Origin of the sequence: Vibrio cidicii, assembly GCF_009665415.1 — a bacterium.
Classification (GTDB): domain Bacteria; phylum Pseudomonadota; class Gammaproteobacteria; order Enterobacterales; family Vibrionaceae; genus Vibrio; species Vibrio cidicii.
Window position 1 is genome coordinate 979,446 of sequence record NZ_CP035922.1, and the last position, 57,671, is coordinate 1,037,116.

Annotated in this window: 47 protein-coding genes (1 of these 47 only partly in view); 24 read left to right on the plus strand and 23 right to left on the minus strand. The window is 49.2% G+C overall.

Going from position 1 to position 57,671, the window contains the following annotated elements; translation table 11 throughout:
* The 5 genes from EWA64_RS19905 to EWA64_RS19925 form a co-directional block, all read left to right on the plus strand.
* On the plus strand, positions 1-295 hold the 3' portion of the coding sequence (locus tag EWA64_RS19905) for a LysR family transcriptional regulator (protein WP_061894498.1). The gene continues 581 nt to the left of window position 1, outside the view; 295 of the gene's 876 nt are visible here — the last part of the coding sequence; its start codon lies beyond the left edge, outside the window; its stop codon occupies positions 293-295.
* A 282-nt stretch (positions 296-577) separates the two neighbouring features.
* Positions 578-1,963, plus strand: coding sequence for a TldD/PmbA family protein (locus tag EWA64_RS19910; RefSeq protein ID WP_061894497.1), 1,386 nt, complete (start codon positions 578-580; stop codon positions 1,961-1,963).
* Positions 1,963-3,306: a TldD/PmbA family protein gene (locus EWA64_RS19915; protein ID WP_061894496.1), complete on the plus strand. Its 1,344-nt coding sequence runs from the start codon at positions 1,963-1,965 to the stop codon at positions 3,304-3,306. The genes EWA64_RS19910 and EWA64_RS19915 overlap by 1 nt, the downstream gene beginning before the upstream one ends.
* Positions 3,307-3,562: 256 nt before the next feature.
* The gene (locus EWA64_RS19920; protein ID WP_061894495.1) at positions 3,563-5,773 is read left to right on the plus strand and encodes an EAL domain-containing protein; all 2,211 of its coding nucleotides are present in this window, start codon (positions 3,563-3,565) and stop codon (positions 5,771-5,773) included.
* Between the two features lie 275 nt (positions 5,774-6,048).
* Positions 6,049-7,302 (plus strand): aromatic amino acid transport family protein, encoded by a 1,254-nt coding sequence (locus tag EWA64_RS19925; protein WP_061894494.1) that lies wholly within the window; start codon positions 6,049-6,051, stop codon positions 7,300-7,302.
* Positions 7,303-7,789: 487 nt separating this feature from the next.
* Here EWA64_RS19925 and EWA64_RS19930 read toward each other — a convergent pair whose 3' ends face one another.
* Positions 7,790-8,134: a HopJ type III effector protein gene (locus EWA64_RS19930; protein WP_061894493.1), complete on the minus strand. Its 345-nt coding sequence runs from the start codon at positions 8,132-8,134 to the stop codon at positions 7,790-7,792.
* A 109-nt stretch (positions 8,135-8,243) separates the two neighbouring features.
* Here EWA64_RS19930 and EWA64_RS19935 point away from each other — a divergent pair, with 109 nt between their 5' ends.
* Positions 8,244-10,013, plus strand: a complete 1,770-nt coding sequence (locus EWA64_RS19935) for a choice-of-anchor I family protein (RefSeq protein ID WP_061894492.1) — start codon at positions 8,244-8,246, stop codon at positions 10,011-10,013.
* 204 nt (positions 10,014-10,217) lie between these two features.
* On the opposite strand, the gene EWA64_RS19940 is transcribed toward EWA64_RS19935, so the two are convergent.
* A complete protein-coding gene (locus tag EWA64_RS19940) occupies positions 10,218-10,550 on the minus strand; it encodes a 4a-hydroxytetrahydrobiopterin dehydratase (RefSeq protein ID WP_045572102.1) in 333 nt (110 codons plus the stop codon).
* Positions 10,543-11,334 (minus strand): phenylalanine 4-monooxygenase, encoded by a 792-nt coding sequence (gene phhA / locus EWA64_RS19945; RefSeq protein ID WP_061894491.1) that lies wholly within the window; start codon positions 11,332-11,334, stop codon positions 10,543-10,545. Before phhA ends, EWA64_RS19940 begins: the two co-directional genes overlap by 8 nt.
* A 227-nt stretch (positions 11,335-11,561) precedes the next feature.
* Here phhA and EWA64_RS19950 point away from each other — a divergent pair, with 227 nt between their 5' ends.
* Positions 11,562-13,541, plus strand: coding sequence for an acetoacetate--CoA ligase (locus EWA64_RS19950; RefSeq protein WP_061894490.1), 1,980 nt, complete (start codon positions 11,562-11,564; stop codon positions 13,539-13,541).
* An 80-nt stretch (positions 13,542-13,621) separates the two neighbouring features.
* Here the strand turns inward: EWA64_RS19950 and EWA64_RS19955 are convergent, their stop codons facing one another.
* Entirely contained in the window at positions 13,622-14,230 is a 609-nt protein-coding gene (locus EWA64_RS19955) for a class I SAM-dependent DNA methyltransferase (RefSeq protein WP_061894489.1), read from the minus strand.
* A 154-nt stretch (positions 14,231-14,384) separates the two neighbouring features.
* Here EWA64_RS19955 and EWA64_RS19960 point away from each other — a divergent pair, with 154 nt between their 5' ends.
* Positions 14,385-15,263 carry a LysR family transcriptional regulator gene (locus tag EWA64_RS19960; protein WP_061894488.1) on the plus strand — a complete coding sequence of 293 codons (879 nt, stop codon included), beginning with the start codon at positions 14,385-14,387 and terminating at the stop codon, positions 15,261-15,263.
* 185 nt (positions 15,264-15,448) lie between these two features.
* Positions 15,449-16,342: a cation diffusion facilitator family transporter gene (locus EWA64_RS19965; RefSeq protein ID WP_061894487.1), complete on the plus strand. Its 894-nt coding sequence runs from the start codon at positions 15,449-15,451 to the stop codon at positions 16,340-16,342.
* A gap of 28 nt (positions 16,343-16,370) precedes the next feature.
* Here the strand turns inward: EWA64_RS19965 and yddG are convergent, their stop codons facing one another.
* A complete protein-coding gene (yddG, locus tag EWA64_RS19970; RefSeq protein ID WP_061894486.1) occupies positions 16,371-17,258 on the minus strand; it encodes an aromatic amino acid DMT transporter YddG in 888 nt (295 codons plus the stop codon).
* Positions 17,259-17,394: 136 nt separating this feature from the next.
* Here yddG and EWA64_RS19975 point away from each other — a divergent pair, with 136 nt between their 5' ends.
* The 4 genes from EWA64_RS19975 to EWA64_RS19990 all read left to right on the plus strand — a co-directional run bounded on the left by EWA64_RS19975 (position 17,395) and on the right by EWA64_RS19990 (position 21,051).
* Positions 17,395-17,544, plus strand: coding sequence for a hypothetical protein (locus EWA64_RS19975; protein ID WP_170320331.1), 150 nt, complete (start codon positions 17,395-17,397; stop codon positions 17,542-17,544).
* A gap of 86 nt (positions 17,545-17,630) precedes the next feature.
* Positions 17,631-18,281, plus strand: a complete 651-nt coding sequence (gene elbB / locus EWA64_RS19980) for an isoprenoid biosynthesis glyoxalase ElbB (protein ID WP_061894485.1) — start codon at positions 17,631-17,633, stop codon at positions 18,279-18,281.
* A gap of 323 nt (positions 18,282-18,604) precedes the next feature.
* Complete coding sequence (gene yiaY / locus EWA64_RS19985; protein ID WP_061894484.1) at positions 18,605-19,753, plus strand: L-threonine dehydrogenase; 1,149 nt, start codon at positions 18,605-18,607, stop codon at positions 19,751-19,753.
* 209 nt (positions 19,754-19,962) lie between these two features.
* Entirely contained in the window at positions 19,963-21,051 is a 1,089-nt protein-coding gene (locus EWA64_RS19990) for a PQQ-dependent sugar dehydrogenase (RefSeq protein WP_061894483.1), read from the plus strand.
* On the opposite strand, the gene EWA64_RS19995 is transcribed toward EWA64_RS19990, so the two are convergent.
* Positions 21,048-22,040, minus strand: coding sequence for a S66 family peptidase (locus tag EWA64_RS19995; protein ID WP_061894482.1), 993 nt, complete (start codon positions 22,038-22,040; stop codon positions 21,048-21,050). The genes EWA64_RS19990 and EWA64_RS19995 overlap by 4 nt on opposite strands.
* 12 nt (positions 22,041-22,052) lie before the next feature.
* Positions 22,053-23,123 (minus strand): threonine aldolase family protein, encoded by a 1,071-nt coding sequence (locus EWA64_RS20000; protein ID WP_061894481.1) that lies wholly within the window; start codon positions 23,121-23,123, stop codon positions 22,053-22,055.
* Positions 23,124-23,228: 105 nt separating this feature from the next.
* Between EWA64_RS20000 and EWA64_RS20005 the strand changes: the two genes are divergently transcribed.
* The gene (locus EWA64_RS20005; RefSeq protein WP_061894480.1) at positions 23,229-23,852 is read left to right on the plus strand and encodes an HAD family hydrolase; all 624 of its coding nucleotides are present in this window, start codon (positions 23,229-23,231) and stop codon (positions 23,850-23,852) included.
* Here EWA64_RS20005 and glpC read toward each other — a convergent pair.
* From glpC to EWA64_RS20030, 5 genes are all read right to left on the minus strand, one after another.
* Positions 23,849-25,072: an anaerobic glycerol-3-phosphate dehydrogenase subunit GlpC gene (gene glpC / locus EWA64_RS20010; RefSeq protein WP_061894479.1), complete on the minus strand. Its 1,224-nt coding sequence runs from the start codon at positions 25,070-25,072 to the stop codon at positions 23,849-23,851. The genes EWA64_RS20005 and glpC overlap by 4 nt on opposite strands.
* Entirely contained in the window at positions 25,069-26,382 is a 1,314-nt protein-coding gene (glpB, locus tag EWA64_RS20015; protein WP_061894478.1) for a glycerol-3-phosphate dehydrogenase subunit GlpB, read from the minus strand. The genes glpC and glpB overlap by 4 nt, the downstream gene beginning before the upstream one ends.
* Positions 26,376-28,043, minus strand: a complete 1,668-nt coding sequence (gene glpA, locus EWA64_RS20020; protein WP_061894477.1) for an anaerobic glycerol-3-phosphate dehydrogenase subunit A — start codon at positions 28,041-28,043, stop codon at positions 26,376-26,378. The genes glpB and glpA overlap by 7 nt, the downstream gene beginning before the upstream one ends.
* Before the next feature lie 167 nt (positions 28,044-28,210).
* Positions 28,211-29,110, minus strand: a complete 900-nt coding sequence (locus EWA64_RS20025) for a sterol desaturase family protein (RefSeq protein ID WP_082796657.1) — start codon at positions 29,108-29,110, stop codon at positions 28,211-28,213.
* A 24-nt stretch (positions 29,111-29,134) separates the two neighbouring features.
* Positions 29,135-30,148, minus strand: coding sequence for a DUF2804 domain-containing protein (locus EWA64_RS20030; protein ID WP_061894476.1), 1,014 nt, complete (start codon positions 30,146-30,148; stop codon positions 29,135-29,137).
* Positions 30,149-30,317: 169 nt separating this feature from the next.
* On the opposite strand from EWA64_RS20030, the gene EWA64_RS20035 reads away from it, so the two are divergent.
* Positions 30,318-31,349 carry an AraC family transcriptional regulator gene (locus tag EWA64_RS20035; RefSeq protein ID WP_061894475.1) on the plus strand — a complete coding sequence of 344 codons (1,032 nt, stop codon included), beginning with the start codon at positions 30,318-30,320 and terminating at the stop codon, positions 31,347-31,349.
* Between the two features lie 281 nt (positions 31,350-31,630).
* A complete protein-coding gene (locus EWA64_RS20040; RefSeq protein WP_244881461.1) occupies positions 31,631-33,142 on the plus strand; it encodes an EAL domain-containing protein in 1,512 nt (503 codons plus the stop codon).
* 72 nt (positions 33,143-33,214) lie between these two features.
* On the opposite strand, the gene ppsR is transcribed toward EWA64_RS20040, so the two are convergent.
* Positions 33,215-34,048 carry a posphoenolpyruvate synthetase regulatory kinase/phosphorylase PpsR gene (ppsR, locus tag EWA64_RS20045; protein WP_061894474.1) on the minus strand — a complete coding sequence of 278 codons (834 nt, stop codon included), beginning with the start codon at positions 34,046-34,048 and terminating at the stop codon, positions 33,215-33,217.
* A 155-nt stretch (positions 34,049-34,203) separates the two neighbouring features.
* On the opposite strand from ppsR, the gene ppsA reads away from it, so the two are divergent.
* The 3 genes from ppsA (at position 34,204) to EWA64_RS20060 (ending at position 37,859) form a co-directional block, all read left to right on the plus strand.
* On the plus strand, positions 34,204-36,591 hold the full coding sequence (ppsA, locus tag EWA64_RS20050) for a phosphoenolpyruvate synthase (RefSeq protein ID WP_061894473.1): 2,388 nt from the start codon (positions 34,204-34,206) through the stop codon (positions 36,589-36,591).
* Between the two features lie 10 nt (positions 36,592-36,601).
* Positions 36,602-36,736, plus strand: a complete 135-nt coding sequence (locus EWA64_RS20055) for a hypothetical protein (RefSeq protein WP_369435839.1) — start codon at positions 36,602-36,604, stop codon at positions 36,734-36,736.
* A 127-nt stretch (positions 36,737-36,863) separates the two neighbouring features.
* Complete coding sequence (locus EWA64_RS20060) at positions 36,864-37,859, plus strand: cytochrome-c peroxidase (RefSeq protein ID WP_244881460.1); 996 nt, start codon at positions 36,864-36,866, stop codon at positions 37,857-37,859.
* A 258-nt stretch (positions 37,860-38,117) separates the two neighbouring features.
* On the opposite strand, the gene choV is transcribed toward EWA64_RS20060, so the two are convergent.
* The 6 genes from choV to betI form a co-directional block, all read right to left on the minus strand.
* Complete coding sequence (gene choV, locus EWA64_RS20065; protein WP_061894472.1) at positions 38,118-39,296, minus strand: choline ABC transporter ATP-binding protein; 1,179 nt, start codon at positions 39,294-39,296, stop codon at positions 38,118-38,120.
* Positions 39,297-39,298: 2 nt separating this feature from the next.
* Positions 39,299-40,141 (minus strand): choline ABC transporter permease subunit, encoded by an 843-nt coding sequence (gene choW, locus EWA64_RS20070; protein ID WP_039435335.1) that lies wholly within the window; start codon positions 40,139-40,141, stop codon positions 39,299-39,301.
* Positions 40,142-40,185: 44 nt separating this feature from the next.
* Positions 40,186-41,124, minus strand: a complete 939-nt coding sequence (locus EWA64_RS20075) for a choline ABC transporter substrate-binding protein (protein WP_061894471.1) — start codon at positions 41,122-41,124, stop codon at positions 40,186-40,188.
* A 70-nt stretch (positions 41,125-41,194) separates the two neighbouring features.
* On the minus strand, positions 41,195-42,895 hold the full coding sequence (gene betA, locus EWA64_RS20080; protein ID WP_061894470.1) for a choline dehydrogenase: 1,701 nt from the start codon (positions 42,893-42,895) through the stop codon (positions 41,195-41,197).
* Positions 42,896-42,917: 22 nt separating this feature from the next.
* Positions 42,918-44,378, minus strand: a complete 1,461-nt coding sequence (betB, locus tag EWA64_RS20085) for a betaine-aldehyde dehydrogenase (protein WP_061894669.1) — start codon at positions 44,376-44,378, stop codon at positions 42,918-42,920.
* Between the two features lie 20 nt (positions 44,379-44,398).
* The gene (gene betI / locus EWA64_RS20090; RefSeq protein WP_039427828.1) at positions 44,399-44,995 is read right to left on the minus strand and encodes a transcriptional regulator BetI; all 597 of its coding nucleotides are present in this window, start codon (positions 44,993-44,995) and stop codon (positions 44,399-44,401) included.
* Positions 44,996-45,371: 376 nt separating this feature from the next.
* Here betI and proV point away from each other — a divergent pair, with 376 nt between their 5' ends.
* The 3 genes from proV to proX are packed head-to-tail and all read left to right on the plus strand — an operon-like array spanning position 45,372 to position 48,653.
* Positions 45,372-46,559 (plus strand): glycine betaine/L-proline ABC transporter ATP-binding protein ProV, encoded by a 1,188-nt coding sequence (proV, locus tag EWA64_RS20095; protein WP_061894469.1) that lies wholly within the window; start codon positions 45,372-45,374, stop codon positions 46,557-46,559.
* 5 nt (positions 46,560-46,564) lie between these two features.
* Positions 46,565-47,644 carry a glycine betaine/L-proline ABC transporter permease ProW gene (gene proW / locus EWA64_RS20100; protein WP_061894468.1) on the plus strand — a complete coding sequence of 360 codons (1,080 nt, stop codon included), beginning with the start codon at positions 46,565-46,567 and terminating at the stop codon, positions 47,642-47,644.
* Position 47,645: 1 nt separating this feature from the next.
* The gene (gene proX / locus EWA64_RS20105) at positions 47,646-48,653 is read left to right on the plus strand and encodes a glycine betaine/L-proline ABC transporter substrate-binding protein ProX (protein WP_061894467.1); all 1,008 of its coding nucleotides are present in this window, start codon (positions 47,646-47,648) and stop codon (positions 48,651-48,653) included.
* A gap of 68 nt (positions 48,654-48,721) precedes the next feature.
* On the opposite strand, the gene EWA64_RS20110 is transcribed toward proX, so the two are convergent.
* Positions 48,722-49,420 carry a hypothetical protein gene (locus EWA64_RS20110; RefSeq protein ID WP_061894466.1) on the minus strand — a complete coding sequence of 233 codons (699 nt, stop codon included), beginning with the start codon at positions 49,418-49,420 and terminating at the stop codon, positions 48,722-48,724.
* 248 nt (positions 49,421-49,668) lie between these two features.
* Positions 49,669-50,859 carry a benzoate/H(+) symporter BenE family transporter gene (locus tag EWA64_RS20115; RefSeq protein ID WP_061894465.1) on the minus strand — a complete coding sequence of 397 codons (1,191 nt, stop codon included), beginning with the start codon at positions 50,857-50,859 and terminating at the stop codon, positions 49,669-49,671.
* An 89-nt stretch (positions 50,860-50,948) separates the two neighbouring features.
* On the opposite strand from EWA64_RS20115, the gene EWA64_RS20120 reads away from it, so the two are divergent.
* Together EWA64_RS20120 and EWA64_RS20125 are read left to right on the plus strand one after the other, a co-directional pair.
* Positions 50,949-51,515: a helix-turn-helix domain-containing protein gene (locus tag EWA64_RS20120; RefSeq protein ID WP_061894464.1), complete on the plus strand. Its 567-nt coding sequence runs from the start codon at positions 50,949-50,951 to the stop codon at positions 51,513-51,515.
* Positions 51,516-51,871: 356 nt separating this feature from the next.
* The gene (locus EWA64_RS20125) at positions 51,872-53,629 is read left to right on the plus strand and encodes a KAP family P-loop NTPase fold protein (RefSeq protein ID WP_061894463.1); all 1,758 of its coding nucleotides are present in this window, start codon (positions 51,872-51,874) and stop codon (positions 53,627-53,629) included.
* A 407-nt stretch (positions 53,630-54,036) separates the two neighbouring features.
* Here the strand turns inward: EWA64_RS20125 and EWA64_RS20130 are convergent, their stop codons facing one another.
* On the minus strand, positions 54,037-55,230 hold the full coding sequence (locus EWA64_RS20130) for an acetate/propionate family kinase (RefSeq protein WP_061894462.1): 1,194 nt from the start codon (positions 55,228-55,230) through the stop codon (positions 54,037-54,039).
* Positions 55,231-55,607: 377 nt separating this feature from the next.
* A complete protein-coding gene (locus tag EWA64_RS20135; protein WP_061894461.1) occupies positions 55,608-57,512 on the minus strand; it encodes a DEAD/DEAH box helicase in 1,905 nt (634 codons plus the stop codon).
* Positions 57,513-57,671: the final 159 nt, after the last annotated feature.

Consider the following 57,671-nt stretch of genomic DNA (forward strand, 5'->3'; position numbering starts at 1 on the left):
GATCTTGCCCGGCCCAGAGAGCGAGATCCGCACTCAATTTGATCTCTATTGCGAACAACACGCACTCACTGTCAGCCCTTATGCCGAGGTTGATGACATGGCCATGCTGCGACTTCTGGCGCGGGACTCAGGAGCCGTCGCCGTGATCCCGGAAGTCGTAGTCCAAGATGAAATTCAAGCAGGTCTTTTGAAAAACTACGCAACGTTAGAAACCGTCACGGAAAGCTTTTACGCGATTACCGCGAAAAGGCATGTTGAACTCCCCATCTTAAAAACACTTTTTAACCTTTTATGACGAGCGGTGGCTTTTTTGAGCACATCACTCTGTCCCAAGCAGCAAGGAATTTTAGGTTACTTACCAATCTTACCCTAAGGCTAGGTTTATTAGCTTTCACTAAAAACCGATGATATCCCTTACTTTTCGCTGCAATACCGCGTAAGATCACTCATTTTCAAGCACTACTCCTCCAGCTTTAGAACAAAAAATCTTTAATAAAATGTTAACATAACGCCTAACTTCAAACGGGCTTGCACGCTGTTTTTGAAGAAGCCTAGGACAATTTCTCAAGGAGATTTCATGCTTAACGCTGTCACCGCCAAAGCGGTCATTGATCATGCTCTATTTCTTGGAGCCGACTTCGCTGAGCTGTTTGTAGAACATCATCAAACCAGTTCTGTTTCCCTAACATCCAAAGAAGTAGACAAAATCAACTCAGGTATCGATTTTGGTATCGGGATCCGCCTATTCTTTGGCCACAAAGTGCTTTACGGCTACACCAATAGCACAGATGAAACAGAGCTAAAACGCGTGACCAGCTTGCTCGCAGCCAAAGATAAACGTGAGCAAATCGCCCACGCTGGTACACTGAACCTCACTCGCTATCCCACGCAGCACGGCTGCATTCTGCCGCTCAAGCGCGATCCGCACTTAGAGTCCAAAATCGCCTTTTTGCATCAAGTGGACCTCGCTGCGCGTGCCCAGAGCGAAAAAATCGTTCAATTTATCGGTAGCGTATTGCAACGAGAACAGCAGGTTGAAATCTTCAACTCTGAAGGGCTGCACATTGCCGACACTCGCCACTATATTCGCGTTGCAGGTAATGCGGTTGCTCAAGATGGCAGTGAGCAAAGTACAGGGATGGACGGCCCCGGTGCGCTGGCAGGCTGGGAATACAGTCAGCAGTTGGACGCCAAAGCGCTCGGTTGCGACATCGCCGCCCAAGCGCTGGTGAAACTCAACGCCGATGCCTGCCCTTCCGGTGAGATGCCTGTGGTCATTGGCAACGGTTTTGGTGGCGTTATTTTCCACGAAGCGTGTGGTCACTTGCTTGAGACCACTTCCGTGGCAAAAAAAGCCTCGGTATTTCACGACAAAATGGGCGAGATGATCGCGCATCCGGTGGTGAACGCGGTGGACGATGGCACCATGACAAACGAATGGGGCTCTATTCACATCGACGACGAGGGTATGGAAACACAGCGTACTCAATTGATCAAAGATGGCAAACTGACCAGTTTTATGGTCGATAAGATGGGCGGAATGAAAACGGGTTACGCGCGCACCGGTTCAGGACGTCGACAAAATTACAAGTTCGCACCAACCTCTCGCATGCGAAATACCTTCATTGAAGCAGGTAACAGCTCGCTCGAGGAGATGATTTCCAGCATCGAAAAAGGCATCTACGCAAAAAAAATGGGCGGCGGCTCCGTTCAGCCTGGCACGGGCGAATTTAACTTTGCCGTTCGTGAAGCCTACCTGATTGAAAACGGCAAGATCACTAAGCCACTGAAAACCGCAACGCTGATCAGCACCGGGCCAAAAGTGCTGAAAGAGATCAGTATGGTTGGCAAAGATATGGCGCTGGCACCGGGGATGTGCGGCTCTGTCAGCGGCTCTGTGCCAACGACCGTGGGGCAACCGTCATTAAAAGTAGACAATATTCTGGTTGGAGGGGGCAACTAATGGACCAAAAACAACACCTGCTCACGGCAATTGATCATCTGCTCACTCAAGCCAAAGCAAAGGGTGCGCAAGCCGACATTGTGGCGCAAACCAGTGATAACTTCTCACTCAAAGCCAGCAAAGGCCAATTGGATGAGTACAAAGTCAGCACTTCTCAAGTGATTGGTGTTCGCGTTGTGAAAGACGATCGCGTCGCCACCAGCTACTCTGAATCGCTGGCAACAGAGAGCTTAGATCTCATGCTTAACAACGCGTTAGAAAGCGCTAAGTACGCGAAAGTTGACCCTAAGCAAAAGATCACTGTCATCGATAGCCAACTGACTGCCGACTACCCAGAACTCAATCAAGCTTGTGATGCCACTGTCGATGACAAAATTGCCCTAAGTCTGAGATTGGAACAAGGCGTGGTGAGCCGCCCGCATGCCAGCAGCTCACCCTATAACGGCTACAGTGATGTAACCAGCCAATTATTGATTGCCAATACTCAAAGCAGTTTATGTCAGCAAACGGAACGTTACCATTCCGCTTACGCCTATACCCTGTTTGAAAAAGACGGCAAACAGTCGATGGCTGGCGCTATGAGCTTAGGCCGACGTTACATCGATCTCGATCCTGAGTATTGCATTGATGCAGGCTATGAGCAGGCGCGTGATCTGCTCGATGGTGCGCCGGTTAAAACGGGCAACTACTCCGTACTGTTCACCATTGACACCTTAAGTGAGCTGTTTGGTGCCTTTTCTGCCTGTTTCTCAGCCTCCAGTGCCATGAAAGGCTTCAACCCACTGCGCGATAAAATCGGCGCGGCCATTGCCAGCCCTCTGCTAACGGTTTCCAGCCAAGCTTACGTTGAAGGGGGTTTTCGTATCCACCGTTTTGATAGCGAAGGCACGGCGGCGCAAGATCTGGTCATTGTTGGCGCAGGCGAGCTTCATTCTTTGCTGCACAATAGCTACACCGCCGCCTACTTTGGCGTCGCCAATACAGGCCATGCCTCTCGTGGACCAAAAGAGAGCTTAGAAGTTTCGGCTCATCACACGGTGATTGGCTCGGGTAACAGCAGCTTTGCAGAAGTGACTGCGGGCGAATACTTAGAACTGGTCGACTTACAAGGCGCGCATTCTGGCGCAGATTTTATCAGTGGCGACTTTTCCTTTGGCGCGAGCGGGTTTCTGTGTCGCGATGGCAAACGAGTCCAACCAGTACGCGGCATTACTGTGGCGGGGAACTTCTATCAAATGCTGAAAGAGATCGAGGCTGTTGGTTCCTTGGTCGAAGCCAACGATTCGTACAGCTTCTACTCGCCGAAGATTCGCTTTGCTCGTTTGAGCATTGGCGGGAAATAAAATCACTGCTTGGAGGGCGAATGCCCTCCTTTTTCCCGTCACACACCACTCTTCCTTGTGCGCCTAGCCAAACCAACTCTTTTCTTTGACAACTTTCGTGACTGTGTTGTTGAAATCATCAACATTGCTTTGGTCATTTTCGCAACTTTTTGTACAATGCGCCGCAAACAGTGTGCCATTCGCCACTAAAATAAAACGAGTTATAAGCTAGGTTCGGCGGCATTACCCACCGCTGCGCACACTTTCAGGAACTTACATGTTGTCGTCACTGAGATCGTTTTTCGCCAAGGATATTACGCAAAACCGTCGTTTTCTGCTTTGCCAAATCTTGGTGTTTGTTGCTATTCAGTGCAGTTTCTTTTTATCCAATTTTTATGTGGTGCAAGCTGATCGGGTCCATGTGCTCTCCTTCACCGCCGCCTTCATCATGGCGATTTTCCTCAAATATTCATGGCGCGTGATTCCCGGCGTGGTCTGTGGATTGCTGTTTTACTACAGCTATTTTTCCCATCGAGCATTAGTGATTACCCTGCTTTTCTCAACTGCTTTGCCTGCAATCCCGCTGCTATTTTCCACCATTTATCAGCGAATTATCCAAAGTTTTGATGCACATAACTTTCCGTTAAGACTGGTCTATTACATTCTTGTGTTGGGGCTCGCTTACCCCATCGCCAATAGTCTGCTTTTGATCAGCATCAGTGACTATTTTGGTGCGGTAGCGCAGTTTGATATTCAGTTTCTATTTTATTCCGTGCTCAGCGGCGCATTGACACAGTTGGTATTAACGCCCTTGTTTACGCTGGTGATCCATTATCTCGCCGAGGGAAGTAAGGCGCCTTATATCCAACTCGACAAAGCGATGCATGAAGACAGCCTCACCAGCTATCACTACCGTTTGTGGTTTACCATCTGCGTTTTGGTCTGTGTCTTCACCCTGTTTGGTGAAAGCTCGCTCTATCGCGACACCATGTCGCTGCTGTTGATCTGTCTGGTGGGCGTCGGCATTGGCAAGTATGGCCTTGTTCGGCCCGTGCTGTTTGCCACTTTTGTCCTGCTACTGACGATCGAAGACGGCGTGAGCCGCCTCAATCAAGGCATCCTCTCTGAGCGCCACTTCTACGGTATTTTGCTGGTTTTGTTTGTCATGACTGCCTTGATGTTTATGCTTGGTGCGCACTCGATCAAAAACTACCTCACCACCCGCGAAGCGATCGTACGCGAGCGGATAGACCCTTATACCGGGCTATTTAATCTCGCGCAGATGCGTGAAGATATCGAACAAAGTGGTCACGTGGTGCTCATTTTCATCAATCTGACCCCGACCGTTTCCAAGCTGAGCAGTTTGGGGCATCGAGGCCGCGCGCAACTGATCAAACAACTGAGCCACTACCTCAACGAGAAAACGCAGTACATTAAACGCTGCTACCTACCACCTTTTTCTGAAGGCTTGGTTTGCTACGTGCCACGTCTACCGTATCTCAATTCCGAGCTAAAGAGCCTGATCCGTCTGCTTGATCAGTTCCATTTTTACTTTCAAGATACCTCGATTAGCCTCGTCAAACGGACAATTCACTGTACTGACCTAAAGTACGATCAAGATCTGGAAAGCTTGGTCTCATCACTGTGTGAACAGTACAGTGATGCGCAAACGGACATCAAATGGCTTAACCAGCACACCACACCATATTCCGAATTAGAAAAGCTCAACTTCATTCAAAACTGCTTTAAAAACAATCAGTTTGAACTTTATTGCCAACCCTATCGCAACCTACATGGACGCTTAAAAGAAGAGTACTTCGAGGTACTGCTGCGGCTTAAAGTCGACGGTCAGACGATGATGTCACCAGCGGAGTTTTTCCCGCTCATCAACGAATTTGGTTTGGAAGTGGAACTCGACAAGTGGGTTGTCAGCCACACTTTTATCAGCCTCAGTCGATTTGTCGATAACTGGCAGAGTATCGGCCGCTGCTCAATTAATCTCACCGCCAAAGCGCTCAGTGATGATAGCCTAGTCAAAGAGGTCGTTTCCTTAGCTCAGCAATACGGTGTGCCGCTGGACAAAATCTGCTTTGAGATCACCGAATCGGATGCATTACGCGATGAGGCACAAGCGATTCTTGCCATTGAACAGTTGCGTAAAATCGGTTGCACTATTGCACTGGATGACTTTGGCACCGGTTACGCCAGCTTTGATTATTTACGCCGTTTGCCTTTGGACATCATCAAAATTGACGGTTCGTTTGTCCAAGAAATTACCCACAGTGATAGGGACAAAACCATCGTCCAAGCGATCAGTCAGGTCGCCAAAACCATGAACTTGACCACGGTCGCTGAGTTTGTCGAATCTGAGCAACACGCCGACATTTTGTGTGGTTTAGGTATCGACTACGCACAAGGTTTTGGCATCGCTAAACCGCTGCCACTGATGAGCCATTTAAAACGTTGTCAAAAAAGCAGAGCCATCTGAAGCACCCCATCCCCCCTACAGACCGCCCAAATGTGTTGGCTTTTTCGCCACTTTGAATACAACACCAACATCCAAAAAATAACAAATATTTGCAATATTAAACTGGATATTGACATACATTCAGTTCTTATCTCTATTTTGCCGAAAAAATAGCAAGCAGATAATTTACATAATCTGCCGATCTGCAGCAGATATCGCTAGCTTGTCCATGTGATATATCAAACTAAAATGTATAACATTCGCGAAATTATTATTTTCACAAAGGCAGTATTAAAGTGAAAGAATCTCGAGAAACGTTAAATTTTAGTGATCAGGCACAAACTGGCACTTGGTCCAAACACGATACCCATTGGGTACTGAGCCTCTTCGGCACCGCAGTAGGAGCGGGCATTTTGTTTCTGCCAATCAACTTAGGCATTGGTGGTTTCTGGCCTCTGATGCTGATGGCACTGGTCGCATTTCCCATGACCTTTCTTGGCCACCGGGGATTAGCACGCTTTGTCCTTTCTTCTCAACAGTGCAACGCGGACTTCACCGACGTGGTGGAAGAACACTTTGGCAGCCAAGCCGGCCGTTTGATTTCACTGCTCTACTTTTTGTCTATTTTCCCTATTCTGCTCATCTATGGCGTTGGCATTACCAACACGGTCGATAGTTTTATGGTCAACCAAGCGGGCATGGCTTCATTGCCACGCGTGCTACTCTCCGGCGTATTGGTCGCGAGCTTAATCGCCATCATGCTCGGCGGAGAAAAGCTGATGCTCAAAGCCTTTGCGGTAATGGTTTATCCTCTGGCCGCCATCCTGGCATTTTTGTCTTTCTATTTGATCCCAGATTGGCAGTTGCCATCATTGACGATACCGAGCAGCGTTGATTTCATGCAAACGGTATGGCTTGCCGTGCCCGTTGTGGTGTTCTCTTTTAGCCACGCTGCGGCGATTTCCAGCTTTGCTAATGTACAGCGTCGCCATTACGCAGAGCACGCTGAGAAAAAATCGGAACAGATCCTAAAGCGCACCAGCGTGATGCTGATTGCTTTTGTACTGCTGTTTGTCTTCTCTTGTGTGCTGGCACTTTCTCCAGAACAGCTCGCCGAAGCGAAAGCGCAAAATGTCTCGGTACTTTCTTACCTAGCCAACGCCACCAACAACCCATTTATCGCTACGTTTGGCCCTCTAGTTGCCTTCATCGCCATTACGTCCTCGTTTTTAGGGCATTTCTTGGGCGCACGGGAGAGTCTCAATGGTCTTATCACCAAACATGCGCGCATCAGCAACAACAACGCTGACAAGATCACCATTGCGCTGCTATTTGTTTCCATTTGGATTGCGGCAGTCATCAATCCAAGCATCCTTGGCATGATGGAAACACTATCAGGGCCAGTGATCGCCATGATCCTCTTTATCATGCCTGTGTATGCGATTTACAAAATCGGCGCCCTGCGCCAATACCGCCATAAACTCAGTACTTGGTTCACTCTGCTTAGTGGCTTGCTGGCCGTATCCGCACTTTTGTTCTCTATGGTGTAAGCAGAAACACAAAGGGCTCCACAAGGAGCCCTCAACATGCTTTAACTAAAATTGCCGACTTAAATCAGGCTCATGACGCTGACAACAATAATCAGAGACAAGAGACAAGTACGGCCGATTACGCCAAAGTGTGTAGGTTGAATCATTTCATGATGCATATCCAATCTCCTCTTTATTATTGTTTTCGACATCATGTTGACAATATGATTAATTCCTCACCAATTCTCAATCCATAACAAGATTAAATTTTTATGACAAAGAGTCATATTTGCGATGGATTTCTCATAATTTTTTATATCTAACTGATTTTTAATATAAATTAAAATCAGAATCTCTCTGCATTGAAGAGAAGAACCAGCTAACCTGGGGATCGTTTTGAGTTTTTATTCAAAACCCAAGATCAAAAAAGCCTCCCTGAGACAAAGGGGGGCTTTATTTTTACCCGAGTGTGTTAAAAAGCGGCTCGGTTAAACCCGCGATAAAAACGCTATTTTGCGCTTAATGCTTGGTTTTCAAACACCACTTCCTTCCAACCAAAACGCATAAAGTTGCGGATATTCTGATGATCGAGATTATCCGGATACTGCAGCACATCTTCACGATAGAAACGGCCAAAACAGGCTAAGGTTTGCGGCATACTGAGGCCATGTAGCTGAGCAAATGAGAAGATCTTACAAGATCCATTGTTCTGCCCTACTTGGTTCTCGCACTCACCGTTACGAAAAGCGCTGGGAGTAAAGTGGTAGTTGGCGTCGATTACCTCGATCACGTGATCAAACTCAACGCTATTCGGGGCCGATTGCAGTTTTTCGAGCAGTGCATTTAGTGTCATCTGATTTCCTTTGGTTGAAACAATAGTTTCATCTATCTCCTGTTTAACTGTCACAGAAACTAAATAGATTCTTGCGGTTAATCAAGTCATTTATCAAAAGGAGTTTTCTATGACACGTGTTTCGCCCTTGGCCGCTCTAACGGCGCTTATTCTGCTCTCTGGCTGTGCTCAACAGCAGCAAACAGCCGCTTCGAGTGAGCTGGCATCTGCTTGCCAAGTCACAACCAGCATTCCAAGTACTGAGATGTCATTGAGCGGTTTAACCTACCTCGGACGTTACATTGCACAGGCTCCTTTTGCCTCAAGCGCGGCAGAGATCGTCAGTTACGACAGTTGCACCGACAAACTGTACGTGGTCAACGCCAAAGCCGGTTTAGTCGATGTGTTGGGTCTTGATGAACATAACCAGCCTTTCTTACTTGGTCACATTGAGTTGGCCAGCGCTGGGAAATCCGCTGGTATTGAGATTGGCGCAGCCAATAGTGTTGCTACCCACAACGGGTTAGTGGCGGTCGCGGTAGAAAATGCCAACAAGCAGGCTAACGGAATTATCGCTCTGTACCGCTCGTCCGATTTGACACTCATTACCACTTATCCGGCTGGCGCGCTGCCCGATATGGTGAGCTTTTCCAAAGATGGCCGCTATATCGCCAGTGCTAACGAAGGTGAACCCAGCGGTGACTACCAAGTCGACCCAGAAGGCAGCATCACTTTAATCGACCTTGCTAACGGGCCAATGCAAGCCAAAGTGCAGCAAATTGATTTCAAAGCATTTAATGAAAAGCGGCGTGATGAGATTGAGAAAGTGCGGATCTCTGGCCGCAACGCAACCCCAGCACAAGACATCGAACCGGAATATTTAACGTTCGCCGATAACGGCAAACTGTACGTCTCCCTGCAAGAAAATAACGCTCTAGCGATCATTGATGTTGCTTCCGCGCGTATCGAGAAAATTGCCCCTTTGGGAGAGAAATCTTGGTCCAGTGCGCAGCTAGATGCGTCAAACAAAGATAAAAAGATCGGCAATTTCCGTGCATATCCTCAGTTAAGCGGCTTGTATATGCCAGACAGCATCACCAGCTATCAAGCCGAGGGCAAAACTTACATTCTTTCCGCTAACGAAGGCGATGGCCGCGAATACGGTATCGAGACAACGCAAAGCCGCTGCGATGAACTGGGTTTCTCTTGGCAAGAAGAGGACTATCGCTCCACCGATGCCTACAGCAACAAATTGGGCTTTTGTATTAGCCACATCGATGAAGTGCGTGGCAAGAAACTGAAAGTCGATGACAAACACCCGCTGGCGGCCGCACTGAAAGACAACAAACAATTGGCACGCTTAAAATTCATCAAACCCAATGCAAAAGTGGCCGCCAACGAGACACTACTCACTTATGGCGCACGCTCATTTTCCATTTGGGATGAACACGGCGAGTTAGTCTTTGACAGTGATGACCAGTTCGCTCAAATCGCCTCGATGATGGAAGGGGAAAACTTCAACAGCAGTAACGACAGCAATCTTAGTGCCGATGATCGCAGTGATGACAAAGGTATCGAGCCTGAGGCGATCGAAGTGGCTAACATCAATGGCCGTACCTACGCTTTCATCGGTTTAGAGCGCCAAGGGGGCATCATGGTTTATGATGTCAGCCAGCCACGCGATGCAATGTTTATCACTTACGTCAACCATCGCGATTACTCTCAGCCCGTGTGTAGCCAAACCAACAAAGACGGTGAATGCACCAACGACCAGTACAATCCGTTGGCAGGTGATCTCGGGCCAGAATCCATTCGTTACTTCCAACGTCAAGGGCAACATCTTTTGGCGGTTGGCAATGAAGTCAGTGGCACGACCTCTGTGTATCGCCTAGATTTTTAAACGTGGAATCGAAAACATTCTTATAGCTCTTTATAGCAAAGCTGGCTCTCACCGCGAGAGTCAGCATCTTTCAAACTCGCTATTGAACAGCGTAAGAAAAGAAGGCTCGACAGAACAGGCATGAGTTTTCACTCTTTCGGAGAAGGGTTGCTCTGCCAAGCCGGGCGAAGATCGATACGGCGATGTCGCCCTAAATCGTGAGAATTATTTGATGATCTGATCGCACTTCGCTGCGCAGATAAAGTCGTTTTTGTGCAGCCCTTTAATCGAATGGCTCCACCAAGTCACAGTCACTTTGCCCCACTCCAACAAAATCGATGGATGGTGGAACTCTTGTTCCGCAAGCTCTGCGATTTGATTGCTAAACTGCCAAGCCTGCATAAAGTTCTTAAACTTATACACCTTCTCAAGCTGCGCAATACCATCACGATGCAACAATTGCCAACCTTCCAACTCAGTGATCAGAGTTTGTTGTTCCATATCGCTCAAAGGCATAGCATCAATATGGCAAGCCTCGCATTTCAATTCATCAAGCATGTTCAGTTTCCTTTGGTTGAAAAAGTGGAGGGAGCAAACCCGCTTCCATGGCGAGATCCGCTTCACTCAGTAAATCGAGTCGACTTAGGTCAAAAAGACAAGAAATGTCATCCAGCACGTAGTATGCGGGCTGCATGATATCAATTCGGTAAGGAGTGCGAAGTACCGTCTGGATATCAAAAGGTCGGCGCTGCGCCCGGGTATCATCCAACGCATATAAAGTCTCGCCGGGCGATGAGAGAATGCCGCCGCCGTAAATTTTCAGCTCTCCCTGTTCTTTAACCAAGCCGAACTCAACCGTAAACCAGTACAAACGAGCCAGAAATGCACGCTGTTTGGGCGTGGCGGCAAAACCAAGTTTTCCATAAGTTTCGGTAAACTTGGCAAAGTTGGCATTCGTCAGCATGGCGCAATGACCGAAGATCTCATGAAAGAAATCGGGTTCCTGCAAGTAATCGAACTCTTCACGACGGCGCAAAAAGGTCGCTACCGGGAATTTTTTGTTGGCCAGCAAATTGAAAAAACGGTCAAAGTTTATCAAAGCAGGCACGGGCTCAACGCACCACCCTGTGGTGTCGCGCAGCACTTGGTTAATCTCTGGCAATTGCGGAACACGCTGCGAAGAAAGGTTGAGCAGACGCAATCCGTCCAGATACGGCGTGCACGCCCTGCCAGGAATCACTTCCATTTGCCGACTAAATAGATCGCGCCAGATAGCGTCTTCTTCTGTGTTCCAGTCAACATACCCTTGTTCATCAACGGCTTTCGAATGATAGGCGTCCATTACGCGTCTCCGGTTAACATTTCCTTTACATAAAGCCTATCTTCTCAACTCAACGCTTCCAATCCCCGTGAGGGTTTTGCCGTCAATTTTCCGTGTAACATTTTTTTTACATAAGCAGTTCAAGCCCTTTCAATTCAATAAGCTGGATTGAGTCTGAATGTTTGACTTTCCCCATTGTTGGGTTAAAAATTAGTCATGTTAATAAATGATTAACAATGAGAAGAACAATGACAACGTCAAGCCCAATCTGGACACCTTCTAAAGAGCGAGTGGCCAACAGCAATCTGAAGAAATTCATTGAGCACATCAATATGCAAGGCGAAGCGATCGACAGCTTTGCCGACCTCTATCAGTGGTCTATCGTCGAGAACAAAAAGTTTTGGATGGAGGTCTGGGATTATTGCGATGTGATCGGTTTTCAGGGCGATTGCATCATCGGAGAAGGGAAGCCGAAGTGGCAAGCGTATACGAGTAATCGAGACAACCTTTGGTTTCCGCAAGCGGAACTCAATTATGCGGAAAATCTCCTCTCCTCGGCCTACCAAAAACCCGCCGAACCTGCGCTTATTTTTCGTAACGAACGTGGCGAGGAAGACCGCCTCACTTGGCAAGCGCTGTGCGATCAAGTGTCGGTTATTCAGCAATGGCTTATCCGCAATGGCGTAGGACGTGGTGATGTGGTGGCTGGCTATCTGCCTTATCTGCCAGAAACCGTGGTCGCGATGCTGGCAACAACCAGCTTAGGCGCGATTTGGACATCAACTTCACCCGATTTTGGCGTAGACAGTGTTCTTGAGCGATTTGGCCAAGTTAAACCCAAAGTGCTGTTCTGCTGTGACGGTTACTCCTTTAGTGGAAAAACCTTCGATATGTCAGAAAAAAACCGCGAAATTGAAAAAAACTTAGCAGACTTGGTAAACATCTGTGAGATCGAGTATCTACAAGCACCTGATGCGGTTCACAACAGTAACTACTCCACTTGGTCGGCGATTTTAGAAAATTATGAGCCCAAAGGGATTGAGTTTGAACGCATTGGCTTTAACGATCCTTTGTTTATCCTCTACTCTTCCGGTACGACGGGCAAACCGAAATGTATTATTCATTCTGTCGGCGGCACCATTCTCAACCATCTCAAAGAGCATCAACTGCATTGTGACATTCAGCCCGACGATCGAGTGTTTTACTACACCACTTGTGGCTGGATGATGTGGAACTGGCATGTCTCTGCTCTCGCCAGTGGTGCAACCTTAGTCATTTTCGATGGTAGTCCTGTGTATCCGGCGCATTCAGTCCTGTGGGACATGGTCGATGAGCACAACGTGACGCTATTTGGCACGTCGGCTAAATACTTAGAAGCATTGCAGCAAGCCTTTTACGAGCCCGCCCTGTTCCATCAGCTCACCTCGCTAAAAACACTCTGTTCGACTGGCTCGGTACTTTATCCAGAGCAGTTCGATTTTGTCTACGGCAGCATTAAACAGGATCTGCACTTGGCATCGATTTCCGGCGGCACAGACATTTGCGGCTGCTTTGTGCTGGGTAATCCTATCTCTCCAGTCTATCGGGGCGAAGTGCAAAGCGCAGGCCTTGGCGTTGCCGTCGCCGTGTTTGACGATAAGCAAACACCACTGATTGGCGAGCGTGGCGAGTTGGTTTGCCGCAACTCTCTGCCCAACTATCCGATTGGTTTTTGGCACGATGATGGCGAGCGATATCATCACGCCTACTGGGCAAAATACCCTAATGTTTGGCACCATGGCGATGATGTGATGATGACGCAAACAGGCGGCGTGGTGTTCTATGGCCGCAGTGATACCACTCTGAATCCCGGCGGGGTACGTATCGGCACTGCCGAGATCTACCAGCAAGTCAATGCGCTGACTGGCATCGAAGACTCCATCGCGGTCGGGCGGATTCATGAGCGCAATGAAGAGATTTGGCTGTTTGTTAAAATGGCGCAGGGTTTTGAGTTTACAGAGAGTGTTGCGCAGCAAATTCGCGCAACGCTCAAGTCACACTGTTCGCCACGTCATGTACCGAAACAAATTTTTCCGGTCAGCGATATTCCTCGCACCCGTTCTGGCAAACTGGTTGAACTGGCGGTGAAACAGGTCGTGAACGGGCAAGAAGTGAAAAACCTCGGTGCTGTGGCCAACCCAGAAGTGCTGGATGAGATCGCTCAGTTCGCCACAGTAGACGCAGGCTAGACAAAATAACGAAAGAAACAGAAAAACGTGAGGCGAGCATTGTGCTCGCCTCATCGGTATTTGATGATTTCATTTAACGGCTAGCTAAGCCGTCTACCCATGCCCACTAAAACGGGATAGGTTTTATCGTCCATCGTTAACGAAAATGCAGGGCCCACTTCAACATCGACAAAACCTGCATTGGTGAGCGCTTGACGAACTCGCTCCTCTGTGAGGCCATCAACCTCTAAACCTTGCTCCGCGGCATCCGCAGCCCAATCCCAATGAATAAAACAGCCACCTGGATTGAGCAAACTGTGAGCGATATCCAAAACGCCAGCCAAATCATCGACAAACGCGCAAACCGATGAGGCAACCACCAGATCAAATTGACCACGAAACGCAGGGTGCTGCGCTACTAGTCCACGCGTTAAGCTGTCGACGACAGGCTCAACATTAGGCAACTGCTTCTTATCGAGCTCTTCAATCATCTCTTCGCTTGCATCAAGCGCAACAATGTCTTTCACCAATGGCGACATTTTTTGCGTCAATAAGCCAGTACCACAACCAAAGTCCAACACTCTTGCGCCCTGTAGATCAACCCGATCTAACAGCTGATTAAACACAGATTTGGCAAATTCTTCCGTCGCAGGATTGCTCTCCCACTCCTTAGCGACCTCATCCCAATTGTGTGCCATCATGGCCTCCATAATTACTTCTTGTAACGGGAACTGCGTATAGATTAACTCAAATTTCTCGCCACGTCATAGAGTTATTAACGCCAATCTGTGTGCAAAAGAGCCACTTAACAACCGGGGCAAAAGTTAGTTATGCTATAGCTTCAAAAATGGTTATGGGTAACACATGAATCTGTCTCAAATTGAAGCGTTTTGTAGCGTCGCGGAGTTAGGCTCTGTCTCTGAAGCGGCGCGCCATCTAGATTGCAACCGCACCAAGCTCAGTATGTCGATAAAATCGCTGGAAAAAGAGTTAGATATTGAGCTTTTTACCCGTTCAGGCAATCAACTCACTCTTTCCGAAGCGGGTAAAGCCATCTTTAAAGACTGCGAGAATTTATTGTTTACGTCGCAGCGAATTAAGCAAACCTGTGAGCAAGTCTCTGGTGTCTTTAATGCCGAGATGTGGATCGCAAGAGACGATTCACTACCCGATGAAGTCTGGCAAGAATACTCACATCAACTAAGTAAACGCTACCCATCTACCTCGTTCAACATCGTTCTTGCTTCTAGTGGAGACTTGGAAAATTTAGTCGAAACACGCCAGGTTGATTTCGCTTTTGGTGTTGATTATGAACGCATCGATAGCCCCAAAATCACCTACAACCCTCTGGGAAAAATTCGCATGATGTCGGTGTGTCGCGCCGATCATCCACTGACTCGTATGCGGCGAGTTTCGGACGAAGATTTGCGCTCTCAGATGCAAGCCTTGATGGTCTATCTCAACGAGAAAGACAACCCCGAGCTGCGTCCTTTTTCACTGCGTCACATCGGTTTTTCCTGCTTTGACTACATGATGAACATGATTTTGCAAGAGAACGCATGGGGCGTATTACCCGAACCATTGATTCGTCAATACCTGCGCGAGCAGAAATTAGCGGTCATCAAACATACCTACGGTTTGACGCAAGAGGATTACTGTATGTTCACCCCAAGTGGCATGTCGGAGCACCCGGCGATGAGCTGGCTGGCGGACAGAATCAACGATTATTTATTCGATTTCTAGCCAACACAGACTTTCGCCTCAGTGAGCGTCAAATTTACTGACAGCAAATTTCAATCGCAATTCATTGTAAAATAAGAAATTATCTAAAAAACCCCTTTCAGTCATATTTCTTTCATCCACTTTTCATTTGTAAAAAAGTCCAGCCCGCTAAACAATATCAGAGTGTTTAGCCATTGGACTATTTTATGTGTGACAGGACAACAAAGAACGAAAATCGAATCCTGACTTTCTCAGCCCTTGCTGCATCAGGGTTTGCTATCAGCGGACTGGTACTTGGCTTGTTCGCAGGTTCTTTGGTCATCATGTTCGATGGGATCTATTCGCTGGTCAGCTTACTGTTAACATTATTGTCGCTGGCTGCTTCCTACTACATCAGCAAGCCTTCCAAAAACCTTTTTCCGTTTGGTAAAGCGGTGCTAGAGCCGATTGTGATTGCGATTAAAGCAATCGTGATTTTGCTTGTGGTGGCTTATTCACTCTACTCAGCAGTAACCGATTTGTTTAACGGTGGCCGTGAAGTTGATGCGTCGGTGGCGATCTTCTTCGAAACCTCTTGTGTGATCGGCTGCGCGTATGTGTGGTGGTTTATCGTTAAAAAAAGCCGTCAGTTCTCGTCTGGTCTGATTGAGGCTGAAGTGAAACAATGGCAGATGGATGCGCTGCTCAGTGCAGTGGTCTCGATTGGTTTTGTGATGTCTTGGGCGGTGACTTATACCCCATACGCCGAGTTCGCTGCCTATGCTGACCCAGTGATGATGTTGGCGATGTCGTTTTACTTTATCAAAGTACCGCTTGGTATGCTGAAAGATGCGTTGCGAGAGCTGATGATGATGTCACCAGACGAAGATCTGTGTAAACGCGTAGGCAGCGACATCGAATTTATTGAACAGCAAACCTCACAGCATCTTGAGCTGGCAGGGGTAACAAAAGTAGGCCAAGAGCTGCGCGTCAACGTCGACTTGCATGTCAAAAATCAAACCTTAGCCTTGGCAGAGCTAGAAAATACCCGTAACAAGTTACGCGACCAGCTTTCTAAACATCCGTTTAAGTTGCAACTCAATCTCAACATTGCTCATTAATCGCTCATTAAATTTGCCAAACGCCGCGTCATGCGGCGTTTTTCTTGCGCGTTACCCACCAGCAGCCGAGTGAACCCAGTGTCACCATAAATACGCCCTGCCAAAATGCCCCCGGTAGGCTAACCCCAAGAATGAACGACGAAAGAAATGAAGAGAGTACAGGGGTGAAATACGACATAGTGGCCAAAAACACCATATTGCCGCCAACGATAGCCACATTCCACAGTGCATAGCCTCCCGCCATCAGCCCCGCAGCCAATAGCAGATTGACACTACTTCCCAAGGTAAAATGCAACGGTTCGGCATCAGTGAGAAAATACTTCACCCATAGGGCCGCTGCAGTGGCGATGAAAAAAAGCGTAATCGCACTGTGCTTGGATTGCTGTCGCTGGGTAATATTGCAATAAACGGCCCAAATGATTGCGCCAACAAACGCCATGGCAAACACCAGAGGATTAGCCATAACGTTTTGCGCAATCATGCTTGGTGACAAGCCCTGATCGCCGCCCACCGTCCAAGCCACCCCTATAAAGGCAAGCAAAACGGCAGGATACAATAGCCAATTCGGCTTTTTCTCACTCCCCCAGACAGCAAAGAGCACAGTCAATGCTGGCCATAAATAGTTGACGATAGAAACTTGGATAGATTGCATGCGGCTGTCGGCAAAACCCAATGACAAAGCGAGTAAAATTTCGTAGCTGACAAACAGTGCGCCGCCAATCAGCAAATAACGCCAAGAAAAATTGCGCAGCTTGGGCACGCCTAAAACCAACACTAACAGCAGTGAGCTCACGGTGTAGAGCAATGCGGCGCCGCCGACCGCACCAAATGATTCCGCCACCATACGTGTCATGGCGAGCAAACAGCTCCAAAACAAAATCGCCAGCAAGCCAAACAAGGTGTATTTATTGGTCATCGTTCTTTTTCCAGTGTGATCTTAAACGCAGCATGAATCAGCAAAGCAGACAGCTTACTGCAAAAATGACCTACTTCAATACCATCTTGATGTTATGTGGCTATAAAGCAGCAAGGAATGATCAGTCGGAGACGTTATGAAGCGATTTATGCCATCCAGTGTCATGCTCACACCTTTTGTGGTGCGCGTTTACCCAGAAAATGAACAAGAGGAAGAAGGCGAAGCAGCATCCCCACCAGTCTCGCAACAAGAAGTCGACTCTGCACCTACCCCCTGCGTGGAGTAAGTGCACAAAACTGGCCAAACTTTGCTTCATCGCCAACAGAATTGGCTAGAGTAAAGGGAACAACGATCAACCACAGGATAGAGAAAATGAAGAAAGTTGCGGTGATTCTCAGTGGCGCAGGCGTTTTTGATGGCAGCGAGTTGCATGAAGCGGTTCTTGCGTTGCACGCGATAGAAAAGGCGGGAGCGAGCTGGCATTGCTTTGCCCCAAATATTGAACAGTTGCACGTACTTAACCATAAAACAGGGGAAGAGATGGATGAGACGCGCAATGTGTTGGTCGAAGCAGCACGTATTGCGCGCGGTCAGATTGAAGATGTCGCGCAACTGCGCGCAGAGGCGTTTGATGCTTTGTTACTGCCCGGAGGCTTTGGCGCAGCGAAAAATCTCACTGATTTTGCGGTCAAGGGAGCGGAATGCAGTATCAATGCCGATGTTGCCCATGCTTGTCGCACATTCGCGCAACTAGGCAAACCCGCCGGTTACTTGTGCATCGCGCCAATCATTATCCCGATGATCTACCCGCATGGAGTAGAAGGCACGATAGGCAACGACGAAGCCACTGCCGCCGCGTTCAACCAGTTAGGTGGTGTACACATCAATTGCACGGTGAATCAAGTGCACTTTGATGCCAAACATAAGGTGCTATCAACGCCCGCCTATATGCTGGCAAATTCGATTTCCGAAGCAGCCAGTGGGATAGAAAAACTGGTGGAACAACTGGTCGAGATCGCGTAATTTCGCTCAGTTTTATCATTAGCCGAAATCCATAAAATACCTCTCATTGTTGAGAGGTGTTTTTTTACCGACCTACACAACTATATAAATTATAAGTATTTTATCAGTTATTATTGAGAAAACGATTGCCTTCAAACATGAAGAAATTTAATTGAAACATCAATAGTGTCACCTTTTTTATGTGCAACAAGATCCCCTTCACACTTCCCTATCATCATGGGGGAATTCCCTCCCCCAACTTGTCTGAGATCAAGTTTTTTCCACCTTCGTCTGTGACAGAGTAGCGACGTAAACCGATAACAACTAATTACGGAGCAATTCCAATGACGAGTGCATTTTTTATCCCTACGATCAACCTTATGGGCGCGGGCTGTTTAAAAGACGCCGCTGATAACATTCAAGCGCAAGGTTTCACTAAGGGTTTAATCGTCACTGACAAAATCCTCAATCAAATTGGCGTGGTTAAACAGGTACAAGATCTGCTGACGGCGCGTTCTGTCGAAACCGTGGTTTTTGATGGCACTCAGCCAAACCCAACCATCAGCAACGTCAACCAAGGCTTGGCGCTACTTAAAGAGAACCAATGTGATTTCGTCATCTCTTTAGGCGGTGGTTCACCACACGACTGCGCGAAAGGCATCGCTTTAGTTGCAGCCAACGGCGGCGTAATTGGCGATTACGAGGGAGTTGATAAATCAGCCAAACCGATGCTGCCCCTGATTGCGATCAACACCACCGCAGGTACTGCCTCCGAGATGACCCGCTTTTGCATCATCACTGATGAAGAGCGTCACATTAAGATGGCGATTGTCGATAAGCACACCACGCCGCTGATTTCGGTGAACGATCCTGAGTTGATGCTGGCGAAACCCGCATCGCTGACAGCGGCCACAGGCATGGACGCGCTAACCCACGCGATCGAAGCTTATGTCTCAATCGCAGCCACCCCCATCACCGACGCCGTCGCTATCAAAGCGATCGAGCTGATCCAAGCCTACCTGCGCAAAGCCGTTGCTCACGGCGACGACATTGAAGCACGTGAACAAATGGCCTACGCACAATTTATGGCGGGCATGGCATTTAACAACGCATCATTAGGCTATGTACATGCGATGGCGCACCAGCTCGGTGGTTTCTACGACCTACCACACGGCGTTTGTAATGCCATTTTACTTCCGCACGTTCAGCGCTATAACGCGCAGATTTGCCCAGAGCGTCTTCGAGACGTAGCAAAAGCGATGGGAGTGAATGTGGAAGGCATGAGCGCAGAGCAAGGCGCGAATGCAGCGATTGAGGCGATTGTCGCTCTGGCCAACGATGTTGGCATTCCTGCGGGTATTCGTGAGCTGGGCGCGAAACTGGAAGACATTCCCACTTTGGCGGATAACGCGCTGAAAGACGCTTGCGGCTTTACCAACCCGAAACAAGCCACGCACGCAGAGATCTCGGCCATTTTCGAAGCCGCCATGTAATCCCGCTGGCTATCATTAACGTGTTATAAGCAAAGCCAAAGGCCGAAGGTGTCACTTTCGGCCTTTTTGCTCTGTCCGGTAACTTCGACACATTTGTTCACCTTTCGCCCATGTGACATTTTCGCTTCCTGACATACACTTGATTCATTACTTACTCATCACGCCGGATGGCGTAACGTAAATGCCTATGCCAACAACAAGGAAAGTCGATGAACAAAAGTCATGCGCTCGGCTGGCTCGCCAGCTTAATCATTTGGGTCTGCTCTCCCACTCTTTATGCTGCCAACCTCAAAGCGACAAAGATTGCCAGCGGCTACCACATTCCTTGGGGCATCACTTTTGTCGACAGCGCTTATGCGGTGATTAACGAGAAAAATGGCCACATCTCGCTGCTGGATGTAACCAAGGGCAAGAAAACGCCCCTCTATACGCTTTCCAACGTCAATGATGCAGGGCAAGGCGGTTTGATGGACGTCGCGCTCTCCCCTGTCTCGCGTCAAATGCTCTACTTCACTTTCAGCAAAGACGTCGACAACGGCACCACTGTCGTGCTGGCCAGCGCAAAACTGAGCAACAAGATTCTCTCTGATTGGCAAGAGCTGTTTGTCGCCGATGCCTCCTCTACTACGGGCAGGCACTTTGGCAGTCGCATCACCTTTGATCAGCAAAATCGACTTTACTTTTCGATTGGCGATCGCGGTGAAAGAGATAATGGGCAGAATCCAGCCAACCACGCCGCGGCGATTTTACGGCTCAATCTGGATGGCAGCGTGCCAAACGACAATCCTTTCTTACTGGATGATACGGTAAGAAACGAGATTTGGAGTTACGGCCATCGTAATCCGCAAGGGCTGTTTTTTGACTCACAGACAGCGCAACTGTGGTCGGTAGAGCACGGGCCACGTGGCGGTGACGAAATCAATCTGATTCAACCCGGGAAAAACTATGGCTGGGCAAAAACCTCGCACGGCAAAGAGTATTGGGGGCCGATGCGTGTCGGCGAAGCGGAAACCTTACCCAATATCGAAACGCCTAAACTGGTTTACGTCCCTTCCATCGCCCCAAGCAGTTTGCTGCTCTATCGAGGAGAGCGCTATCCAAGCTTAAATGGCAAACTGCTTATCGGCGCGTTAAAGCTGACCCACATTAACGTGGTCAGCATAAAAAACGGTCAGCTTGCAGAAACTGACCGTTTATTTACCCATCTCAACGAGCGTATCCGAGCTATCAGCGTAAGCCCGGACGATTTTCTCTATTTCACCACCGATAACGGCAACGTGTATCGGATCGAGCCTTAAGCGAGCGACACACTCACCTTGTGCTGATCGAAGTCAATCGTCATGGTGCTGCCTAGTGGCACTGTCAGCATAGGGTGAGTATGACAACTGTCAAAGTCATACAAAATGGGGACTTTCTGCCCATTGAGCACCTCTTTTAGCACATCAATCGACGCTCGCCCGGTGCCTTTGTCATTAAACAGCTCATGCTTGCCTAAGACCACAGCCGCCACTTTATCAAATACACCTAGGATCTTAAGGTGAGCAAACGAACGCTCAACTACTTCAATACCGTGGAGGCTGTCTTCAATCAGCAAAATATCACCTTGTTGGATAGCTGGCATGTATGGTGTGCCCCAAATTCCACCCATGGTATTGAGATTGCCGCCAATCACCCGACCTGTGATCTTACCTTGCCCAAGAAAATGCCACGCATTAGGCCGCATCTCTTTGGCTCTTGATTGAGTCTCCCAAGGCAAATATTCATCCGTCCACTGCGCTGGCATCACGTACTCCTGCTGTAAATTTTCCAGCGATTGAACAATGTCTGCAAACGACGTATAGGTTTCGTCAACCAGAGGCGAAAACTCCCCCATCGACGCCACCAGCGCGGGGCCATAGAAGGTAATCAAACCCGTTTGTGTATAGATCCCCATTAACAGCGCGGTGACATCCGAATAACCAACAATAATTTTCGGGTCGTTACGCAGCGCTTGATAGTCGATGTAAGGCAACAAAGCATTGCTGTTGTTACCACCGATAGTCGACATAATACAGCGCACCTCAGGGTCGCGGATCAGCGCGTTGAGCTCCTCGGCGCGCGCTTGAATGGAGCCAGAACGATAACTGTCACTCTCTCCGGTCAGCTCGCCCGCTTTCAGGGTGTAGCCTTTGCCCTGCAAATACGTTTTGGCACGAGCGAAACGCTCAGGAGCAAACACCGTCGCAGGAGATGACGGAGAAAAGAAGCCAATGGTATCGCCCACTTTGAGCGAAGCTGGAATGATCATCGAATCCTCTCTTTATTGAGCAAGTAGCCAATCAAATATTGCACGTAACTGTTCGTCTGCAACGCTTTGCAAGCGATCGCCAACGTACCACTCAACAACTGACTGGTTAGGATGCTGCGCAATTTGCGGATGCCCCAACCAGATGCCTTGTTCTTCTGCCAACTTGTCGCGCAGTTCCAGCGCTTTCTCATAACCAAACGGCAAGATAAGATGCAGCATGTTGCTTTGCGGCTTTGAAGGGTTGACGGCTAATTGCGGGTAGGCATTGATTAACTGATAAATTTGCTCCGTGCGGGCAAACAAAGCAGGCATGTTAGCCAGACGCTGCTCAAACTGCATCGCAGCCGACACCACATAAGGGGTGCGATGGTAAACATTGCCACCTTGACGTTTCATCCACATCGACGCCAGTTCGATAAAACGGCGATCGCCTAACAGCAGAGAACCCCCCAGACCATTCACCCCTTTGTAAAGGGAAACGTAAGCCGTATTGAACCCTTGGGCGATTTCCTGATAGCTCTTCTGATAATACGCTGCGCACTCCCACAGGCGCGCGCCATCCATGTGCAGGTGAATATCGCGATGTTCGCATTCGGCTTTGACTTCATTTAGCTCATCCCAGCTCAAAAGCTGACCGCCAAGCTCCCGCATTGGCAACTCGTATAGCGCCGCTGAAATCTCATCTGGCCATGCATCCAGATCGGCCGCTTTCCAAGGACGAAACATATCGCCGAGCGGCAGGATGTGAAAACGGTTTTGCAACTGATAGCCTTGACGTTCGAATCGGTAAATATGACTCGATTCATGCATCGCCACGGTTTTGTTGCGTTTTTGCTGACAGACCAGATCCAGCACCGTCGCTTGCGTCATGGTCCCGCTGATAACAAATAAGCCAGCCTCAAAGCCGAGTAAATCAGCCACTTGCTGCTGAAATGCTTCAATCAGCTCACCATCGCCATAGTGATCGTGTTTTACATTGTGCTTTTCACACCATTGCGCCATGGCGGCAAACTGCTCCGCCGGCGTGGCTTCATGATTGCCAGATAAAATGGTGTGGCAAAGTTCACGTAAATCCTTTTTCATCAAAGTATTCCTTGTGATTTTCGAGACGGAACCAACTTATCTGCGCACAAAGCGCATGTAAAGAGATAAACTAGATTGAAAAGACAAAAGTGATAGCGAGAGCAAATGGAACCAATTACATTAGAAATCAATCAAATACGAGCGGTTGTTTTTGATTTGGATAACACCTTAGTCACCTCGTCACTGGATTTTGTCTCCATGCGCCAAGCACTTGGTTGCCCCGAACAGGAAGATTTGCTCAGTTTTGTTGATAAGCTACCCGATGCGGCGCAGCGGGCACATGCTCAGCACATCATCTTGCAGCATGAGATGGCCGATGCGCAAAGCTCAACCCCATTACCGGGTTGTCACGCTTTACTGGCTTTTATCAAACAAAGAGCGTGGCGCTGCGCGATTGTCACCCGCAACTGTCTGGCAGCCAGTGAACTCAAACTGGCGCACAATGACATCGAAGTGGAAAAGCTGATCACCCGGGAACATTGCGCGCCTAAACCCGATCCCGAAGCGCTGCTGCAATTGGCCGACGAATGGCAGTTACGACACCATCAGGTGCTGTATGTCGGTGATTATCTGTATGATTTACAAGCCGCAAACAATGCCAATATGCCATCTTGCTTGGTGAGTAATGCGCGGGAAAAGCCGTACGCCAACCAGGCCTCCATCACTGTGGCCCGGTTGGATGATTTGCTCAGCTATTTGCAAACGGCGCTAACAGCCAGCGCAGGTTAGGCAAGCGCCATCGCCAGTAGGCTAATAGGGTGAATGGTCTCAAGCTGGGTATTCTCTTCAATTTGCCATTTACAGGTTTCGCAATCGGTAATGGCAAAATCCGCCTCCGATTGTTTGATGGTCTCGAATAGGTGCGCGCCGATTTTCATCGAGGTCTGATAGTTCTCCTCTTTAAAGCCATAGGTGCCTGCCAAACCACAACATTCGCTATCTAGCACCACCAGCTCTAATCCGGGGATCATGCGCAACAGTTCAAGGGTAAACATCACATTTCCGCTGCGCTCTAGGTGGCATGGGGTGTGGTAAACCACTTTCTTGTTGATTGGTTTCATCGCGGGCGCATAGCCGCTCATAAATGCTTTGAGCAGAAAACGGGTAATGTACTCGATGCGTTGTACCACGTGCTCATTGTTAACGCCCAACACATGCGGGTACTCTTGTTGCAACGTAAATGAGCAGGTCGAAGAGGTGGAAACCACCGTGTGATCTTGCGAAACGGCTTGCTCGATCATCTCGATATTGAGCGTGGCGTTTTTACGCGCTTTTTCATGAAAACCATTGGCAATCAAAGGCACACCGCAGCATTTTTCCTTTTTCAACAATTGCACGCCATAGCCCATGGCATTGAGTACTTTGACTAAATCTTTGCCCAACTGCGGATGGTTATAGTTGACATAACAGCCGTGGAAATAGCTCACTTGGCGCGCAAACTGCGCTTGCGTTTTTGCCTGCTTCTTGTACCACTGACGAAACGTGCCGTGAGAGTATTTCGGCAACTGCTTGTGCTTATCGACGCCAATGGTTTTGTGCATCAAGCTTTTTATCGGTTTCAGTTCGGTGATCTTGTTGACAATCGGCGCGACCGGCGTTGCCAGCGAGCCAAACAGATCGGTATGGCTTAAGACAAAATCGCGCATCAGCTTAGGGCTGACACTTTTCTGACCAAACTTACCCCTCGCCACGGCGATAATATCACCAATTTTTACCCCCGACGGGCAGGCCGTTTCACAGCGTTTGCAGTTGGTACACAGTTTCAGCAACTCATCGTAATAGTGCGGATTTTTCAAGCGCAGACGTTCGCCGTCTGGCCCGGATTGTTTTGGCCCTGGATATTCAGGGTTCGCTTTCGCCACCGGACAATACACAGTACACACGGTGCATTTAATGCACTGGTCAAAGCTGGTGTTCACAGGGGCATGTTTGGCAAAAGTATTCATCATAATACGCACTCCTCCTGCGTTTGAACCTCGCAGTGCAAAACGGCATGCTGCGCGGCGGCCAGCGCGGTCGAGATAGCGACGCCGCCTCCCGAGCCTTCAAACACCGGATCGTACCCCGCCAAGACAGAGCCGCAGCAGTAGAGGTTCTGACAAAGCGCACTCTGCAAATAAGGGCGGAACGTACCATCGGTTTTGACGCCAAACGCCATAAATGGATGACCGATGGGGCTAAAGAATTTCTCTGCGCGCCAAGTGCTACGCGCCGAGTTTGACACCATCTCCAAACCAAAAATCGGTTCCACGATCTCGCTGAGATTGGCTTTAAGCCCTTGGCTAAAGTAGCTGCCAGAAGCCAAAATAAACGCCTTGGCATGCAGCGCCATATCACCCAAATTGCGTGTGTAAATTGCTTTTAACTGCTGTTCTGAATGCCATTCGCCGCGAGTCACTTGATCGCCCTTAAGTAGCGTCCCGCCCGCTTGGACAAAACGTTTGTGCAGCGCTTCTTCGATACGAATACCAAGCAGCGAAGGGGGCATGGTCGGCACTTCATGAAAGTGCAAACGGGTTTCGCGGCGCAATTTCTCCAACAACACCAGACCGTCACCGTTCCCCATGATGGCAGGCATGATCAACAGATCGTCTGGTGTCGCCCCTTTCATCAGTTGGTGACACAAACTGTTAAACGCCTGCGGCTGCTTGAGTAAACGGGCAATGTCTATTGAGCGCAGCTCATTGGGATTGCGCCGCAGTTGCTCACATCCGGGGATGGTGACGCTGATTTCCTCCACCGCGCACTGGGCGAAATCGCGCTGTTTGCGCAGGTTATCTTTGGCAAGCAACGGCTGGAAGTCACGATAACCATCAACCGAGACCAGCAGCAGCCGTTTAAATGGCAGCCTCTGACGGTGACGATAGACAAACGGCTGTGAAAGCCAAGTCGCTTTTAAAGTGCCCAGTGGCGTAATGCGAAAGTGGTTATGTTCATCTTCTTCGCTCTGCAGTGGGATCCCTTGCTGTGCTAAAGCGGTTTGAAACCAACGCAGTGCGCGGCGCACACTTTGCGAGCTCAGTTTTGCGTAAGGGTGAGCAGGAAAACGCTCAGCAAATTGCTCGATAGCGTGAAAAGGCGCACTTACATCCTCACCCGCAGGCGTTTTACCGAGCACATCAATCGAGCCGGAGGAAAAATGCAGCGCGCTCTGTCCTTGGCTGATTAACACCACTTTTTTACCTTGTTCTAACGCGTGCAATGCGGCGCTGTAACCCGCGATACCACCACCAATAACCGCAATATCGTAATTTAACATGAGTGGTTCTCCTCATTTTGCCGCTGTGCGGTGTCGCCGTTTTCCACATTCGGTAGTTCACTGGCACCAAACAGGCCTTCGTAAATCCAGTAGCTGAACTCCGCCTCTCGCAGCGCATCGCCCCAGAAAATTGGCTTAATGCCTTTCCAGCGCTCTTCAAGAAACTCGGCCAGTAGATGAGCACTGGCCGTGCCATCGACGTTGCCATACTGGCTAAATAGACTCGCGGCACGGTAGCTGCACAGCTCACCCTGACAAGGGCCCATGCCAAGACGCGTGCGCCGACGCAAGTCGACTAAATTACTCACATCGAGCTGCTTGATCGCGTACTCAATCTCGCCTTGAGTGACCATTTCGCATTCGCAGATCACCGTTTGGCTGGCACTGTCTTGCTGCAAAAATTGCTCAGCCCGTTCGCCGTGGCGGTAAATTGCTGATTCATAAACGGGTTTGACGATACTGGCGGTTTTCTTGGCGGGTTTGGGCGCGTCGTTAGACCCCGGCAATGGGCGCAGGTGGGTTTCACACGCGCGATCCACACCGAGTTTTTTTGCCAGCAAATCGGTTGCCCACTCCGCCATCAGACGGTAAGTCATCAACTTACCGCCGGTGATGGTGGTTAAGCCTTTCAGACCATCTCGCTGCTGGTGATCCAGCAAAACAATGCCGCGACTGATGTTGCGACCACTGCCGTCATCATCAACAGAAACCAATGGCCGCACTCCGGCATAAGCACGCAATACCCGCGTGTTGGCCATGATAGGCGCCAGCTTCGCCCCTTCACGCAACAGAACATCGACTTCCTGCTCGGTCACGTGCAAGTCATCAATTTGTGCATAGTCGATGTGTTGTGAGGTGGTGCCGATCAGCGAAATGGTGTCACCGGGCACTAAGATGTCGGCATCCGACGGCTTACGGCAACGGTTGATCACCAAGTTGTTGATGCGGTAATCCAGAATGAGCAATGAACCTTTGGCCGGAAACATCTTGATGTTGAGATCCGCGTATTCGCAGATATTTTGTCCCCAAATCCCCGCCGCATTGATCACTTCTCGCGCATAAATATCAAACGCTTGGCCAGTTTGCGTATGCAGGCAGTGCACCCCTCGCACTTGATCGCCCTCGCGGATGAGGCCAACGACCAAGGTGTGATTAAAAATGCGTCCGCCATGCTCTTTGGCGTCTAACACATTCGAAGCACAAAGACGAAATGGATCGAGCGTGCCGTCCGGAACCTGTACAGCCCCGAGCAACTGCGGGTTGACATTGGGCTCAAGCGCCAGCGCCTCTTTGGGCGTGAGGACCGCGGTTTCAATACCAGCGTTTTGACACTGAGAGACAAAAGTATACTGAAATGAGAGCTCGTCTTCGGGCAAAGTGATAAACAACCCACTGGTGTTTTCCACACAGTGGCGGGCTACCCTTTTGAGGATTTTGTTCTCTTGAATACACTCTCGGGCCGATTCCTCATCCGTGACCGCGTAACGAGCACCAGAATGGAGCAAGCCATGATTGCGGCCAGAGGTGCCGGAGGCGATATCATCTTTTTCCAATAAGATGCAGGCGATTCCCCGTAGCGCGCAATCGCGCATAATCCCCGTCCCCGTGGCTCCACCGCCAATGATCACTACGTCCGTTTCAAAATGAGCGGAAGCTTTCATCGCTTTCTTCCTATTCATTAATAAGCATACGTTTAGTGTGTCATTTTTTTTCTTTTAGGTTCGATACATCACTCACAAAATGCGCGTTCGAGCATTTATTGGTAAATCGAAAAGTTATTTCGCTCATTAAACAGACAAAATGAATCACCCACTTACAGCGAATAGCGTTATTCGGGCTCAATCTTCTGCTCAGCCGACAAACGCTCATGACGCAGTTCCGCCTGCCCAGAGGAATCTGAAGGCGGCGATAACAGGATCTTCAACCGTTGGGAAAGCGTTAAACCGGGCTGGGTCGCGTCTTGCCACAGATCGCACCACTCGGCAAACGTAACCACCAGTGGATTAAAGCTGTTCACCGGTTTGCTGATGCCAAAGCGCACAGTTTCGATCTCTGGTTCAAAGGTGCCAAACAGCTTGTCCCAGATGATCAACACGCCCGCATAGTTTTTGTCGATATAGCGCGCGTTGACGCCGTGATGCACCCGGTGGTGTGACGGGGTATTAAACACGTATTCCAAAGGCCCTAAGCTTTTTACCCACTGGGTGTGGACAAAAAACTGCAAACCAAGATTAAACAGCACCACCAAGGTGATCCACTGTGGCTCAAAGCCAATGATCACCAAAGGCAACCAAAATAGCCACATGCCTGCGACCGGATACATCAAGCTCTGGCGAAACGCCGTGCTGAAGTTCATTCGCTCAGAGCTGTGGTGGACAACGTGCGCAGCCCACAGCCAACGCACGCGATGGCTAGCGCGATGAAACCAGTAGTAGCAGAAATCCTGCAACACCATCAGCGCAATAAAACTCATCGCGCCCATGTCTATCTCCAATAAACGCCAGCCAAACAGCCATAAATAGAGATGTGCGAGCACCAAACCCGCCAGCAGATCCGTCCCTTGATGCATCAAGGCTAAGGTAAAATTGCACAGCACCTCTTTGAACTCGTAACGAGAGTTGTCTGGCAGTCTGCCTTTTCTCTCGCCCAGCCAATATTCCGCTGCCATCAAGGCGACAAACAGCGGCGCCATCAACAGCAAAAGCCATTCTGGATGTTCAACCAACATAGTTACACTCCTTTGTATTCAGGGTTACCAGCGAGCGAAGTGATCTTCCGTCATGCCCAAGGTGGCGTTAATCTTGTGGACCACGCCATGATTGTCGCTGATCGCGCCGTTAAAATAGCCGATAAATTGGCGAAAATTACTTTTCAGCCAGTAAAGGTTCAGTTTCTCACGCCGACAGTTTTCGGCGGTGAACGTCAAATCCACTTGTCCATTTTGTGAGTAGATGTGCCAAGGTTTGGCGCTATCGGCGCGGCTAAAAGAGAAATAAACCGGTGGCAGGCCATGTTTTTGTCCGTTGATCCACAACACGTTCTCACAACTGCCGGTTTCGTTGACTCCGGCGGCGAGATTAAGCCCAAGCGTGCCAAATTGATCGCGGCAATTGATGCTGGCCCAGCGCCAACTGGTTTCACGCCGCATATAGCCCGCGGAGAAATCATAGCCAGCACAGGCACCGCTTAGATCAAGCGTTTTCCCTGCTACGGAGAGGCTCCCCGTTACACGCAGGGCATTGTGTTTTTGCGTATAAGTCCAGCCTTGATAACCGGTGGGTGTGCACATCGCAAGCGCTTGGCTGCCGTGCTCAGGCATCAGGGTCAGATCCGCGCTCAGTTGACGAGTCGCCAATTGCACCCGCCATACGCCATCGACAATGTGAAATTGGATCTGTTTACGGGCGATGTGCGTGGTGCTGTTGTAAGGAGAAGGCGCCGAATGGCTGTCCCAAGCCAATGGGCGCAACCAGTTCTCTTCCACCAGCTGCTTTTTGCGTCTGTCATAGAGATAGCAAAACGCCGATGTGAGATAGCGGATATCGGCAATCGCCACGCCAATCAGATAATCTTGCGTGACGATGCTGACAAACTGGAACTGCTTATAGTCGAAATAACGCGCGAATTTGCTCGCTTGCGCGTCCATCACAGTGCGATAGTCAAAGTCTTCGAGTGCCAAATCGCGCGGAATCTCATCAAACTGACCATAGTTTGGCGCACCGGAAGAGGCGATCAAACGTTTAGGCGCAGAGTCCAATTTGAGCATGACAGCGTCCTTACTTCACAATAATTTAACATACACTCACAGTGTGACGCGCCAACAGCGTATAAAACAGGTTAGAATCGGACATCAAGCTGGTTTAGATCACGTTTTATACGACCGATAAACGACCTAAAGTACGTAGGCAAGAAGACAAGAAGGCAAAAAAATAACGATGCAACTGATCACCGAATATAGACCAGTCAAACACTGGCAAGCGTTTGGCGGTTACGATGTGGCATTGCTGCTGAGCGTTTTACAAGACTATGGCGTCGAGAGCGAAAGGTTCCTTAGCGAAGCTGGTATCTCAGCCACGCCAGAAGACCAAGAGGCGGGTCACTATCGTTTTGCCGATAAGCTGGCACTTTTTCAGCTCGCCGCGGAGCGTATCCCCGACCAACCTCTCGGGCTGATTTGCGGCCAGCGAGCCAGTTTCAGCGATTTTGGCCTGCTCGGCTTTGCCATCGCCAGCAGCAAAACCGTGCTTGAAGCGCTGCAAGTGGGGTTTAAATACCTACAGCTCAACGGGCCGATTTTCCATATCCAAGTGCTGCGCGACACACATCAGGCCTGTATCCGAATCGAAAATAATTTAGAGATTGGCAAGTTGCTGCCTTTTTGTAGCGAGTATTTCTTTAGCGCGATTGCACAGCTGTGCGCAGAGTTGACCGGAGAAAAGCTGCCGAGCATACAGATGCAGCTCCCCTACCCACCACCGCCACACTCGCTCGCTTATCAACACCATTTTCAGTGCCCTATTGAGTTTAACGCGCAAGAGTTTGCTTGGTATTTTGACGTTGAGGTGTTGCAGCGCCCACTGCTGCGCCATTTAGAGAGTAAATGGCAAAAATGTTTAAGCGGCTGCGAATCCTTATTACACCATCTGCAAGCATCGCATCGGCTTGATCGGCAAATCACTCAACACCTTTACACTTGTCTGGGCTCGGAACCCAAAGCTGAGGAAGTCGCCGCTTGGTATGGTCTCTCCGCGCGCACTTTGCACCGACAACTGCAAGCGCTGGGCACCAGCTACCAAAAACTAAAAAATCAGGTTCGGCGCGATCTCGCACTAGAGCTGTTACTCAATACGGCGTTGAGTGTCGAAGAGATCGCCTATCGTTTAGGTTACAGCGAAAGTGCTAATTTTCGCCACAGCTTCAAGCGCTTAACCGGCAAAGCGCCGCGGCAGTTTCGTCAAGATAAGTAACGTTTTTGTCTACAATATGGACAATCTGAGACAAAAGCTGCGCAATAGCCGCCATATACGCATTATTTTGTCTGCCTCGCAAAATTAGCGCTGGTAAAAAAGCATTTCCTCGATAGGATATTTGAGGCTTATGATCACACTTTGAACAGAAGCCGTTATTCTCCGGCCACAATGGCCGATATAGTTTGGCAAAAAATAGACGATTACGACGTACCTTGAATTCTCAGCAGACTTTTTTTCGCAGGCATAACTGGCAACGGACCATCAAGGTAGCCGTCATTTTGCTGGTTTCTTTCGCCATCACCATGTGTGCCTTGGTACCATTTGCCAATCAGTATCAGCGCACCTTGACCCACAAAGCCATCACCCACATCGAGCGAGAGCTCTTAGAGACACGCATTCAGCTCAACTATCTTTTCAGCCCAGCGATTTTCTCTCAGCCATGTCGCACCCTCACTTACGAACTGCGCAAGAGTATTCTCAATCTTGGTATGACCAAGGAGATCGGCACCTTTGACGATACTGGGCGCGTGTTCTGCACCAGCAATGAAGTTAACGTGTCGTTTTATCTCTATAAATCAATACTGCAACGTTTAGATGAAAGCCCTGAACGCGCGACACTTTCTTTTACTAAAACAGCGCTAACGGGCGAGATGGCGCTGATCTACATTTTTGGCGACGAGACACTACGCGGTTTAAGCGTGCTGTTCCCGACCAACTATTTGCAACTGATCACTCGCGGAATCCTCTCCTTTGGCGATCTAGACTACGAGATCTTCGTGGCTGACAGGGCAGTGAAAAGCCTCACCTTGGCCGAGCCGCTCAACCAACAGCAAGTCACGTCAAAACGCTTCCCTGTCGTCATCCGCTCTGCGGTTGGACGCGGTTTTTATCTCGAATATTTGCTGAAAAACGTGTGGATTGGCTTGTTGGTCGCCACCATAGTGCTGCTGATTTCTGCTCAATTGCGCCAAAGGCACATCACACATAACAGCATCGAATACGCTCTGACCAATGCGATTAAGAAGCAAAATTTATCAGTACATTTTCAACCGATTGTCGACCTAAAAACCAATAAAGTGGTGGGGTGTGAATCGCTACTACGCTGGAACGATCCGGTACAAGGTTTTGTCTCTCCGGGTATTTTTATTCCACTAGCTGAAAAAGTCGGCCTTATCGAACAGATCACACGTTTTGTTCTCGCTAAAGCTATCCAACTGCTGCAAACCACCAGTGAGCTCTACCCTCAAGGCTATGTGAGCATCAATATCAGCCGTCAGGTGGTGCTAAACCAAGATTTTATTTTTCAGGTCACCGAACAACTCAAAGATAAACCGGAGATTAGCCACCGTCTGGTGTTTGAGATCACCGAAGAGAGCGTGTTTAGCCCTGACGATCTCACCACACTGCGCAGACACCTCACCTACCTAGGAAACTTGGGCATTCGTATCGCGGTGGATGATTTTGGCACTGGTTACTCTGGGCTGAACTTTATTCGCCAATACCCGTTTGACATCATGAAAATTGATCGCGTGTTTATTAACAATCTGACCAGTGACTCCAACACTCAACCGCTGCTGATGTCGATGCTAGCGCTGTCAGAAACTCTGCATATGGATGTGGTCGTAGAAGGGGTCGAAGAAAAGTCGCAGCTCGATATTCTAGCCAAACTCGGTGTGCGCAATATTCAAGGTTTTTACTACTCAACCGCCCTTCCCGAGCAGCAATTTCGCCAATACTTGCTAGAAAACCGCGCCTCGCCCACCGAGCTTCTCGCGGTACTAGATTCCTAAATCCTTGACTGAACGATGTGGTCACTTTGCCTAGGCTGACAGGCAACCTCGACTGTTATTAGAACAAGCATATTAGAACAAGCGACGCTTCAGGCCGGTTTTCTCCAGCACGCGGGTCGAAATCTCTTCCACCGACAAAGAGGTGGTGTTGATGTAAGGGATTGCTTCGCGGCGAAACAGCGCTTCCACGTTAGCCAGTTCATGTTGGCACTGCGCGGTACTGGCGTACTCACTGCCCGCCAAACGATTTTGCCGGATCTCGGTCAAACGCTCTGGCGCAATCGTCAAGCCGAATAACTTGTGACGGTAGATCTCAAACTCCGGCAGCAGTTTAAGCCCGCGAATGTCGTCGTCGATATACGGATAGTTAACCACGCGCAAACCAAACTGCATCGCCATGTAAAGACTGGTTGGAGTTTTACCGCTGCGTGAAACGCCAAGCAAAATGATGTCTGCCTGCTCCAACCCCTTAAGAGAAATCCCATCATCGTGCGCCAAGGTGTACTCAATGGCCGCAATACGATCAAAATAGGTGTCGGTGTCTTTGCTAACGCTGCGTGAGCGTTGCAGCTTGGGCACGGGTTCCATGTGAATGTCATCTTTCACCCGTTGGACAATACTTTCCAGCACATCGTAACAGTGGGCATTCGCCTGCAACAATTTCTCGCGAAATTCGGCAATCACCAGCGAAAAAAACACCAACGGTTTTATGCCATTTGCTTGAAAGGATATTTCGATATGCTTAAGCAACTCAGTTAATTTCTCTTCACTTTCGACGAAAGGGAAGGTTTTTTCGTTGGCATAAAAGGGGAATTGCCCGAGAACAACGTGACCGACGGTTTCACAGGTAATCGCGGTTCCGTCGGAAACGTAGAATACATCACGACTTTGCTTTTCAGTTTGCATTTTTGTTTAAATTTTAAAAATATTTTGATTAGGATGTTAACCATAATACAAACAATAAACCCAGGCGTTCAATTACCACCCCCACAGCTTTGAAAATTTGCTCACAATTTTTTTCAGCTGCTGCGTAATCGTTTGCCTACTCCCTACAAGCTGCAATGTTTCTGGAGAAAGACATGCAAAAGAACACCCTCTGGTTCAATAGCCTATCCATGGAAGATGTCGATAAAGTCGGCGGGAAAAATGCTTCTCTTGGTGAAATGGTGTCCAACCTTGCCAATGCTGGCGTTTCTGTGCCCAACGGTTTTGCAACCACCTCTTACGCGTTTAACCAGTTCCTTGATTACGAAGGGCTGGATGAGCGAATTCACCAACTGCTTGACGAACTGGATGTAGACGACGTCGATGCGCTGCGTAAAACCGGTGCCATGATTCGTCAGTGGGTTTTAGAAGCGCCATTCCCAGCGGATCTCGAACAAGATATCCGCAGCAACTACGCCGAGCTCACCGCGGGTAACGACGAGCTTTCTGTTGCTGTGCGCTCTTCCGCGACCGCAGAAGATTTGCCGGACGCTTCCTTTGCCGGCCAGCAAGAGACGTTTCTTAACGTCAAAGGCATTGATGCTGTGCTGGAAGCGACCAAACACGTCTATGCATCACTGTTTAACGACCGCGCTATCTCTTACCGTGTGCACCAAGGTTTCGACCACCGAGGCATTTCGCTCTCTGCGGGCATTCAGCGCATGGTGCGTTCAGACAAAGCCGCGTCCGGCGTCATGTTCACCCTTGATACCGAATCCGGTTTTGACAAAGTGGTGTTCATCACTTCCGCTTGGGGCCTTGGCGAAATGGTGGTGCAAGGCGCGGTTAACCCAGATGAATTCTACGTGCACAAGCCGCTGCTTGAAGCGGGTCAAGCGCCCATCGTCAAGAAAACCTTTGGCTCGAAACTGAGCAAAATGATCTACGCCAACAGCCAAGTGATTGGTAAGCAGGTGGAAATTGTCGATACCACCGAGCAAGAGCGCAGCGAATTTTCCCTCACCAATGAGGAGATCATTGAGCTGGCGAAACAGGCGATGATCATCGAAAAACACTATCAGCGTCCGATGGACATTGAGTGGGCCAAAGATGGTATCGACGGCAAGCTCTACATCGTGCAGGCTCGCCCTGAAACTGTCTGCTCGCAAAGCGAACAGAATGTGATTGAGCGCTACGAACTGAGCCACAAAGCCGAAGTACTGGTGGAAGGTCGTGCAATTGGCCAGCGTATCGGCTCTGGTGTGGTTCGTTTGGTCGACTCACTCGATCAAATGTCACTGGTGCAAGAAGGCGACGTGCTGGTCACCGACATGACCGACCCAGATTGGGAACCGGTGATGAAAAAAGCGTCGGCGATTGTCACCAACCGTGGTGGACGCACTTGCCACGCAGCCATCATCGCTCGTGAGCTTGGTATTCCGGCCATTGTCGGCTGCGGACACGCAACCAGCCAGCTGAAAGATGGCGAGCTCGTCACCGTATCTTGTGCTGAAGGCGAAACTGGCTATGTCTATCAAGGGCAGATCGAGTTCGCCGTGCGCCGTTCGACCGTCGATGAGCTGCCTATGCTGCCCACCAAAGTGATGATGAACGTCGGCAACCCAGACCGAGCGTTCGATTTCGCTCAGATCCCTAACGAAGGAGTGGGTTTGGCACGTTTGGAGTTCATCATCAACAAGATGATTGGCATCCACCCGAAAGCGCTGCTCAATTTTGATCAGCAAAGCGACAGCCTCAAAGTCGAGATCAGCCAGCGCATTCGCGGCTACAACGATCCTATCGATTTCTACGTGAGCAAACTGACCGAAGGGATCGCCACCATCGCCGCGGCGTTCTGGCCAAAGCGCGTTATCGTGCGCATGTCCGATTTTAAATCGAACGAATACAGCAACCTTGTCGGCGGCAAAGGCTACGAACCGCACGAAGAGAACCCGATGCTCGGCTTTCGTGGGGCGTCGCGCTACATCTCGCCACAGTTTGAAGACTGTTTCGAGCTGGAAACGCAAGCGATCAAACGCGTACGTGATGATATGGGGCTGAAAAACGTCGAAATCATGATCCCGTTTGTGCGCACGCCAAGTGAAGCGGCTCAGGTAATTGACTTGCTCGCCAAGTTTGATCTGCGCCGTGGCGATCAAGGTCTGAAAGTGATCATGATGTGTGAGCTACCGTCAAACGCGGTGCTGGCGGATGAGTTCCTCAAGTACTTCGACGGTTTCTCAATTGGCTCAAACGACATGACTCAGCTCACGCTCGGCCTCGACCGAGATTCAGGCGATGTCGCTCACCTGTTCGACGAGCGTAACCCAGCGGTGAAAGCAATGCTGAAAATGGCGATCGACGCAGCAACCAAAGCAGGCAAATACGTCGGCATCTGTGGCCAAGGCCCTTCCGATCACGAAGACTTTGCACAGTGGTTAATGGAACAAGGCATCAGCTCAGTGTCGCTCAACCCAGACACTGTGATTGATACTTGGCTTCAGCTTGGCAAAGCGAGCCAGTAATCCATTTGGAATGGAAACGCAAAAAGCGCCGTTTTTGGCGCTTTTTATTTTTAACCAACCGTTTACGGTGGAAGATGACAGACAATCCAGCGGCTACATTTTGAGCAATATCTCAATTATTGATTTTATCCCTGCCGATTTTTGATCTAAAACAACAGAAATAGAACTCGCCATCAACACTCCTTTTCCCTCAGCCATACTTCCAAAGTAGTAAGGTCGTCAGTTCATCAATCGGCGCTATATCGCGCCTATAACAAGAAAAGGAAGCCAATATGATACGAGTCGTTACTCTTGCCATTGCTATCAGTAGCGTTTTCTCTACCTCTGCTCTATCGAGCAATCGCAGTGAACCCGTCACCCCTATCGCCCCAGCACAAGAAATCCATCTTGGTAAAGCTGAGTTAGGCAAAAAACTCTATTTTGACCCTCGCTTATCAAAATCCGGATTTATCTCGTGTAACTCATGCCACAACCTCAGTATGGGCGGCAGCGACAATCTAAAAACATCCATTGGGCACAACTGGCAGCAGGGTCCGATCAACTCGCCAACGGTTCTGAACTCAAGCCTCAATATCGCCCAGTTTTGGGACGGCAGGGCCGCTGACTTGAAAGAGCAGGCGGGAGGCCCGATTGCCAATCCGGGAGAAATGGCCTTTACGCACACGCTGGCGATCGATGTATTGCAGTCTATTCCACAATACGTTAACGAATTTAAGTTGGTGTTTGGCAAAGAGAAAATTGATATTGACCAAGTCACTGATTCCATCGCCGAGTTTGAGAAAACCTTAGTCACCCCTAACTCACGTTTTGACCAATGGTTAATGGGGGATGATAACGCCATCACTCAAGCGGAGCTGGAAGGATATCAGTTATTTAAAAACTCAGGATGTGTGGCTTGCCATAACGGTAGCGCTCTCGGTGGCACTTCGTTTCAAAAAATGGGGTTGATTGAACCTTACCAAACCGCAAACAGTGCAGAAGGCTTAAGCGCAGTGACTGGCAAAGATGCCGACCGATTTAAGTTCAAAGTGCCAACGTTACGTAACGTGGCATTAACTTATCCCTACTTCCACGACGGCGAAGCCCAGACTTTGACAGAAGCGATAGATATCATGGGAAGGCTACAGCTCGGCCGAACATTCACATCTGATGAGAACCAGAAAATTGTCGCTTTCCTCTATACCTTAACAGGCGATCAACCTTCATTCTCACTGCCTATATTGCCACCTTCCACGCCAAACACGCCAATACCACGTCCGTTTGACTAAACGGTTGAGCGGCAAACAAATTGAGCCTTCTTAAGAAGGCTCAATTTTTTCCTTACATCCCTAAAAGACGCGCCACCCACGTCACTTCACCATGAGCAATCAAGTCAAAAATAGTAAAGAACAGGGCGCAAATCACCGCCAGTTTAAGCAACTTAATTCCAATCAGCATGGCTTTCCCCTTTATTGGCTAACGGCCAAGTGTAGCGCAAAAGAATCATCAAGCCATCCGTTGTGCTCAATACTGGCGCATTGTTTTGCTTAGGCTGAGGCGGCGAAGTTGCCGAGGAGCGCGCCATACAACTGCCTGTCACTTAGCACGCCGACCAGACGTTGCTGCTCCACCAGCAGAATAGGTTGTTTAGTACGCTGCTTAAGTTCAATCACTTCACGCATGCCGATATCAGGCTCGACTGCAACGACAGTATGATCATTGATATCGCCAAGGCCAACGCCCTCTTGATGCCAGTCCAGCAATTGGTGCGCCGAATCCACCAGCGTTATCCCCTGCTTTTGCTGCTCCACCCACAGCGCTTGCTCATTACACACTTGCCAGCGCTGCGCTTGCTGTGTGAGCTCTTCCACTGGACGCATTAGAGAGCGCCCTTTCAGCACATTCAACGGATTGGTGTGAGCCACAAAATCGCGCACATATTGGTTTTCGGGTTGCAGCACGATCTGCTCAGGCTTCCCGTGTTGAATCAATTGTCCAGACTCCATGATCGCAATGCGGTTGCCAATTTTCAGCGCTTCATCCAGATCGTGACTAACAAATAAAATGGTCTTATTCAGCTGCTTTTGCAGCTGCAACAGCTCATCTTGCAGTTGGGCACGAATCAGCGGATCGAGCGCCGAAAAGGGTTCATCCATCAATAGAATGTCACTATCCATAGCAAAAGCGCGCGCCAAGCCAACACGCTGCTGCATCCCGCCGGAAAGTTCATGGGGAAATTTGTCTTCCCATTCCGCCAGCCCAACCATCGCGAGTTGTTCACGCGCTTTTGCGCGGCGCACTTTTTTACTGATGCCTTGCATCTCCAAACCAAACGCCACGTTATCCAATACGCTCAGCCACGGCATAAGGGCAAAAGTTTGAAACACCATAGAAACGCGATGAGTGCGCAGATGACGCAGCGTTTCTTGATCGCACGTGGCTAAGTCCACCTGCTGCTCACCATCTTTCACCAGCAAGGCACCACGTGACACCGGATTTAGCCCATTCACAGCGCGCAGCAAGCTTGACTTGCCCGAGCCCGAAAGGCCCATCAACACGCAGATTTCGCCCTCGTTGACGCTCATGCTGACGTTATTGACGCCCACTACTTGGCCGACTTCATCAATGATCTCTTGTCGTGATTTACCTTGATCGAGCCTTTCAAACGCAAGTGCTGGGTCCGAACCAAAAACCACATCCAGATTTTTAATTGTAATGGCATCCATGGTTATGCCTCCTTTTGGTTGGGGGTTTTGCACAAACGATCAAGGATGATCGCCACCAGTACAATCGCAAGGCCCGCTTCAAAGCCTTGTGAAATGTTCACCGTGTTCAGCGCGCGCACCACAGGCTTACCAAGACCATCGGCCCCGACCAGTGCGGCAATTACCACCATAGAGAGCGACAACATGATGCACTGCGTGATGCCCGCCATAATGTTGGGCAGCGCCGCAGGCAGTTCGACTTTGAGCAGCAGTTTCATACGGCTGGCACCAAATGCTTTGCCTGCTTCAATCAGCTCTTGCGGCACTTTAGTGATGCCTAAATAGGTCAAACGGATCGGCGCGGCGATGGCAAAAATGATGGTGGAGATCAAGCCCGGTACGATACCAAGACCAAACAGCACCAAGGTCGGGATCAGATAGACAAAGGTTGGCACAGTTTGCATCAGGTCAAGAATTGGCCGCAGCAAGGTGTAAAGCCAAGGACGATGCGCCGCCATGATGCCAAGAGGTACGCCAATTAATACGGAAATCGTTGTCGCGGCAAAGACCAAGACAAAGGTTTCCAGCATTTCTTGCCAATAACCAAGGTTGAGGATCAGTAGCAAAGCAGCGACCACAAACAGCACCAAAGGCAGGCTGCGATGCAGCAGCCAAGCCAATAAGGCGGTGATGACTATCGGTAGCGCCGGTGGCATCCACTTAAAAATATCCACCACAAACAGGATAACCGTTTCTAGAAAGTAGGAGATGGCGTCAAAAACGCCTGCAGCGTTTAAGGTCAACCAGTCAACCCCCGTCTCCATCCATTGACCCAGAGGGATTTTGTTATCAGTAATAAAATTCACAATTAAGCCTTTGTTATTTAATCGAAACAGGACAAGAAACGCGCTTACGCGTTGCTATCGAGGTAGTTCAGAACCGCTTGCACGGCGTCTTCGCCTTGCAGGGTTTTCACCCCTTTTAACCAGCGCTGCAGCTCGTTGGGATTGGCTTTTAGCCATTGCTGCGCCGCTACCGCCGGTTTCTGCTTCTGGTTGAGGATCGCTTCCATCAACTGGTTTTCCATCTCCAGACTAAATTGCAAGTTTTGCAACAGTTGACCAACGTTTGGGCACTGCGCTAGGTAATTTGCACGAACATTGGTGTAAACATTGGCACCGCCGTAATTCGGCCCGAAATAGTCATCGCCACCGGCCAGATATTCCATCTCAACATTGCTGTTCATCGGGTGAGGTGCCCAGCCTAAATAGACAATCCACTGCTGACGACGTGCGGCGCGAGAGACTTGTGACACCATGCCCGCTTCGCTCGATTCCACTAGACGAAACGTTTTTAAATCAAAGGCATTGGCATCAATCATCGATTGGATCAAGCGGTTGCCATCATTGCCCGGTTCGATACCGTAGATGCGAGATTTGAACTTGTCGGCGTGCTTGGCGAGATCGGCGAAATTTGTCACGCCCGCGTCATAAACGTACTTCGGCACCGCTAAGGTGTATTTGGCCCCTTGCAGATTAGCGCGTACCGTTTCGACTGTGCCCGCTTGGCGGTACTTGGCGATGTCGCCTTCCATCGTCGGCATCCAGTTACCGAGAAACACATCGATGTCGCCGTTGGCCATTGAAGAGTAAGTCACCGGAACCGAAAGAAGATCGGTTTTCGTCTCATAGCCGAGACCTTTGAGCAGCTCAGAGGTGACAGCGGTGGTGGCGGTGATATCGGTCCAACCCACATCGGCAAAACGCACCGTTTGACAGCTGTTGGCGTAGCTGTTGGCGGCAAAAAGCGTGAGGGCGGTGGTGGTGAGCATTTTTGTCGTCATAGACATAATCGATTCCTTATCGTTTTTCTGACTTTTCATTATTAAATGTGTTATTTGCTGATGACTTAGCGCATCGCTATGGCGTGTGTTGTAACGCTCTTTTCGGTGGATGCATTCGTTGACTCTCTTGCCAGTTCGGCGCGAGCCACACCGGGACGTTGCCGGCTTCGAGCAGGGCTTTATCTAAAATCATGTCCGCAGCCCGCTCGGCGACCATAATGGTTGGCGCATTGAGGTTGCCATTGGGAATAGTGGGAAAAACTGACGAATCGACCACGCGCAATGCACTCAGGCCGCGCACTCGACACTGTTCATCCAGCACCGCCATCGGGTCATCGTCCGCGCCCATTTTGCAACTGCAAGACGGGTGATAGGCGCTTTCCACATTTTCGCGCACCCAGTGATCGATCGCGTCATCGCTGACCACGTCCGCGCCAGGCTGAATCTCTTCACCGCGATAGGCATCGAGCGCTGGCTGAGCAAGAATTTCGCGCGTTAAGCGAATGCAGTCACGCCAATCTTGGCGATCTTGCTCGGTCGAAATGTAGTTAAACTCAATCTTGGGTTTGTCGTTTGGATCTGCCGAGATGATTTCGACGCTGCCACGACTTTGTGGTTTGTTGGGGCCGACATGCACCTGAAAGCCATGGCCAGCAAAGGCTGCACGTCCATCGTAGCGCATCGCCGCAGGCAAAAAGTGATACTGAATGTTTGGCCACTTCAGCCCCTTGCGTGAGCGAATAAAGGCGCAAGATTCAAAATGGTTGGTCGCGCCCAACCCTTTGCGGGTCAGAATCCATTGCGCGCCGATCAGCCCTTTGCTCACCAAGCCAAGTTTGCTATTGAGGGTAATGGGCTCTTTACAGTGATATTGAAAGTACACTTCCAGATGATCCTGCAAATTGCGCCCCACGCCGGGCAAATCATGCACTAAGGGCACCTTGGCACGCTCAAGTACCGCTTTCGGGCCGATGCCAGAAAGTTGCAGCAGTTGCACAGAGCCGATGGGGCCTGCGCTTAAAATCACTTCATTGCGCGCAAGGCACTGTGAGGTTTTGCCCGATTTCTCAAACACAACACCCACAGCACGTTTGTTTTCTAGCAGCACTTTTTGCGCCTTAACGCCTTTGATCAGAGTGAAATTGGCACGCTTTTTCGCTCGGCTTAAGTACGCGTTAGAGGTGGAAGCTCGAACGCCATTTTTCACCGTCATGTGCATCGGTCCAAAGCCTTCTTGCTGGTAGCCGTTGTAATCCGATGTTTGCGGATAGCCCGCTTCAGCGCCTGCATCAATAAAGGCTTGATAGAGCGGGTTAAGCGTCATCTCGTTGCCTGCGCAGGTGCCAAGTGGCCCCTCCCCGCCGCGATACTGATCCGCGCCGCCAATCCAAGCTTCGGCACGGCGAAAATAAGGCAAACAGGCTTGATAGTTCCAACCAGCCGCGCCCTGCGCTTCCCACTCATCAAAATCGCAAGCATGGCCACGTACATACACCATGCCGTTGATAGAAGAGCTGCCGCCGAGCACTTTGCCTCGCGGGCAATGCAGCTGTCGCCCAGACAGGCCAGACTCCGCGACCGTTTCATATTGCCAAGCGTATTTCTCGCTGTTCATCGGATAAGACAGCGCAGTGGGCATCTGGATGAAAATGCTGTTATCAGAGCCGCCCGCTTCCAAAAGCAGCACTTGATGTTCACCACTTTCAGACAGCCTATCGGCCAAAACGCAGCCAGCCGATCCCGCACCGACGATGATGTAATCGTAGTGTTGTTGCATGGTTTTCTCTCTTATTTGCTGATTATTGGTACGGGCCGACGAAATCGCCCATCTCGACTAATACGCTTTTGGTTTGCGTGTAGTGACGCAGCGTTTCCGGGCCGTTTTCACGCCCAATCCCAGAATGTTTGTAGCCGCCAACCGGCATTTCAGCAGGCGAATCTCCCCAGGTGTTGATCCAGCAGATCCCGGCTTGCAACTGATGAATCACTCGATGTGCTCGGCCAAGATTCTGGGTAAATACCCCCGCCGCCAAGCCAAAGTCGCTGCGATTGGCGCGGGCAATGACCTCTTCTTCCGTACGGAATTTCAAAACCGACATTACCGGGCCAAATATCTCCTGCTGCACGTGCGCCATCTCGTCTTGGCAGTCGATAAACACGGTTGGCGCAACAAAATTGCCTTTATCCAAACCGTTTTCCATCAGCCGTTCACCGCCGGTGAGTAAGGTCGCGCCGCTCTGTTTCGCGCTTTCAATCGCCGCCATCACTTTATTCAGATGCTCGCCGGAGATCAGCGCGCCAATTTGCGTCTCCATGTTCATCGGATCGCCGACACGCAAACGCTCGGTGCGCGTTTTCAACTGAGCGACAAAATCGTCATAGAGCGACTCATGAACAAACACGCGTGTGCCGTGGGTACACACTTCCCCTTGGGTGTAGAAGTTGGCCACCATCGCCGCTGAGACAGCCTGTTCGAGCTTAGCGTCCTCAAAAATGATCAGCGGGGATTTGCCACCGAGCTCCATCGTCACCGATTTCAGTGTCTTGGCGCTATCGGCCATCACAGCTCTGCCCGTAGTTGATTCACCCGTAAAGGAAACTTTGGCGATATCAGGATGAGCAGTGAGCATTTGCCCGACACGATAGTCGCCTTGAATTACGTTAAACACGCCATCTGGCAGGCCTGCTTGGGTAAATATTTCCGCCAGTTTCAGTGCCGAAAGTGGCGTTTCTTCGGAGGGTTTGAAAATCATCACGTTGCCTGCGGCAAGCGCTGGGGCCGATTTCCACATCGCAATCTGGATTGGGTAGTTCCAGGCACCAATGCCAGCGCAAATGCCGAGCGGCTCACGGCGAGTGTAGTAAAACTGATTGGCACTGAGTGACTGCTGTTCACCTTGCAGTGACACGGCCAGCCCCGCGTAGTATTCAATCACGTCGGCGCCAGTAGCGATGTCCACGGCAATGGCTTCTTGCAGCGGCTTACCACTGTCCAGTACTTCCAGTTTCGCTAGCTCGTCGTTGTGCTCACGCAGCAGTGCCACCGCTCGGTGCAAAATTCGGCAACGCTCTTGCACCGACATCGCCGACCAAATGGCAAAACCGCTTTTGGCGGCGGCGATCGCTAGCTCAAGATCGGCAGAAGTAGCCTGAGCGACGCGTGCCAGCGGCTTGCCCGTGGCCGGGTTGTAGGTGGTAAAATACTCGCTGGTTTCACGAGTTACGGCTTTACCGCCAATGTAATGTGATTTGTTATCCATCATGAAGGTCTGACTCGTCGTTATTGTTTTGTATAAAAAGTGAGTTGCTTGTCCAAATAATCGTTAATGATCACTTTGGCGGTTTCGCCACTGATCCCGTCGGGGTTGAGCGCCCCGCGTAACCAAATACCATCAATCAATGCCGCAATGCCGTGGGCGACCAGTTCCGCTTGATCGCGATTGAGCAGCGCTTTCAGTTCATGTTTGAGATGAGAGATCAAGCGCTTCTCATTGACTCTTTGCAGCCGCTTTAGCTGCTCGTCGTGCATGGAATAAGACCAAAACGCCAACCACGTTTTAGCCACTTTGTTTTCCACTTGGTAGCCGGAAAAGTTTCCGTCGATGATGGCGTTGATCCTTTGGTGGTAGGCCTGTTTGGGTAGTGCGGCTAAACGCTCTACCACAGTGCGTGATAACTGACGAAGGATCTCCCGCATGGTCTCTTCCAACAAACCGTGCTTGCCACCGAAATAGTGATTAATGATGCCTGTCGATACGCCCGCCTCTTTGCTAATCAGGGCAATACTGGCGGCGTGCAGACCCACGCGATCAATCACCGTCATGGTCGCATTCACCAGTTGTGGCTTACGTATTTGCGGCATCCCAACTTTCGGCATTTTGGCTCCTGATGTTTTTAATTGAACGTGCAGTTAAATTAAAATGCCACATTATTTATTCGTGCACAAATGTTTATTTCACAAATGACCGATACAAACCCTCACAAAGAGAAGCGATAAAAACTTCGGTGATGGCCGAAACCTGATTTGCATTGCTCAACAAAGCATCACAAAAGCCACCATGAAACACGCCAATTGATGAAAACAGAAACAACAAACTGATATTTAACCAGCAATTGCAGGCTGACTTAACCCCAAGAGCGTGGCGCAATCTTAGATTAAACCAAACACACTCAGTTTGAAGATTGAAAAAATCCCAATAATTATTTAGAGTACTAAATGTTATATCTCTAAATAACAACACAAGGAAAAAAATATGAACCCCATACTGGAAACCCGAGGCCTGTTTAAGGTATTCGGGGAGCAACCAGAGCAGGCCTTTACCCTGCTGGAAAAGGGTGTCGACAAGGACGGCATTTTGCAAAAGACAGGATTGACCATCGGTGTCAATGATGTGTCACTGTCGATTCAAGCCGGAGAAATTTTTGTCATTATGGGACTGTCTGGTTCTGGCAAGTCCACTCTCGTTCGCTTACTCAATCGCTTGATTGAACCAACCAAGGGCAGCGTATTGCTTAAGGGCAAAGATATCGCCCACATTTCTGAGCAAGAACTGCGTGAGGTACGCCGCAAACACATCTCAATGGTGTTTCAAAACTTCGCTTTAATGCCACATATGACGGTGCTGGAAAACGCCGCCTTCGGCTTAGAGCTGGCCGGCATTACCGTTGAGGAGCGAGAAAGCACTGCGCTTGCCGCGCTCAACCGCGTCGGACTGGACGCCTATGCAGAGGCGTTTCCCGATGAGCTTTCTGGTGGCATGAAACAGCGCGTTGGTCTGGCACGTGCACTGGCGTGCGACCCCGATATCTTATTGATGGATGAAGCGTTTTCAGCACTTGATCCTTTGATCCGCGCCGAAATGCAAGACGAGCTTTTGCGCCTGCAAAATGACGATAAACGCACCATCGTATTTATCTCGCACGATCTGGATGAAGCGATGCGCATCGGCGATCGCATCGCCATCATGCAGCATGGCGATGTGGTGCAAGTCGGCACTCCTGATGAGATCCTCAACCATCCTGCCAACGACTACGTGGCTGCCTTCTTTCGTGGTGTAAATGTGGCGAGCGTTTTAACCGCCAAAGACATTGCGCGGAAAAAACCAGTGGCGGTGTTTAAGAAAAGTGAACACGACGGCCCAAGATCCGCCATGCAGATATTGCTCGATCAGGATCGTGATTACGGCATTGTGATTGATAAATCCAACCGCTTTTCCGGTGTGGTTTCACTCGACTCGCTGCGCCTTGCGCACAAAGAGCAACGCTCTTTGAGTAGCGCGCAGTTGCCAGACGCCATCACACTCACACCCGAGCAATCAGTCAACGACATCTTGGGCCTTGTGGCCGGGGTGCCTTACGCCGTTCCCGTTGTCGATGAGCAAGGGCAGTATTTTGGTGTGGTCACCAAATCACGGCTGCTGCAAACCCTAGACAAGGAGTAGTAACAATGTCTAACGAATCAGAAACCAGTGACCCGTGGTCACAAACCAGCGCTGCGCCAAGCGATCCTTGGGGACAAGCAACGCCCGTGACCGACAACGCCGATTGGCTCAATAGTGATGCGCCTCCGCTCACATCGTTTGATCCGCTTCATCCCTTCGATCAAGCCATTTTGCCCTTCGATCACTGGGTAGAAACCGGATTAAACTGGCTGGTGGATCATGGTCGCCCGCTGTTTCAAGCCGTACGCGTGCCGATCGATTTCATACTCTCCTCGTTTGAGACCGCACTGGTTTCCACACCAGCGCCCATCATGCTGCTGATCTTGTTCTTGCTTGCTTGGCAATGCTCAAATATTCGCTTAGGCAGTGCCACACTTGCGTCACTGATCTTTATCGGTTTGATTGGCGCTTGGTCGCAAGCCATGACCACCTTAGCACTGGTCATGACGTCGGTATTTTTCTGCTTGTTGATTGGTTTGCCACTGGGGATCTGGCTCGCACGCAGCCAAACCGCCGCCAAAATTATTCGCCCACTGCTGGATGCGATGCAGACCACGCCTGCTTTTGTCTATCTGGTGCCGATCGTCATGCTATTTGGTATTGGTAACGTGCCCGGCGTAGTGGTTACCATCATTTTTGCCCTGCCACCTGTGGTGCGTTTGACGATTTTAGGCATTCAACAAGTGCCCGAAGAGCTAATTGAAGCAGGTCACGCCTTTGGTGCCAGCAAACGGCAAATGCTCTATCGCATTCAACTGCCTCTGGCGCTGCCCACCATTATGGCAGGGGTCAATCAAACTCTAATGTTGTCACTTTCTATGGTGGTGATTGCCTCCATGATCGCCGTTGGCGGCTTAGGCCAGATGGTGCTGCGTGGCATCGGCCGCTTAGATATGGGCTTAGCTGCAGTCGGCGGGGTCGGCATCGTCATTCTGGCGATTTTACTTGATCGCATCACACAAACCTTGGGGGACAACGCGGGCAATAGCAAACTGCGCTGGTATCACACCGGACCAGCATCTCTGCTAACGCGACTCTTCAACTCCCGCAAGCCTTCACCTGAATTAAGCAAAATGGAGAAATAATATGCATTGCTCATGGAAGAAAACCCTCACCGTTACTGCTCTCACGTCACTGGTTGTGGCCAGCAGCGCGTGGGCAGAAAAACTGCCCGGTGCGGGGGTAACCGTACAGCCGGTTCAATCCACTGTTGCGGAAGAGACCTTTCAAACCTTGATCGTCAACCGTGCCCTTGAAGCGCTCGGTTACGATGTGTTACCAACCAAAGAAGTCGATTACAACGTCGCCTACACCTCGATCGCCAAAGGCGACGCCACCTTCCTCGCGGTTGGCTGGTTTCCGCTGCACAGTGACAAATACGCCATGGCCGGAGGAGACAAGGTATTCTATCGCCAAGGCCAATACATCAGCGGCGCGGCGCAAGGCTATTTGATTGATAAAGCCACAGCGGATAAATACAACATCAGCAACATTAGTCAATTGAAAGATCCGAAAATCGCTCGCCTATTTGATGCAAACGACGATGGTAAGGCCGATCTGACCGGGTGTAATCCGGGCTGGGGCTGTGAAGGGGTTATCGAGGCGCAGCTTAGTGCTTACGGCCTGCGTGATACCGTCTCGCACAATCAAGGCAACTACGCCGCCATCATCGCCGATACCATTTCCCGCTATAAGCAAGGCTCGCCCATTCTTTACTACACTTGGACACCGTATTGGGTGAGCGGCGTTTTGGTTCCCGCTAAAGACGTCGTCTGGCTTGAAGTGCCTTTCTCGGCGCTGCCGGGTGAGCGAAAAGATGTCGATACCACGTTGCCAAATGGCAAAAACTACGGCTTTGAGATGAACAGCATGCGCATCGTCGCCAATAAAGCGTTTGCCGAGCAAAACCCAGCGGCGGCGAAGTTGTTTGCCATCATGCAAGTGAACATTAACGATGTGAGCGCGCAAAATATGATGATGAGCCAAGGCAAAAATCGTTCAGCCGACATTGAAGCGCATGCCGATGGCTGGATAAAAGCGCACCAAAAACAATTTGATGCTTGGGTTGAGGCGGCGAAAAAAGCGGCGATGTAGCAGATAGTCTTTTTCGCCTCACAAAAATAGCCGCATTTTGCGGCTATTTTCATTGGCAATCAATTGATTTATTTAAAGATATCCGGTAATAAACAAGTGCTTATTTCGGTGTCTTTATAGGTTGTCGACGTGGTCAACTCATCCCCTTGCATCTCAATGTGCTTTATTCCCATAGCTCGCATATCAGATAAGCTATATATCCATCCTTGCGTCTTTTGGCTGAACTTACAATTGTTGGGAATAGTCTGCCCATAAACCGTGATATTTTGATCAACGCCTATTAAGTCAAAAAAAGCCGTTTCTTTTAATCTCAAACGGGTCAAATAGCCGGAAAACTCTTCCCACCGACTCGCAGGGACTGAGCGACGCCAAATTTCGTCGTCTTGCTTCGCTCCGCCATGCCAACCGAGCATGGCATCTTTCTTGATCAACACATGATTGGCTGCGGGCAGAATGTAGTTTGCACAGGCGGAAAAACAGAGCTGACTCACTTCCACATCCAAATTCAGTTCATGAACGAAATAGCCAAACTCGATGCCAGAACCCATTTCACCGCCCTCGCTGGTGATTCTTAACTTTTTGATTTGGCGTCCGTCGGTTCGCACTAGGCGGATCGCCTCAAGGACAGCGTCTCCGGTGATCATCCCCTCGTAAACCAACGTATCCTCGGTCAGCAAAATCTTATTTTCATCTGGAATGATGGTGATTTGTGATGCGCACGCACTTAACAAAGAGGCAAAGGCGATGATTAACACTCTATACAGCATAGGTTTTTCCTATTTATCTTGATCTTAGACTCGAAACTGCCTCTTCTATACACCCAATACCGAGACTTTCAAAGCAAGCATGCCGTGCAAATAGACACACATAACAGTAAAAGCCTCTAGCGAGCCTTGGTAGTGCTTAATAACCCGTTAAATCAGCCCCATAGCGGTGAGGCCTTCTCGCCTGCAATAGCAGCTCTGTTTAACCACAATTGAGTTGATAGGAATACTCGAACATCAGCGGATTAAACCTATTGGGTTGCTGATGTGTCACTCGCCCTCGCCATGCTCGCTTTGTAATTGTATAGCCAGTAGCAAATCAGCCCCAGACATACGCCCCAGAAAGCGCTGCCAATCCCGAGTAAATTGATGCCAGAAGCGGTGAACAGAAACGTAAACAGTGCAGGCTCTCGGCAGTGGCTGTCGGTCATCGATACCGATAAACAGTTCATTAAGGTGGGCATCACCGCTAGCCCTGCAATCGCAATCACCACAGCGGCAGGGACGGCGCTAAAAATAGAAACAAATGACATGCCCATAATGCCCGCTAAAAGATAAAATACACCCATCGAAATCCCCGCCATATAACGGGTTTTCGGGTTTTCATCCGCATTTGGGCCCATACAAATCGCGCCTGTGATGGCGGCCAAATTAAAAGCAAAACCACCAAACGGAGCCAATAACAGCCCGGCCAAACCTGTCGTTGTGATAATTTTGGAGGACTCGACTTGGTAGCCATTGGCTTTTAATACCGCAAATCCTGGCAAGTTTTGCGAGGCCATGGTGACAATAAACAAAGGGATTCCAACACTGACCAACGAGAAGAAATCAAAATCCGGAACTATGAAGGTCGGCGTGGTCAACCCCATCGTGACCTCACTGACATCGAGTTTTCCCATAGCGACACAGAGCCCCAGCGCGACGAGAAAGATACTCGGGACCAATAAGTTTCCCAGCCAAGTTCTTGCCACAATAAACATCGCTAACATCACCAAAACAATTTGTCCTTCTTCCATGAGCGATTCAAACAAGCCCAAGCCAAATTGCAATAATATTCCGGCCAACATCGCCGCTGCGATGGCAGTTGGGATTTGCTTTAGTACTTTTTCAACTATCCCGGCCAAGCCAACTAAGGTAATCAGCAGAGAGCTGAATAAAAACGCGGCGATGGCCTGATTCATGGTCAATCCGTCAAGGGAGGTAATTAACAATGCTGCGCCCGGTGTTGACCACGCGGTGACGATTGGTTTCTTGTAGAACCATGAGAGCAAAATCGTGCTGGCTCCCATACCTATCCCTAGCGCCCAAAACCAAGAAGCAATTTGCGCTTCATTCCCGCCAGCACTGCTTGCGGCTTGAAAAATTATCGCGGCCGCACTTGCGTAGCCAATAAAAACGGCAATAAAGCCGGTGCTGATGTGAGAAAGTTTTAGCTTAGTCATGTTAATTCACCTCAATGTGCGTTATAACGTCCGTGCAATTTAATCTAGCATTTGTGCGCTATAGCGCACAAGGAGTTTGTCGAAAAAATATGCAAACCGAAATCAAAGTCGGCGATAACTTAAAACGCCTTCGACAAGAAAAAGGTTGGAGTTTAGATAAAGCCGCGCAAGCAACTGGCGTGAGTAAAGCCATGCTTGGGCAAATAGAACGCGGTGAATCGAGCCCGACCGTCGCCAAACTGTGGCAGATCGCCTCAGGATTTGATGTGTCGTTTTCCAGTTTTATCTCCGTGGGTTCGAATCATGAACTCACCAATCTTTTCAGAGATGCAAACGAGCTAAGGCGCGAGGAGTACAATGTTGGCTTCTTCGTTAGCTTGTTGTTCCCGTTTGAGCCAGCGCTGGGGTTTGAGGTATTCGAACTCACCTTAGCGCCCAATTATCAGCATGAATCTGAACCGCACAATCTTGGTGTGACCGAGCACATCCTATGTATTGCTGGCGAAATGGCGGTCCTGTTTGATGGCGAATGGCACACATTGCGCCCGGGCCAAGCGGTGCGCTTTAATGCCAACCAAGCTCATGGCTACAAAAACATAGGTGAGACGAATGCCGTGTTCCACGACATTATTCACTACTCAGGAAGAAAGCTATAAGCCGCAACCGCGTTGAGCAGATGTCCTGCTCAACTAGAGAAAAAGCGAGCTCCAGGCTCGCTTCTCTCTCTGATGTTAAACTCGACAAGATTACAGTGACTCAGCCGATTACCGTACAATCGTGAACTCTTCGTTGGTTAGGCGGCGATTAGTATCGCTTCTGCTAACAGGTATTTGGACAAAAACATTTTAGGGTTGAGGCTTCGTTCAATTAATATTCATTTGGATAATGAGCCTCAAATTTTGAGATGAAAAATTTCTCGGGTAACCACAAACATTAATATCAAACCTTTTGCTTAACTATGGTAAATGGTCGTAAACTTTAAAAGTGTTGGCAATAACTATCGGAAAATTAAATGGTTAAGCAAGTTAAGTTGGATTGGTCTCAGGGGCTCAAGATTGAGAATGATTTTTTTCCTGAAGATAAATTGGGAAGGGTTAGGTACGCAACATTCCTTACAAAACTTCTTGCATCTCAAGGTTTTGATAAAGCAAGAGATACTGGTGATCAAAAGCGCAATTATGTGCTTAATCTAAATGCAGAATGGGGAGCAGGTAAAACATATTTTCTTAAACGTTGGTCTGAAGATATCAAAGAGCATTACCCCGTTGTTTACATAGATGCGTGGAAGAAAGATTACTCAGATGATCCTTTAATGACGGTAATTTCCTCCATCATCGAACAATTGAGAAAGCAAGCAGGAAAAGACAAAAATTCCATAGAGTTCAAAGTGCCTCGTAAGCTTATAGGTCTGTTGAAAGCTGCTGCACCAGGTGTAGGTCGAGGTTTATTTAAGAGATATGTAGGAATTGATCCTGTGGTAATTATGAATGCCGATGACGACAATGAAAATATCGGTAGTATTAAGGGGAAAGATGGCAAAGATTTAGTAGATGAAAATGGCCAACCTATTGATATGAGCTTTGCAGCTTCTGAAGCAGTTAAGTATTTAATAGATGAACATGATGCTAAAAGTGCAGCGATAGAAAGCCTAAAGACAAGTGTATTCGAATGGGTAACCGCAGTTGTTGGCCTTAAAAATAAAGAACTACCAGCTTTCATTTTCATTGATGAACTAGATCGTTGCAGGCCTAGTTATGCTGTTGAAATGCTGGAAACAATCAAGCATATATTTGACATTAATGGCGTGGTTTTTGTAGTAGCTACTGACACTGAACAACTACAACATGCGGTAAAAGCTGTTTATGGCGAGGGATTTGACGCTAAAATCTATCTTAGTCGCTTCTTTAATAGTCGCTATAGTCTTAAAGCCCCGAATTTAGAAAATTTTCTAGAAGTGCACAGTGACGCTAGCAAGCTTTCTGGTGATTACTTGAGAGACTTGAACATTGAAGTACTTCCTTTTAATGTGGATGCAAAAGCAACTTTAAGAAATATATCGGTAATTCTTGACGCCTTTAAGGTATCTGCTCGTACTGCTATCCAAATTGCAGATAGAGTAGTGGCTACAATCTCAAATATGCCTAAAGGCTCTAAAATTGATATATTGATGCTAACAGCTTTACTTTGTATCAAAGAAAAGGACCATAATCTTTTTGACGAAATAGTATGTGGCAAGTTTGCAAGAGTGGTGCAGAATGGGGATAGTAAGAAGACTATCTATTTGAATGACTTTCTAGAAACTTACATACCAGAAAGCTCTCATATGCGACATCTTGAAATGAACTTCGATCCACGGGAATATGCTCCTAATCTTAAGATTTATTCTTATCAGAACGCTGTAAAAAACCCCTATTCATCTGGTATTTATAGATTCTACTTACTTGATTATCTGAAAGAAATTTTCTCTTCTCACTTTAATTCATCTGGAGAATTTCATGCGGGAATGCATTTTTTAGGCGATAATCGCTGGAGTCCTACTCCAGAACAGACACCTTTAGAGCAGATCTGTAAGACTCTCCACGAGGAGTACAAAAAATATCAGTATGATATAGACGCACAGAAATTGGGAGTGCCAGCACTTCTATGGGTTAAGTTCTTCTATATCAAAAATAAGTTCGAGTCGATAGATTTAGATGAATATAAGGACTTCGTTGAGCTAGCATCTCCACTAGACTGGATGGGTAAAGATGAGCTACCGGAAATAGACTAATACATAATATTTGTGTGTATCGGTCACTAAAATTGACCACGATTTTAGAGTTTTGCCCAATACTTTTCCTATTTCTAGGTATTAGGGCCGATTGCTCTTAATCCACTACTACTCACCTGTCAAGTGGTAATGGAGTACAAGAAGTCTAATTAACTAATAGACATTAACTCATGTACTCGACAAGACAATTGAATTACTTATGAATGAGTTTTTACGTTAACTCATTAAGGAGCATCAACAAGCCAACCCTAGCCCCACTAACTTGGGGCAAAAAATGAATTGCAGAAGTCGATGTAGTGAGTAATAGGTGTGTCGCCACGCGCTTACCTTACAATGGTCTATCCAACATATGATTACAAAAAAAGCGAGCACCAAGCTCGCTTTTAACTATCTGTTTTTAATTTAAATTACAGTAATTCAACCGATTGCTGGGCAATCACGAATTCTTCGTTGGTCGGCACCACCAACGCTACCGCGTTGAGTAGTTCTGATTTGGCAATCACGCCAGCCTTACCAAAGCGAGCCTCTTCATTGCCTTTTTCATCTTCGACAAAACCAAGCAGTTTGAGGTTTTGCAGAATCTCGCGGCGGATCGGCAGTGAGTTTTCACCAATGCCACCAGTGAAAATAATGCCATCAAAAGAATCAAGCGCTGCCAGATAAGAGGCAATGTACTTAGCAACGCGGTAGGTAAACACTTGGAATGCCAATGTGGCCCCTTCGTGGCCCTGCTCCATCGCCTCTAAAATGCCACGAGCGTCGCTGGTTAGGCCGGACACACCCAAGAAGCCAGACGCTTTGTTGAGTGAGTTAAACACTTTCTCTTGCGACCAGCCTTTCTTTAGCAGGTATTCGATGATCCCAGGGTCCAAATCGCCGCAGCGTGTGCCCATCATCAGGCCAGACAATGGGGTAAAGCCCATTGAAGTATCCACCGATTTTCCGTTGTTAATCGCGCAAACAGAAGCGCCATTACCAAGGTGCACAGAAATGAAACTCGACGCTTCGACCGGTTTATTGAGCATCTTGGCCGCTTCACGGCTAACGAAATAGTGGCTAGTGCCGTGGAAGCCGTAACGACGGATCCCAAAGTCAGTGTACAGCTCAGTAGCAATCGCGCCAGTGAAAGCACGTTTAGGCATAGTTTGGTGGAAGGCGGTATCAAACACCGCAAATTGCGGCAAAGCGGGGAAGGCTTCCATCGCGGCGCGAATACCAATCGCACCCGCCGGATTGTGCAACGGCGCAAGATCGGCCAATTTCTCAATTTCAGCGGTGACTTCTTCGTTGATCCGCACTGTCTTAGTGAACTTCTCGCCGCCATGGACGATACGGTGGCCGACAGCGACGATATCTTGCGTAAGGCCTAATTGTTCAGTCAAACCAACCAACTTGCCAATAGCAAGTTTATGGTGGTTTCCTTCCCCTTCAATGGCAATTTCCGTTTTCTCGCCAGCGTATTTCCAGCTCATGCGAGCGTCGGCCAAGCCAAAGCACTCACCCAACCCACTTAACACCGCATCACCACTGACCGAGTCGATAACGGCAAATTTGAGAGAGGAACTACCTGAGTTGATCACTAGTACGAACGAATTAGACATGGAGTTTGTTTCCTGTTGTGGAGCGGAGCTGGGTACAACGCATTTGCGCGGTTCTCTTAATCTACAGGCCATTATTCAATAATTTTTTAATCTTTCAACTATCTTTTAGCCTATACGGTTCAAACGCTGATTTTTTGTTGATCTTGAACAGGTTTTGATTTTATTAGGGGCACGAAAAATATAAAACGCAGCGTCAGAAGTACGTAGCATCGCCACGAGAGATGAGTTGATTGACAGAAAAAACAGAGAGAGAAAACGCCACTTGATGCACTAAGCGTTTCGGGGCGGCGCTGCAACTTGCCGACAAAGTGGCCGACGACAAACGGAAAAAACCACAGACGAAAAAAAACCGGGTCGAAACCCGGTTTTCTACAATCTTATGCTTCTTCGCGACGGCTGCTGTTGCTGCGGCCATGGCCACGTTCGCCACGATAGTTACCACGGTGATCACCACCACGGTTACGGTCGAAACGACGCTCACCTTCACGGTTAGCACGGAATCCACCTTCGCGACGTGCACCACCTTCGCGTCCGCCTTCGCGCTGACCACGGTAGCCACCTTCACGGCGTGCACCGCCTTCACGACGACCGCGTGGCTCGCCGAAATCGTCAAAATCACACACTACCGCGCCCACTTCTTTCTGGCGGATACGCAGCTTGCGAAGTTTGCTGGCTGCTTGTGTGCTCATCGCTTTTGGCAACTGAACAAAGGTGTGCTCTTGCGCAAGTTTGATCGCGCCGATAGAACCTTTGCCTAGGCCAAGTTCGTTTGCGATTGCGCCAACGATATCTTTAACCTGAACGCCTTGCTCACGGCCAACTTGTAACTGGTAAGTATCCCAATCTTGGTTGTTGAAGCTCTCACGACGGCCTTCACGACCTTCGCGTCCGCCTTCACGACCACCTTCGCGGCGATCTTTACGGCGTTGTTTTTCGCGCTCAACGGCTTCCACCATTGGATCTTCACCAACGTAGAACAGCGGGCGTTTACCTTGCTGACGCTTCAGCAAAATTGCCGCCAGTACTGAAGAATCGATTTCTAGCGTCTCTTCTAGCTTTTCAACCAGTTCAGCGAACTTGTCTAGCGCTTTGTGTTCTGTTTCCGCTGCCAACTCTGCCGCCAATTTGTTCAGGCGAGCGGCTGCAACTTGGTCACGCAGTGGCAGTTGGATCTCTTCCATAGAAGATTTCGTCACACGTTCGATGGTGCGTAGCATGCGGATCTGGTTAGTGCGAACCAAAAGAATCGCTTTACCTTTACGTCCAGCACGACCAGTACGGCCGATACGGTGGATGTATGATTCCACGTCGAACGGGATGTCGTAGTTAAATACGTGTGTAATACGTGGAACATCAAGACCACGTGCCACAACGTCTGTTGCAACTAGGATATCGATCACGCCTTGTTTGATGTGATCAACAGTACGCTCACGCAGAGACTGAGGAATATCACCGTGCAGCGCCGCAGCTTTGAAGCCACGTGCACTTAGCCAATCAGCCAGACGCTCAGTATCTTGACGAGTACGAACGAATACGATCGACGCATCGGTCTCTTCAGTTTCAAGCAGACGAGACATCGCTTCGTCTTTCTCTACGCCTTTTACGACCCAGAATTGCTGAGAAACTTTGTCAACCGTGTGGTTTTTACCCGCAACGTCAACCGTTACTGGCTCACGCAGGAAACGCTCAACAATGTTTTTCAGCATTGGAGGCATGGTTGCAGAGAAAAGGACACGCTGCGCAGAAGATGGCGCGTGTTCCATGATTTCGGTCACGTCATCAACGAAACCCATGTTCAGCATTTCGTCTGCTTCATCAAGAACGAAAGTGTGAACTTCACCGAGGTCCAGACGCTCACGATTGATCAGGTCTTGAACACGGCCTGGTGTACCTACGATAACGTGAGCACCATTTTTCAGAGCGCGCATTTGATCAACGATAGATGCACCACCGTAGATCTCGAGAACTTTAAGTCCCTTGATGTTTTGGCCGAGGTTTTTCATCTCTGCCGCAACTTGGATAGCCAACTCACGAGTTGGTGCTAACACGATAGCCTGTGGCTTACGCTGTGCTAGGTCCAGTTTGTTTAGCAGAGGAAGAGAAAACGCAGCGGTTTTACCTGTACCTGTTTGTGCTTTACCTAGTGCATCTACGCCCTGAAGTAGATGTGGGATAGCGGCTGCTTGAATTGGTGTTGGAGAAACAAAGCCCATTCCTTCTAGAGCAGAAAGGATAGAATCATTCAGCTCTAAATCGCTGAATTGAATAACAGAATCTTGCATGGGGATCCTACTGTATTTAATGTAAAAATGGGTCCCACAAGCTCTTCTCATTCGATACTGATTCATCCGGTTTTAGCTTCCTTTTGCAGGAAACAGCACAGTACAAAAACGCTACAAGCCATTGGGGACGACTTAAGGGACGCGGATTATTCCTTAAAA

Bases quoted from the DNA above. Each gene is read 5' to 3' on its own strand.
- EWA64_RS19955 (WP_061894489.1), bottom strand. From the start codon at position 14,230: ATGGAGGCCATGATGGCACACAATTGGGATGAGGTCGCTAAGGAGTGG.
- EWA64_RS19935 (WP_061894492.1), top strand. From the start codon at position 8,244: ATGACACGTGTTTCGCCCTTGGCCGCTCTAACGGCGCTTATTCTGCTC.
- proW (WP_061894468.1), top strand. From the start codon at position 46,565: ATGTCTAACGAATCAGAAACCAGTGACCCGTGGTCACAAACCAGCGCT.
- phhA (WP_061894491.1), bottom strand. From the start codon at position 11,334: ATGGACGCCTATCATTCGAAAGCCGTTGATGAACAAGGGTATGTTGAC.
- EWA64_RS20120 (WP_061894464.1), top strand. From the start codon at position 50,949: ATGCAAACCGAAATCAAAGTCGGCGATAACTTAAAACGCCTTCGACAA.
- EWA64_RS20110 (WP_061894466.1), bottom strand. From the start codon at position 49,420: ATGCTGTATAGAGTGTTAATCATCGCCTTTGCCTCTTTGTTAAGTGCG.
- betB (WP_061894669.1), bottom strand. From the start codon at position 44,378: ATGGATAACAAATCACATTACATTGGCGGTAAAGCCGTAACTCGTGAA.
- choV (WP_061894472.1), bottom strand. From the start codon at position 39,296: ATGGATGCCATTACAATTAAAAATCTGGATGTGGTTTTTGGTTCGGAC.
- EWA64_RS19915 (WP_061894496.1), top strand. From the start codon at position 1,963: ATGGACCAAAAACAACACCTGCTCACGGCAATTGATCATCTGCTCACT.
- EWA64_RS19995 (WP_061894482.1), bottom strand. From the start codon at position 22,040: ATGATCATTCCAGCTTCGCTCAAAGTGGGCGATACCATTGGCTTCTTT.
- EWA64_RS20125 (WP_061894463.1), top strand. From the start codon at position 51,872: ATGGTTAAGCAAGTTAAGTTGGATTGGTCTCAGGGGCTCAAGATTGAG.
- EWA64_RS19990 (WP_061894483.1), top strand. From the start codon at position 19,963: ATGAACAAAAGTCATGCGCTCGGCTGGCTCGCCAGCTTAATCATTTGG.
- EWA64_RS20025 (WP_082796657.1), bottom strand. From the start codon at position 29,110: ATGTTGGTTGAACATCCAGAATGGCTTTTGCTGTTGATGGCGCCGCTG.
- EWA64_RS19960 (WP_061894488.1), top strand. From the start codon at position 14,385: ATGAATCTGTCTCAAATTGAAGCGTTTTGTAGCGTCGCGGAGTTAGGC.
- EWA64_RS20035 (WP_061894475.1), top strand. From the start codon at position 30,318: ATGCAACTGATCACCGAATATAGACCAGTCAAACACTGGCAAGCGTTT.
- proV (WP_061894469.1), top strand. From the start codon at position 45,372: ATGAACCCCATACTGGAAACCCGAGGCCTGTTTAAGGTATTCGGGGAG.
- EWA64_RS19950 (WP_061894490.1), top strand. From the start codon at position 11,562: ATGACAACGTCAAGCCCAATCTGGACACCTTCTAAAGAGCGAGTGGCC.
- betA (WP_061894470.1), bottom strand. From the start codon at position 42,895: ATGCAACAACACTACGATTACATCATCGTCGGTGCGGGATCGGCTGGC.
- EWA64_RS19910 (WP_061894497.1), top strand. From the start codon at position 578: ATGCTTAACGCTGTCACCGCCAAAGCGGTCATTGATCATGCTCTATTT.
- glpA (WP_061894477.1), bottom strand. From the start codon at position 28,043: ATGAAAGCTTCCGCTCATTTTGAAACGGACGTAGTGATCATTGGCGGT.
- ppsR (WP_061894474.1), bottom strand. From the start codon at position 34,048: ATGCAAACTGAAAAGCAAAGTCGTGATGTATTCTACGTTTCCGACGGA.
- EWA64_RS19920 (WP_061894495.1), top strand. From the start codon at position 3,563: ATGTTGTCGTCACTGAGATCGTTTTTCGCCAAGGATATTACGCAAAAC.
- EWA64_RS19930 (WP_061894493.1), bottom strand. From the start codon at position 8,134: ATGACACTAAATGCACTGCTCGAAAAACTGCAATCGGCCCCGAATAGC.
- EWA64_RS20075 (WP_061894471.1), bottom strand. From the start codon at position 41,124: ATGTCTATGACGACAAAAATGCTCACCACCACCGCCCTCACGCTTTTT.
- EWA64_RS19975 (WP_170320331.1), top strand. From the start codon at position 17,395: ATGAAGCGATTTATGCCATCCAGTGTCATGCTCACACCTTTTGTGGTG.
- elbB (WP_061894485.1), top strand. From the start codon at position 17,631: ATGAAGAAAGTTGCGGTGATTCTCAGTGGCGCAGGCGTTTTTGATGGC.
- EWA64_RS20130 (WP_061894462.1), bottom strand. From the start codon at position 55,230: ATGTCTAATTCGTTCGTACTAGTGATCAACTCAGGTAGTTCCTCTCTC.
- EWA64_RS20060 (WP_244881460.1), top strand. From the start codon at position 36,864: ATGATACGAGTCGTTACTCTTGCCATTGCTATCAGTAGCGTTTTCTCT.
- EWA64_RS20115 (WP_061894465.1), bottom strand. From the start codon at position 50,859: ATGACTAAGCTAAAACTTTCTCACATCAGCACCGGCTTTATTGCCGTT.
- EWA64_RS20030 (WP_061894476.1), bottom strand. From the start codon at position 30,148: ATGCTCAAATTGGACTCTGCGCCTAAACGTTTGATCGCCTCTTCCGGT.
- glpB (WP_061894478.1), bottom strand. From the start codon at position 26,382: ATGTTAAATTACGATATTGCGGTTATTGGTGGTGGTATCGCGGGTTAC.
- proX (WP_061894467.1), top strand. From the start codon at position 47,646: ATGCATTGCTCATGGAAGAAAACCCTCACCGTTACTGCTCTCACGTCA.
- EWA64_RS20005 (WP_061894480.1), top strand. From the start codon at position 23,229: ATGGAACCAATTACATTAGAAATCAATCAAATACGAGCGGTTGTTTTT.
- EWA64_RS19965 (WP_061894487.1), top strand. From the start codon at position 15,449: ATGTGTGACAGGACAACAAAGAACGAAAATCGAATCCTGACTTTCTCA.
- yiaY (WP_061894484.1), top strand. From the start codon at position 18,605: ATGACGAGTGCATTTTTTATCCCTACGATCAACCTTATGGGCGCGGGC.
- betI (WP_039427828.1), bottom strand. From the start codon at position 44,995: ATGCCGAAAGTTGGGATGCCGCAAATACGTAAGCCACAACTGGTGAAT.
- ppsA (WP_061894473.1), top strand. From the start codon at position 34,204: ATGTTTCTGGAGAAAGACATGCAAAAGAACACCCTCTGGTTCAATAGC.
- EWA64_RS19940 (WP_045572102.1), bottom strand. From the start codon at position 10,550: ATGCTTGATGAATTGAAATGCGAGGCTTGCCATATTGATGCTATGCCT.
- EWA64_RS20055 (WP_369435839.1), top strand. From the start codon at position 36,602: ATGGAAACGCAAAAAGCGCCGTTTTTGGCGCTTTTTATTTTTAACCAA.
- yddG (WP_061894486.1), bottom strand. From the start codon at position 17,258: ATGACCAATAAATACACCTTGTTTGGCTTGCTGGCGATTTTGTTTTGG.
- EWA64_RS20000 (WP_061894481.1), bottom strand. From the start codon at position 23,123: ATGAAAAAGGATTTACGTGAACTTTGCCACACCATTTTATCTGGCAAT.
- glpC (WP_061894479.1), bottom strand. From the start codon at position 25,072: ATGATGAATACTTTTGCCAAACATGCCCCTGTGAACACCAGCTTTGAC.
- EWA64_RS20135 (WP_061894461.1), bottom strand. From the start codon at position 57,512: ATGCAAGATTCTGTTATTCAATTCAGCGATTTAGAGCTGAATGATTCT.